Genomic DNA, 40,563 nt, shown 5'->3' with positions numbered 1-40,563 from the left:
CTTTTAAACTAATTTTTATTATTTGTGCATTAACAGAAATACTAATATTTTCTTTCAAATTTTCTGATTTTTTTAAAACACTCTCTTCTGAATTTCCAAAATATGCATATATAACAAGTATAGATATCGATTTAGATACAAAAGTAGTAAGAATTGTAGGTGAAACTTCTGATTTTTATAATCTTGGAAGATTAATTAATTATCTTAAAGATTCAAAAGCAATAACAAATGTTTACCTCTCTAATTTTTCAAGACAAGAGGTTACTCAAACAGGAGAGTCAAAAGTTAGTTTTACTCTTATTGGTATTATTCAAACTGGAGGAGGGAAATGAAAGGGGCAGCTCAAAAATACATTGTATTAATAATTCTTCTTGTTCTTATGGGAGTCTTCTATTACATGTATCTTCTTAAACCGCAAATTGAAAAAGTTAAGGAATTAAATAATAAAATAAATGAAGCTAATATTAAACTTGAAGAGTTAACAAATATTAAAAAAAATGAAGCAAAAATAAGAGAACTCATTGATGAAAATTATAAAGATTTAGAATTATTAAGAGGTGTTTTACCATTAGGTGAGGATTTACCAAGACTTTTAACTCAAATTCAGCAGGTTGAAAAAGAAGAAGGAATAAAATTTGATAATATAAATTTTGTTGGTGGAGCACAAACACAAGCAGGAGGAATTCAGAGCACAAGACTTATGACTAGGGAAGATTATTATGAAATGAAAGTTACTTTTTCTGTCACAACAACATATGATAAATTTATGAAACTTTTGACAAGATTAGAAAACTTTCCAAGAATTTTAGTTATAAGAAAAATTTCAGTAAGTTCTCCAAGAATAATGACAAAAGAAGTTGAAGCGTTACAAACTTATAATTTCGAAGCATATTTTATGAGTGCAAAGGAGCCTTAAATGGCTAAAAAAGAAATTTCTCCAAATAAAACAAAAAAAGTAGCACCAAAAAAGAGCGAGGAACAGAGAAAGAGAGAAAATTTACTTCTTGTTCTATTTATAATTTTAATGATAATAGCAGGTGCTCTTTTTTATTTTCTCTATTTAAAACCTCCATCAACACCACCTCCAACACAAACTCAAACTGGGGCACTTCAACAAGTTTTAAAAAATTTGAATATAGATCCTATCAAAGATGAAATTGAAAAAAGGAGTCTCTCGATTCCTTCTCTTGAAACAAAAACCGAAGAGATAGGAAAGGAGAATCCTTTTAAACCATGAATTTTATAATACCTGATGGATTAACTCATTTTTTAGTAACTAAAATAGAAAACATTAGATATTTAACAAATTTTAGTGGTGAAGAGGGTTTTCTTCTTATAGATTCAAACTCTATGAATCTTATCGTTGATTCTAGATTTACAGTACAAGCAAAAGAAGAAGTTTATAAAAATATTAATGTGATTGAGTATAAACCTCCGATTGAAGATTTTTTGAAAAAAGAATTTAAAATTGAAAAAATAGGTCTTGAAGACAAAGTGATTTATAATTTTTATGAAAAAATTATAAATAGTTTTGGAAAAGAGAATGTTTTAATCTATAAAGAAATTGTTGAAAATTTAAGAATTATAAAAAGTGAAGAAGAAATAGAAAAAATAAAGAAAGCAGAAGAGATTTCTGAAAAAGCATTTTTAAAAACAGTTGAATTAATAAAAGAGAATGTTAGTGAAAGAGACCTTCAAATTGAACTTGAATATCAGATGAAAATTTTTGGCGGAGAAAAAAATGGCTTTGATACAATTATTCTTTTTGGAGAAAGAGGAGCCCTTCCACATGGAAAACCATCATTAAGAAAACTAAAAAATGGTGAATCTATTATTTTTGATTTTGGTACAATATTTGAAGGTTACCATTCAGATTGCACAAGGACAATATTTTTTGGAAAACAATCCGATGAATTTATGAAAGCATTCCAAGTTGTTTTTGATGCTCAAAGATTGGGAATTGAAAATATAAAAAGTAATATTAAAGCAAATGAAATTGATGCTGAAAGCAGAAATTATATTAATAATATGGGATATGGTAAATATTTTGGTCATGGATTAGGGCATGGAGTTGGTCTTGAGATTCATGAAAAACCAGCTCTAAATCCAAGAGATGAGACAGTTCTCAAAGAAAACATGGTTGTTACAATTGAACCTGGAATATATATTGAAAATAAATTTGGAATTAGAATTGAAGATATAGTTGTAATTAAAGATGAAAAACCACAAAATTTAACAAATCTTCCAAAAATTATTGAGATTTAAAAATTTTATATAAAGAATAAAAGAAAGTTAATCCAAATGATATAGAACAAATTATACCTAATAAAATATTACCTATTATAGGAATAATAATAAAAACTAAAATAATTGCGGTTCCAATTAAACTTAAAACTAAATCTTTAATTAGATTGTCTTCAATTTCAGTTTTAAATATTTTCAAAAAACTTTCACCTAAAAAATTAACAATTGAGGGAATTCCAATTGCAATAAAAACTATTATTGAAAATAAATACAATAAATACAATATTTTCCCAAAAGGAAAAAGTGCTTCTTTTGGAATGTTATAAATAAATATGGTAAATAAAAGAATTCCTGTAAAAAGAACTATAAGAAAATTATTTTTAAGAAAAGCAAAAGTTTTAGATACAAAATTTTTAAGAAATGCATTAAATATAAATGAAATTAAAAATATAAATAGTGCTATTACAATTTTCAATAAAAAACCTTGTCCTGAAAGAAAAATTTGAGGTATATTTATTTCGCTTTCACCTTCTCTTATAAACTCAATTTTCCTTCCAAGAATTATTGCTCCATCATCTATATTAATTTTTCCATTATATGTTATTATATCTCCTCTCACAAAAGAAGAGTTTTTTAAATTTATATTTCCTTTAAGAACAATAATGTTTCCTAAAACTCTTCCATAAACAGTGACATTTCCTTCGCCCAATCTTATATCTCCTCTTATCTCTTCATTTTGTTTTACTATAATATCTCCTTTTCCTTTAATAATTCCTTGAGCAAGTAATGTTCCTGGTAGAAGCAAAAAGATAAGAATAAAAATTATAAAAATCTTATTATTCACCATTTCCTCCTTTTAAGAAAAATTTAATCCTTATAAAAACAAAAAGAAAAGCGATCATAAAAATTGCTAAAAGATAGTAGATTATTTGAATTAAAATGAGTGGATTTGAAAGATATAGTTCTAAATTAAGTTGAAGTTTTTTTATGCTTTCATTTTCAATTAAAATATAAACTGGATCAAATAAATTTGTTTTAAATGGGATAAATAAAATTAGGAAAATAGATGTAAATATTAATATTGAAATTAATATAAGATTTGTTTTTCTCTCTTTTTTAAGAATGTATTTAAAAATTTTTTCTTTTTCTTCATTTGAGAGCTTTTCTAACTTTGATAAATTTTTTAAAATCTCTTCAAAATCATTAAAACTCATCTTTCACCTCTAAAAATTTTCTCAGTTTCTCCTTTGCTCTATGAAGTTTCACTTTAACATTATCAATTGATATATTTAAAATATTAGAAATCTCTTCATAACTTAAATTTTCCATATAAAATAGAAGAATTATTTCTCTATCTTCTTTTGGTAATTTTTTGATCCCTTCATCCAAAATAATTTTCAAATCAAAACTTTCTTTTTTTTCATAATCCAAAGTATCGTTATAATCAACTTTCTCAATTTTTTTATATTTATTTAAAAAATTTATTCCTTCATTTCTTGCAATTTTAATCAAATATGGAAAAAAATCTTTATTTGTATCAAAATTTTTGATTCCTTTAAAAACTTTATAAAATGTCTCTTGAGTTAAACTCATAGCTTCATCTTTATCTTGAATTAGTTTTAAAAAATATGAATAAATTCTGTCTGAGTATCTATCAATTAAAACACCAAACATCTCCTTTTCACCTCTCTTAACTCTTTCAATAATTTCTTTATCAGGAATTTCCACACTAATTAATATACATTAAATTTTATTATTTGTTACAAAATGTGTTATATTTTAGTTATGAAAAGTGGAATTGTTGTTCTATCAGGCAAACCAAACACTGGAAAATCAACTCTTTTAAATCTTATTTTAGGAACAAAAATTGCCCCAATATCACCAAAACCTCAAACAACGAGAAAAAGATTAAAAGGAATTTATACAGAAGAAAGGGGACAAATTGTTTTTATAGATTCTCCTGGAATTCATAATCCAATTCATGAGCTTGGAAGATATATGTTAAATGAAGCATTAAAAAATTTAAATGATGGAGATATAATCTTGTGGATTGTTGATGGTTCAAAAGAGGTTGATGAAGAAGATCTTTTGGTCTATGAGAGAATAAAAGATTATAATAAACCAAAATTTTTAGTTGTTAATAAACTTGATTTATTTAGAGAAAAATTAGAAAAAACGATGGAAAGGTTTTTAAAATTTGATAAAATGGATAAAACAATTCCAATATCATCTTTAACAGGTGAAAATGTAAATATACTTTTAGATGAAATATTTAATTATCTTCCTGAAGGAGAATATCTTTATGATCCAGAAATTTTAACTGATTCAATGGAAATTGATATTGTAAAAGAAATAATTCAAGAAAAACTCATGTTAAACTTAGAAGAAGAGGTACCACATTCATCAACTGTTGTTGTTGAAGAATTTAAAGAAAGAGAAAATGGAAAAGTTTATATTAGGGCTACAATTTATGTTGAAAAAGAGAGTCAAAGAAAAATTGTTATAGGTTTTAAAGGAAATTTAATTAAAAAAATTGGAACTGAGGCAAGAATGGATATTGAAAAATTTTTAGAAAGACCAGTTTATCTTGAACTTTGGGTAAAAATTTATAAAAATTGGAGAAAAAATAAGGAGGCTTTGAGTTTCCTTGGGTATAAATAGTGGATTTGAGAAAGAGTCTGAATATTTTTTAGCATCTCTCTCATATTTAACTCTAGGAATAATTGGAATTTTTATTTTAGTTTCAGAAATTGATAGAGATGAGTTTTTGAGATTCCATGCTAAACAATCTATTGGATATTGGCTTATAACACTTCCTTTATGGATTATCTTTTCATTTCTTTTTAAATATCTTTATTCAATAACCTTATCTTATTATGTTTTAAATAAGATATTTTTTTATCTTTGGAAATTTATTTATATTTATGCTGGATTTTTTATAATAATTTATGCTGTTTATCTTTCTTTTTCTGCTTCTCAGGGGAGAAAAAAGGAGGTAAGTTTAATAAGTAAAATTTTAAAGAAAATTGGAGTAAAATTATGAAAAGATTAATTAATGGATTAACTTTATCAATAATTTTTGGTATCATCTTTACATTGACAAAAAATTCAATAGATAAATATTTTTATTTACCATCGATGAGTTCTTTATTTCCTCTAGTATTTTTATCTTACATATTGATTCTTGTAATTTTAGGATTTTACATAAAAAATCCTTTATCTGGAATTTTAGTTGGAGCAATATCTTTGTTTTCAAAACACATTACAGAAATTATTGAAATATACATAAATGGTGTACCACAAATTGTTTTTAAAAATAAAATATTCCCTCAATTAAATTATGAAAATTTAAACATAATTTTTGTTCCAATAGTATTTTCAATAATTTCATTTATTTTTTCTTATGTAAAAGGAAAAAAAGGAGCTAAAATAGAAAATCCGTTTGTTTCTTTAATTCTTCTTATTTCTTTATTTTTAGGGTTTTTCTTAAATTATTATTATCATCTAGATTCAATTTATTTATTACCTCTTACATCTTTTATACTTGGACTTATTTCTATTAATTCTATTCTTTCTGTAACTTCAGGAATTTTCTTTGCAGTACTATATACTTTCTTTAACCTCTTTTTCTTTTCTTTTAAAGGAAATTTAACTACTATGTTTGAAAATCCTCTTAATCTAATTCCCTCTCTTTTAATTTATTTAATTTTTGTTATATCAATCACAACACTTTCTTCTTATCCAATATATAAAATTCTTTCTTACTTGAAAGAAGTAAGAGTTTCTGGTAAAGTAAGAAGAGTAGAATTTAAAGAGAAGGAAGAGATTAAAGAAGAGGAAAAGAAAGAATCTCCTGCTTTGTCTCAAGAAGAGCAAAGCGGTTACGCCAAAGGAGGTAATGATGAAAAAGTACGAGATGATGGTGATTTTCAAACCAAATCTTAAAGATGAAGACCTTAAAAAGGAGGAGGAAAAAATTAAAGATTATATTTTGAATAAAGGGGGAGAGTTTATTAATATACTCCCTTGGGGAAGAAAAAAATTTGCATATCAGATTGAAAAATTTACAGAGGGTATTTACACAATTTTTTATTTTAAAATACCTCAAACTGAATTAAAAGAATTTAAACAAACTTTAAAACTCAACACAAACATTCTTAGATTTATGATTGTAAAACAAGAGGAGAAAGTAAATGTATAATAGAATTATTCTTGTAGGTAGATTAACAAAAGATCCTGAAACAAAATATACTCCTTCAGGAACAATGGTTTCCACATTTAGATTAGCATCAGGAAGAAAATATATGGATAAAAATGGTGAAATGCAAGAAGAGACACTTTTTATTAATGTTATATGTTGGGGATCTAAAGGAAATTTAGCAAAAAATGTAAGTGAGTATTTAAGAAAAGGGTCTTTAGTTCTTGTTGAAGGGAGACTGAGAATAAGAGATTATGAAACAGCAGATGGATTAAGAAAACAAGCAATTGAAGTTATTGCTGATAATATTAAATTTTTATCAAAAAGACCTGAAGCAGAGGAAGTGAGCGAAGAGAGTGAAGTTGAAGTTGATGAAGAGATACCAATAGATTAATATTAGGAGGTAAAAAGAATATGGCAAAGGAAGGAATTAGAAGATTTAAACCTGGAAAAAAGATATGTTATTTTTGCAAAAATAGAATTGTAGAAATTGATTATAAGGATTACGAACTCTTAAGAAAATATATGACACCAAGAGGAAAAATTCTACCAAGAAGAAACACAGGAACTTGTGCAAAACATCAAAGACAACTTGCAAAAGCAATAAAAAGAGCAAGAGAAATGGCTCTTCTACCATATGTTGTCTATTAATGAATGAAAAAGGTTAAAGTTTTACTCTTAAAAGATATTCAAAATCTTGGAAAAAAAGGAGACATCTTAGATGTCTCCTTTGGTTTTTATACAAATTATCTTGAGAAATTTGGTCTTGCTAAAAAATTAAGTGAAGGAGAAGAAAAAGATTATATTAATAAAATGAAAATAAAAGAAAACAAAGAATCAAGAGAGGAAGAGAGAGCAAAAATTATAAAAGAGAAAATAGAAAAAGATGTTTTTAACATAAAAAGAAAAACAGGTATCAAAGGAAAATTATATGGCTCAATAACAAGTGATGAAATTTCAGAATTAATTAAGAAAAAAATAGGCGTTTCTATAGATAGGAAAAAAATTGAAATTGAAGAACCAATAAAAAATGTAGGATATTATGAAATAAAAGTAAAATTATATAAAAATATTATTGCAAATTTAAAACTTTTTGTACAAGAAGAATGAACGAAGAAATTTTTGGGAGGGTTCCTCCTCATAGTATTGAAGCAGAACAAGCAACTTTAGGATCTATTTTAATAGATAATGAAGCAATCTATAAAGTAATAGATTTTCTTAAACCAGAACATTTTTATAGAACATCACATCAGATTATTTATGAAACAATGATTGAACTTTTTGAAAAAAACGAGCCAATAGATTTACTTACTCTTTCTGAAGAACTTAAAAAGAAAGGAAAATTAGAAGAAATTGGTGGTTTTAGTTATCTAGCAACATTAACAAATATAACACCAACTGCATTAAATATCGATGTATATGCAAAAATTGTTGAAGACAAAGCTGTTTTAAGAGAAATAATCAAAGCAGGAATAGATATTATAAATCTGGCATTCGAGGCAGAAGAAGATAGCGGAACTATCTTAGATAAAAGTCAAGGTTATCTCTTCGATATAGCAAAAAAAAGAATGACAACACCATTTTATCCATTAAAAGATCTATTAAAAGAATCTTTTGATAGAATCGAATCTCTATATAAAGATAAAAAAGGTCTTCCTGGAATTCCAACTCACTTTAAAAAGCTTGATGAAATTTTAGGTGGATTTCATAAAAATGACTTAATTATTCTTGCCGCAAGANCCTCTCTTGGAAAAACTTCTCTTTCAATAAATATTTGTGTGAATATTGCTTTAAAAGAAAAGGTTCCTGTTGCCATTTTCTCTCTTGAAATGTCAAAAGAGCAAATTGTTGAGAGAATTCTTGAATCTACTGCAAATGTTAACTTTCATAAATTAAAAACTAGTATGCTTTCAGATGAAGATTGGGTAAAACTTGGAAGAGCATATGGACCACTTTATGATGCACCAATATATATAGATGATTCATCTGATATTTCAATTCTTGAAATAAGAACTAAAGCAAGAAGACTCAAAAATCAACATAATCTTGGAATGGTTGTTATTGATTATCTTCAGTTGATGCATTTAAAAACAAAAGTAGAAAATAGAGTACAAGAAATTTCAGAATTAACAAGAAGTTTAAAAAAACTTGCGAGAGAACTTGAAATTCCTGTTTTAGTTATTTCACAACTATCTAGGGCGATTGAAAAAAGAGAAAATAAACGCCCATTACTCTCAGATTTAAGAGAGAGCGGCTGTCTAACTGGGGATACAATTCTTATAAGAGGAGATACAGGTGAATTAATAAAACTAAAAGATTTAGTTGATGGAAAAATTAAATTACCTATTCCTATACTTTCACTTGATGAAAAAAGTTTAAAAATAAAAAATGCAAATCTCATAAAAGCATTTTCAAGCGGAATTAAAAAAGTTTATTTATTAAGAACATTTAGTGGAAGAGAAATTAAAGCCTCAGCGAATCATCCATTTTTAACATTTGAAGGCTGGAAAAGATTAGATCAATTAAAAATAAACGAACATATTGCAGTGCCAAGAATTATAAAACTTGAGGGAAAAGAAAGGTATTCTGATGAAGAAATAATATTTTTTGCACATATGATTGGAGATGGTTGTTATGCTCCTAAACAACCAATACACTATACTAGTAGTGATGAAGAAAATTTGAAAATTGTTGAAAAGATAGCAAAAAATTTATTTAATATTAATCCAAAAATTATTAAACAGAAAAATTGGTATCATATTTATTTACCATCACCTTATAATTTAACAAAAAATAGACACCATCCTTTTGTTGACTGGCTTATTAAAAATGATTTAAAACTTGCTAAATCTTTTGAGAAAGAATTACCCGATTCTTTTATGAATTTGACTGATAAAAAAATATGTACTTTTTTAAAGCATCTTTGGTCTACTGATGGAAATATTTCATATGTAAAAACTAAAACAGGTAAGGAAAGTATTTCAATTTATTACTCTTCATCAAGCAAAAAATTGATAACTCAAATTCAATATTTGTTATTAAGATTAGGTATTATTTCAACAATAAGAGGCAAAAAGAAAAATAATTATAGGACAAATTGGGTATTGGAAATACAGGGAAAAGAGAATCAATTAAAATTTCTTAATTTGATTGGTTCATATGGAGCAAAAGGAAATAAAATTTTTGAATTAATAAAATTAATAAAAAAGAAAAAAGAAAATCCAAATAATGATATAATTCCAAAAACAGTATGGAATTTAATTAAATATGAAAAAGATAAAATAAATTATTCATGGAGGAATATTTCAAAATTATTAGGAGTTTCTTATTCAGGTTCAATTTTTGAAAATAATTTAAGTAGACACAGATTAAATAAATATGCAGAAATATTAAATAGTGAAAAATTAAATAATTTATCTCAATCAGATATTTATTGGGATAGAGTAAAAGAAATAATAGAACTTTATGAAGATGAAGTTTATGATGTTACAGTTGAAGAAACACATAACTTTATAGCAAATAACATTTTTGTTCATAATAGTATTGAGCAAGATGCAGATGTTGTTATGTTTTTAAATAAGGAAGATGATGATATTGGAAAAGAGCATTCAATTGTTGAATTAATTGTTGCAAAAAACAGAAATGGGCCTTTAGGTAAACTTAAATTAAAATTCTTGAAAAATTATGCAAAATTCACAGAAATTGAGTATAGAGAAGAAGAAAAAGGAGAAGAAGTACCTTTTTAATAAACTCCTCTATAGTTCCAAGATTCTAATGAGTATTTATTTTTAAATAAATCAAAACCTATAGAAATTTTATCATTATTTTGTTCTATTATTTCATAAGGTAGAGAGAAAAAATTAATAAAATTTTTAATTAAAACTTCTTCTAATATATCAATTTCGATTGATTTATTTAATTCTTTTAACGAAGTGAATTTACTTGTATCTTCTAAATAAAAAATATTTTTTACTTTTTCATAATCAATTTCAATAGGAATTGAACCTTGTTGAAGAAGACCCTCTTTTTTTCTTCTTTGAGCTGATCCAATTATTTTTTTACCATTAACTGAAACTTCATAATAGTTTAAAGAAGAAAAACAAAACCCATCTATTTCACCACTTTTTTTAGTCAATTCTCCTTTTATTCCAAACTCGATTAAAGAAAAGATAAAAACTTTAGAAATTTCTTTATAAGATTCAATTATGCTTAGCTCATATAAAGGGTGGTTTTTTGGAATAACAATTGAATATGTAAGTTCATTCTCATGATATACTCCTTTTCCACCTGTAGGTCTTCGAACTAATGGAATTTTATTTTCTTTCAAAAAATCTATATTAATTTCTTCAATTTTTTGAAAAGTTCCTATTGAAACAGAGTATGGCTCCCATCCAAAAAATCTTAAAATAATCTCATCTTTATTTCCATAAAGGAGATTTGCTTCATCTATTGCCATATTTAAGTATGGATTAAGTTTTTTATACTTTAAAATTATTAATTTAAAACTCATAAAACTTTATTAGTTTTTAAAAATTCAAATTCTTTTTTAAAATCTTTATCAGTTAAAGGATATGGATAATTATATAGATCTCCTTTTGGTCTTTCATTATAATATGGTCTTGTACAAAAAGGACAACCTCTAGTTATAAATGGATTTAAATCTTTTAATAAATCAATGGAAATTTCAGGAATTCTTTTTAAATAATTCTCTTCATCAAATTCAAATTGAGAAATAGAAAATCCTTTTTCTATTAATTTGGTTGCAATTTGAATCTTTCTATATCTTAATAAAGAGGGGGGAGATATTCTTTCACAAAGTGTTCCTTCAATTGGAGTAAATGAGAAAAGTGCAACTATTATTCCATTATCGATAAAAATTTTATATAGATTTAATATATCCTTATCAGATTCTCCTAAACCAACAATAATGTGAGTTGAAATTTTGTTTTTAAAAATTTTATTTGCATTTAAAATAAAATTAACCTTTTTATAAAAGTCCCCTCCTCTTAAATTTTTATAAAGGTATGAATTTGCAACATCAATTGGAAGTCCAACTTTATCAGCATTAAGATTAAAAAGCTCTTCAACTAATTTCAAATTTGATGTGTTAATGGAGATTGAAACTTTTATCTCTTTGCCTAATTTATTTAATATTTTAAAAATAGTCTCTTTTGTATATTTATTATTAACTGTTTGAATACAAACCCTTCCAATTTCTTCTTTTTTTTCTAAAATTTTTTCAAGAGTTTCATCTAAATCATATTCAGGCCAAACAACTCTTGATAAATATTTTTCATCTGATTTTGAACTTTTTGCTTGCGTGCAATATTTACAATCTTTTGTGCATTTTCCTGAAAGGAGAAGATATATTGTCTTAATTTCAAAATCATATTTAAGTTTCTTAAATTCTAAAACAGAGGTGCTACCAAGAGATACTCTAATAGTAGAGAGCATCGCATTCATAATAAACTTCAGGGTCTTTAACCAAGTTTTTTAATTTATTTTGAGGATTTACAAAACCTATAAACCCACTTTCAAATGCTGCTAACTCAATTTCATCTTTTATCTCACCTTTTGGAACCATACAACCAAGATGAAATTTAGTTAATCTTAACTTTCTTTTTGCTTTCATAAATAATTCTTTTATTTCGCCTATATCTGGAATATTTATTTTTTCAAAAGGTGTTTCTTTTGTTGGAACTATTACAAGAAATATTATTAAACTTGGTTTTAACTCTGCAAGAACATCAATTGCTTCATACTCACCTTTTATTATTCCTTTATAAAGTCCAACAATAATGTGTGGAATAGTTTTAATATTTCTTCTCAATAATAGATATTGAGTTTTAAAATCCTCTTTTTTATATTCAAGATGGTAAATCTCTTTTATTGTCTCATCGTCATATATAAAATCAAAAGATATAACATCAATATAACCTTTTAAAGCATCAATCTCTTCCTTTGTTATAAAACCTGGGTGAAGTACTATCTTCTTGCCACTTGTCTTAACTTTTTTTATATAATCCAAATTTGAAAAAATATCTAGTTTTCCTTTTTCATCAAATCCACCAGATATCAAAAATGATGAAAATTCTTCACTTTGAAGATAACTCAGTGATTCATCTTTTGTTTTCATTCCTTTTAGATAAAAAGAATTACAATGAAGACAATTTAAAGAACAAATGTCTCCAGTTAAAGATACAGGAAGTGTTTTTATTGGATAAAAAAATTTAATTTTTTCTTCTACCACTTAACTTTTAATTCCTTAGCTGCTTTCACCTCATCAGGTCTTGAAATGTATGTTGTATGAGGTGCATTTTTAACTAACTCTGGGTTTTTCTTTATCTCCTCACTAATTTTAATCATAACTTCAATAAATTCATCAAGAGTTTCTTTGCTTTCTGTTTCTGTTGGTTCAATCATTAGTGCTTCATCAACTATATGTGGGAAATAGATTGTTGGAGGATGGAAACCATAATCCATTAATCTCTTTGCTATATCTAAAGTTTTTACACCATACTCTTTATAGATCTTTCCAGATAAGACACATTCATGTTTTACAACTCTATCAAATTGTGATGGGTAATATTTTTTTAGTTTCTCCTTAATATAGTTTGCATTTAAAACAGAAAGTTGAGCAACTTCTTTTAAACCTTCACTTCCAAGTTCTCTTATATATAAGTATGCCTTTAAAATGACAGAGAAGTTTCCAAAGAAACTTCTAACTTTTCCAATTGTTCTTTCAGGTTTTGAAAAATAAAAGAAATCATCTTCACTTTTTTCAATAACTGGATATGGTAAATATTTTACTAAAAAATCTTTTACACCAACTGGTCCACTTCCAGGACCACCACCACCATGAGGAGTTGAAAAAGTTTTATGAAGGTTCAAATGTACGCAATCAAAACCCATGTCCCCTGGTCTTGCAATTCCAATAAAACCATTTAAATTTGCACCATCATAATAAAGAAGAGCACCTTTACTCTTCAATATTTCACTAATTTTTAAAATATCTTTTTCGAAAAATCCTAAAGTATTTGGATTAGTTAACATCAAAGCAAAAGTTTTTTCATCAACTACATCTTTTAATTTATCTGGATCAACCATTCCATCTTTTGATTGTATTTCAATTACCTCGAGTCCTAACATTGAAGATGATGCAGGGTTTGTTCCATGAGCAGAGTCAGGAAGTATTACTTTATTTCTTCTTTCTTTCTTATCTTTAAAATATTCCCACATAATTCTAAGACCAGTGTACTCTCCATGGGCACCAGCAGCTGGTTGAAGAGTGAAACCATCCATTCCTGTTATCTCTTTTAAAAATTCTTGCATCTCCCATAATATTTTAAGTATCCCTTGTGTATATTCAGTTGATAAAAGTGGATGAAGGTAGTAAAAATCCTCCTTTTTTGCAATATCTTCATTTATCTTTGGATTATATTTCATAGTGCATGAACCTAATGGATAAAAGTTTACATCAACACCATAGTTGAGTTTTGAGAGATTTATAAAATGCCTTATTAAATTTATTTCTGATATATCAGGAATTTCTACTTCTTCCCTTAAATATTCATTTTCTAATTTTTCAACTTCAAAAAAATCTAAATCATCTTCTATATTAAATTTATTACTTCCATGTTTTGAAAGTTCTTTTAAAGTTTTCATTATCCCTCCTTTAAAGCACAAACAAGAAGTTCAATATCCTCTCTTGAATTCATTTCAGTAACTGTAAAAAGATATGAATCATCAAAACCAAAATATCTTAAAGGAATCCCTCCTTCAATGCCCACAAGAGAAAGTTTCTCTTTTAATCTAATTGGTTGAATATTCAATTTTAAAACAAACTCATTGAAAAACTTAGGATTATTAAATTTCAATTCAAATCCTTCATCAATTAATCTTTTTACAAGATAATGTGATTTTTTATAATTTATCTCAGCAATCTTTTTAAGCCCATTTGGTCCTAAAGTTACAAGGTAAACTAAAGATGCAATTGCATTTAAAGTATTATTTGTACAAATATTTGAAGTTGCTTTTTCTCTTTTTATATCTTGTTCTCTTGCTCTAAGTGTCATAACAAATGCTCTTTTTCCATTTTTATCTTGTGTTTCACCAATTATTCTTCCTGGAATTTCTCTTATAAACTCTCTTTTTGTCTGAAGTATTCCTAAATATGGTCCACCATAAGAAAGTGGGATACCAAAAGATTGTCCTTCCATTGCTAATATATCAATCCCATAATCAAAAGGAGGTTTAAGCATTCCAAGAGATATTGCTTCAGTTATTGTTAAAATAAAAAGAGTGTCATTTTCCTTTACTATCTTTCCAATCTCAGATAAATTTTCAATAATTCCAAAATAATTTGGGCTTTGAACAACAAAAGAAGAATAACCTTCTTTGATTTTATTTTTTAATTTTTCTAAAGAAATTTCTCCATTCTCTTCAAAATCAACATAATCAATTAAAATTTCTCTTGGCAAAAGATATGTTTTTAATACTTCATTATATTCTGGATTTATGCTTTTTGAAATTAATACTTTTCCTTTCTTTTTGATTCTCTCAGCCATTAAAACTCCTTCAACAAGAGATGTTGCTCCATCATACATTGAGGCATTTGTAACATCTGCATGTGTTAAATCAGAAAGAACTGATTGAAATTCAAAAAGTGCTTGAAGTATACCTTGTGAAAGCTCAGGTTGATATGGAGTATATGATGTATAAAATTCTCCTCTGGATATAACATAGTTTACAGTTGATGGAATAAAATGTAAGTAAGCTCCTCCACCTAGAAAAATTCTTTTAACTTTTAAATTCAATGAAAAGATATCTTCTATTTCTTCCTTAAGTTTTAACTCATCAAGAGGTGGTGGAAGATTAAGGTCTTTCTTTAATTTAACTTCTTCTGGAATATCTTCAAAAAGTTCATCAATTGAAGATATTCCAATCTCTTTAAGCATCTCTTCAATATCTTTATTTGTATGAGGTATAAATCTCATTTATTCTTCTCTATATGCAGAATAACCTTTTGCGTCCATTAAACTTTTTATCTCTTCTAAATTTTCGATTTTAATTTTAAAAAGCCACCCCTTACCATATGGATCCTCATTAATAATTTGAGGATTTTTAATTACCTCTTTATTAACCTCTATTATTTCACCAGAAACTGGAGAGTGAATTTCTGCTGCTGCTTTTACAGATTCAATTGAAATAACTATATCTCCTTTTCTTACTTTTTTTCCAACATTAGCTTCTTCTAAAAAAACTATATCTCCAAGTTTATCTTGTGCATAATCTGTAATACCAACTATTCCAATATCCCCCTCAACTTTTAACCATTCATCTGTTTCAGCATAATATAAATTTTCTAAAACTTTACTCATTCTATCCCTCCTTTTTTACTCTTGGTTTTAAAAATGGTTTTTTAACTATTTTACCAGATAGATATCTTTTACCATCAGAAATTATAACCTCTTCTCCAATCTCGCCATGAGGAAGATTAACATAACCCAATGCAAGAGATTTATTTAAAATAAAAGAAAAATTACCACTTGTTATAAATCCAATCTCATTATTTTCTTTATTAAAAATTTTATTTCCATGTCTTGCAATACCACCTTCTACTTCAATTCCAATAAATTTTCTTTTAACACCTTCTTCAAGAATTTTTTGAATTGCTTCTTTTCCAATAAATTTTTCTTTGTTCATATTAACTAGAAACTTTTGACCTGACTCAATTGGATTTATACTCTCATCGATATCATTTCCATAAAGCCAATAGCATACTTCAAATCTTAAAGTATCTCTTGCTCCAAGTCCACAAATTCTTATATCAAAATCTTTTCCTTTTTCTAAAATTTGAGTTATTACTTTCTCGCCTAAATTTTTATCCATATAAATTTCAAAACCATCTTCACCAGTATATCCGGTTCTTGAGATTAATAACTTTTCACCGAAAATTTCAATCATATCGAAATTGAAATATTTTATATTTTGAAGATTAAAATTAGTGAAATTTTGAAGTAGCTCTTCTGCTTTTGGTCCTTGAACTGCTAATTCAACAATATCCTGAGATTCATTATATATTTCAAGTCCACTCCATAAATATTTTTTAATATGATTAAAATCTTTTTCTATATTTGCTGCATTTATAACTAAAAGAATATCTTCATCTGAAAAAGTATAAGAAAAAAGATCATCTACAATTCCCCCATTTTCATTTAACATAACTGTGTATTTTACATCTTTAAATTTTGTATTTAATATATCATTTGTCAAAATAAAATCTGCAAAGCGCTTTGCATCTTTTCCCTTTATTCTAATTTCTCCCATGTGTGAAACATCAAAAACTCCAACTCTTTCTCTTACTGCTATATGCTCATCTTTAATTGATGTATAATAAATTGGCATTATAAAACCTGCAAATTCTACAAATTTAGCGCCTTGCTTCTCATGAAAAGAATGAAGTGGAATTTTTTTCATATATCTTTTTCTCTTTATAAAATTAAGCCCCAGATTAAAATCTGGGGCTTAATAAATTATTATATTCTTACTCCCATCTCGTGTGTTACTTTTTCAAGTTTAAGAAGATTTTCAAAATCTTCATCAATTCTTTTTTGCATTTCTTCTATTACATGTTTATTTTCAGGAGTAAAAAGATGTTTAAATCTAGTTTGAAGTTTTAAAAATTCTTCAATGGGTTTTCTCTCTTTTGGTTTGTAATTAACAGTAAGCACTCCATTTTCTATTTCGAATAGTGGCCAATAATTTGTTTCTGTTGCTAATCTACTTAATTTCATTGTCATACTTTCTGGAAATCCCCAGTTTGTTGTACAAGGCATTAATATATTTAAAAATTTTGGACCTTCTATCTCAAATGCTTTACTTGCTTTTTTAAACATATCCATGGTGTTATAAACATTTGATTGTGCAACATAAGGAATGTTGTGTCCAGCAACAATTTTTACCAAATCTTTTCTCCATTGAATTTTCCCTATTGATACTTTACCTGCAGGTTGAGTTGTTGTTGATGCACCTAGAGGTGTCGCTCCGCTTCTTTGATGTCCTGTATTCATATAACCTTCATTGTTATAACATAGGTAAAGAAAATTGTGCCATCTTTCTAATGCTCCAGAAAGAGCTTGAATTCCTATATCATATGTTCCACCATCTCCTCCTATTGCCACAATATTTACTTCTTCTTTAATAAGACCTTTTTTCTTAAGTGCTCTGTATGCTGTTTCAACACCAGATGCACTTGATGCAGCATTAACAAAAGTAACATGAAGCCAAGGAGTGTTCCATGCTGTGTATGGGTAAATAGTAGATACTACTTCAAGACAACCTGTCGCATTTACAACAACTACTGGTTTCTTTGATGCAGAAAGAACGGTTCTTAAAATTGTTGCTATTCCACAACCTGCACACATTCTATGACCTGCAACAAACTTCAAACCTGTTTTGGTCTGAAGTTCTGCTAAATCTCTTACTGTTTTAACTTCCATTTTATTCACCTCACTCTCTTAATCCAATGCATTTTTCTTCTTTTGAAAATTTTCCTTCAAGAAGTTCAATAAAAACTTTTCTAATTTGATGTTTGAATATATCTCTTCCACCAAGACCATAAATATAACTTTGAATAGGAATCCTTTTATCTAAATCATAAAGTGCATTTCTTATATCAGAATAAAGTGGAGCATACGCTCCAAAAGAGTATGCTCTATCTAAAACTCCAATTCCTTTGAGATGTTTAAGAGCATCTCTTATTTCATCATATGGGAAAGGTCTAAAAAGTTTTGGTTTAAGTAAACCAACTTTTATCCCTTCATTTCTTAATTCATCAACAGTATCTTTTGCAGTTCCAGCAGTTGAACCCATCACAACAATTGCAACTTCGGCATCATCAAGTTTATAACTTTCAAAATATGGATAGTCTTTGCCAGTTATCTTAGATAACTCTTTTCCAACTTCAAGATAAACTTTAAGAGCATTTTTCATAGCTTCTTGTTCTTGTCTTTTTGTCTCAAAATTAAAATCAGGTAATTGTAAGGGACCTATTGTTATAGGATTTTCAAAATCAAAAAGGGAAAAATGTGGTTTTCTTTCTCCGACAAATGAATACATTAATTCACAATCATAAATTTCAACAACTTCAACACCATGACTTATGATAAATCCATCAAGGCCAACCATAACTGGAAGCAAAACATCTGGATGTTCTGACAATCTTACTGCTAAAAACATATTTTCATATGCTTCTTGTACATTTTCTGAAAAAATTTCTATCCATCCAAGGTCTCTTACTGCCATCATATCTGAGTGATCACAATGAATATTAATAGGTGCTGAAAGTGCTCTGTTTGCAATTGCCATAACAACTGGAAGACGAAGTCCACTTGTAGCAGGAAGAACTTCAACCATAAGTGCGAGACCTTGAGATGCTGATGCAGACATTGCTCTTGCTCCTGCTGCTGATGCAGCAGTTACAATTGAAATAGCAGAGTGCTCTGATTCTGGAGTAACAACCTCAGTTTTAACAAGACCATCTGCGGCAAATTTTGAAAAAATTTCAACAATTGGAGTCTGTGGTGTTATTGGATATGCAGCAACAACATCTGGCTTAATTTGTCTCATTGCTTCTGCTACTGCTTCAGCGCCAGTTAATGGTAATTTTTTAGATTTAACAACAGTAGCCATTATTTCACCTCCCATGTTTCTCTCTCCATTTTAATTGCTTCAGTTGGACACTCCTCAGCACAAACACCACATCCTGTACAGAAATCTAAATTTGTTTCTAATCTAACTACTCCTTTATAAATTCTATCTCTCCAACCTTTAACTCCTTCTTCATTTATCTCAGTTGGAATTGCCATTACAGGACAATAATGCACACAAATCATACAGTGTGAACACATCAATGGATCCCATTTTGGTACAAAACTTCTCCATGCACCAGTTTTATAATCAAGAGCACTTGCAGCAGGAAGTGTACCACCGATTGGTAATTCTTTCCATGTAGCACCTATCTTTACTTTATTAACCTTATTCATCACTTTACCTCCTCATATCCTCTTTTAAGAGCATCAATGTTTTTCTTTGTAAGATTTTCACCAAGTTTTTCTAAAAACATTTCTTCAATTGCTTTTTTTAGAGAATCAAGTGAAAGAATATTACTTACTTTTACAAGAGCACCAAGAGTTGGAATATTTGGTGCATCTCTTCCAACTGTTGATAGTGAAATTCCTGTTGCATCAACTGTAAAAACTTTTCCATTAAATTTTGTAACCTTTTTTACCTCTTCAGCACTTTTTATTGTGTTAACAATCAAAACACCATTCTCTTTTAAGCCTTTTGTTACAGGAAGAGTGTAAATATAAGTTTCGTCAAGGACAATTACAGCATCAGGTTCTAAGATTGGTTCATGAGTTCTAATCTCTTTTGTAGAAATTCTTGTGTAAGCAACTGTTGGTGCACCTCTTCTTTCTGAGCCATATTCAGGGAATGCTTGAACTGTTTTTCCTTCGAAAAATGCAGCGTATGCTAAAATTTGACCCCCTGTTTTTGCTCCCTGACCGGCTCTACCATGAATCCTAACCTCAAAAAGGTCGCTCACTTCTCATAACCTCCATTTATTTAAAAAATATATAAGCCAATTCTAAATTTTTTGCTCTAAAACACTAAATCACACTTTTATCATTATATCATTTAAAAATTTAAAAATAAAATTATTATAATTAATCTTATGGAGGATATATGAAAAAATATGTTCTTGTGATTGATCAAGGAACAACAAGTACAAGATCAATTATTTTTAACGATTCTGGAGAAATTGAACACATAGAGAGAGAAGAAATTACACAAATTTATCCAAAACCTGGATGGGTTGAACACGATCCAGAAGAGATTTTTAATTCAGTTCTTAAAACAATTAATAAATCTCTGAAAACATTAAATTTAGAACCAAAAGATATTTTATCAATTGGAATTACAAATCAGAGAGAAACAACAATTTTATTTGAAAGAGATACAGGAAAACCTGTTTATAATGCAATAGTTTGGCAATGTAGAAGAAGTGCAGAAATATGTGAAAAGATAAAAAAAGACGGACTTTCTCATGAAATACACAAAAAAACTGGACTTGTTGTTGATCCATACTTTTCTTTAACAAAACTTGTATATCTTTTAAGAGAAAGAGAAGATATAAATAAAAAATTTATTGAAGGAAAGGTACTTTTTGGAACAGTTGATACATATATACTGTATAGATTAACAAAAACAAAATCATTTTATACAGATTATTCTAATGCAAGTAGAACTATGATGTTTAATATAAATAGTTTAAATTGGGATGAAGATATCTTAAAACATTTTAAAATTCCAGAACACTCTTTACCTGAGGTAAAAGATTCATCATTTATGTTTGGAAAAATTGATAAAGAATTTTTTGGAAGAGAAATCCCTATTACTGGAATTATAGGAGACCAACAAGGTTCACTATTTGGTGAATTATGTTTAGAAAAGGGGATGGTTAAAAATACTTATGGAACAGGTTGTTTTATTCTTTTAAATACAGAAAATGAAAGAGTTTTTTCAAAAAATGGTCTTTTAACAACAATTGCATGGGGAGTAAATGGAAAAGTGAGTTATGCACTTGAAGGTTCAGTATTCATAGCAGGAGCACTTGTTCAATGGTTAAGAGATGGATTAAATATTATTAAAAATTCAAATGAGATAGAGACTTTAGCAAGAGAGGTGGAAGATACAGAAGGAGTTTATATTGTACCAGCATTTGTTGGTCTTGGCACTCCATATTGGGATATGTATGCAGGAGGGCTCATAATTGGAATAACAAGAAAAACCAACAAATCTCATATAGCAAGAGCATCTCTTGAAGCAATTGCATTTCAAACTAAAGATGTTATAGAAACAATGGAAAAAGAAACAAAAGAAAAAATTAAAGTTTTAAGAGTTGATGGTGGAGCAGCAATGAATGACCTCCTTCTTCAAATTCAATCTGATTTTTTAGGAATAAAAGTTGAAAGACCAAAAATATTAGAAACAACAGCTTTTGGTACATTTTTACTCTCTTCACTAGGAATTGGTTTGATAAAATTAGAAGATATAGTGTGTTTTGAAAAAATTGAAAAAATTTTTACTCCTAAAATGGATAAGGAGACAAGAGAAAAAAAGTATAAAATATGGCAAGAAGCAGTTAAAAGGAGTTTAGGTTGGAGAAAAATTATGATGTAATTATTGGTGGAGGGGGTATAGTTGGAGCAAATATTTTTAGAGAACTTTCAAAATATGAGTTAAAAATTCTCTTAATTGAAAAAGAATGTGATGTTGCATCTTTTGGCTCAACAATAGCAAATACAGGAATAATTCATGGAGGTTATGATCCAATACCAGGAAGTTTAAAAGCGTTATTTAATAGTGAAGGAAAAAAACTTTGGAGAGATTTAACAGAAAAATTACATATTGATTCAGAATTTAATGGTGTTCTAGTATTAGCATATACAGATGAAGAAGAAAAGTTTTTGTATGAACTTTATGAAAGAGGGATTAAAAATAAAGTTAATGTTGAAATAATTGATAAAAATGAAATTAAAAGATTAGAGCCAAATCTGAAAGATACATATAAAAAAGGGCTTTTATCTCCTGATGCTGGTATTATAGATCCATTTATTGCAACAATAAATCTTGTTAGATCTGGTTATTTAAATGGCGGAGAGGTTCTTTTTTCATGCGAAATAAAAGATTTAATAAATGAAAATGGATGGGTTATAGTAATAACTAATAAAGGAGATTTTAAAACAAAAATTTTTGTAAATGCGTTAGGTTTTTTTGGAAAAAAATTTTTAAAAAAAGATGAGATTTTCCCAAGAAGAGGACAATATTTAATAACAGATAAAAGTTTAAAAGGTTTAGTTTCAAGACCAATTTTTGGAGTTCCTACAGAAAAAGGGAAAGGAATTTCAATAACCCCTACACCCTATGGGAATCTTTTATTAGGACCTACATCTCATATTGTTAATTCATATGATACATCTTCATATTTAAAAGAAAGAGAAGAAATTTTAGAAAGAATTTCTAATTTTATTGATTTTGATTTTTCAAATTTTATTATAAGAGATTTTACAGGAGTAAGAGCATCATCTAAAAGAAAAGATTTCATAATTGAATTTGATGATAATTCAAATATTTTGCATGTCCAAGGAATTGATTCCCCAGGTCTTACAGCATCTCCAGCAATTGCAAGATATGTTTCAGATTTAATAAAAGAGAGAATCAGTTTAAAAGAAAAAAAAGATTTTATAGAATCAATTGAAAAAGATATCTCTTTAAAAAATCTTACAAAATTAGAAATTGATGAATTAATAAAAAAGAATCCATCTTATGGAGAAATAATTTGTAGATGTGAATTTGTCTCAAAAGGAGAAATTCTACAAACATTAAAAAATTTTCCAGAACCAAAAAATATTGATGGACTTAAAAGGAGATTGAGGGTAACTTCAGGAAGATGCCAAGGCTCTTTCTGTACGATTAGGATTTTAAAAATTTTGAATGAAGAAAAGAAAATCCCATTTGAAAAGATAAAAAAGAAAGGAAGTAGAGGAGTAATAGTTTATGGTGAAATTGAATAATATTGATCTGGTAATAGTGGGTGGAGGACCAGCAGGACTTTTTCTTGCAAAAGAAGCAAAAAAGAGAGGTCTTAATGTTATTATTTTTGATAGAGAAGAGAGAATTGGAGGAATACTTAAACAATGTATTCATACTGGATTTGGTTTAGAAATCTACAAAAAAGATTTAACAGGTCCAGAACTGATTGAAGAATTAAAAGAGGATGTTCTTAATCTAAATATTAATATTTTTACAAATTCAATGTGCATAGGTTTTGAAAATGAACTTCTCTATTTTTATTCACCAAAAGGAATAGTTGAAGTTAAATCAAATTACTATGCATTTGCTCTTGGAGCAAGAGAAAGAGCAAGGGGGAGTGTTTTTATTGAAGGAGACAGACCTTCTGGAATTTTTACAGCAGGATTTGCTCAATATATAACAAATATTCTTGGTTTAAAAATTGGTAATAAGATTGCTATACTTGGCTCTGGAGATATAGGATTAATTATGGCAAGAAGATTAACTCTTGAAGGAATGAATGTTATTGGAGTTTTTGAAATTATGCCATTTTATGGGGGATTACCAAGAAATATAAGACAATGTATTGAAGATTTTGAAATTCCACTTTATCTTTCACATACAGTTTTAAAAGTTGAAGGAGAGGAGAGATTAAAAAAAATTTATGTTTCAGAAGTGGATGAAAATTTAAAACCAATAGGAAATTATAAGGAATTTGAAGTTGATACACTTCTACTCTCAGTGGGCTTAATTCCTGAAATTGATATTTTAAGAAGAAATCTTATCATTGATAAAAAAACATTAGGACCTGTTGTAAATCAATATTTATTAACTAATATAAAAAACACATTCGTTATTGGAAACTCAGTCTATATCTTTGATCTTGTTGATAGAGCAATGATTTCTTCTTTGTCTACATTAAATTATATTCTTAAAAATAAAAACAAAGAAAACCCTAAAATAAAGGTTTTTGGAGGAAACTTAATAAAAAATTATATACCTCAACTTATTGAAAGAAGTGATGATGAGATAAAAATTTATTTTAGAGTAAAGGAGCCAATTTTTAATAAAGAGGTTATTATAAGAGAAGAAAATAAATTAATAATAAACAAAAAATTAAAAGCTTCATATCCTGCAGAAATACAAGAAATTTTAATAAATCCAAATAAAATAGAAAAAGATGAGATAATAATTGAGGTGTTATGAAAGAGATAACTTGTATAATATGTCCAGTAGGTTGTAGAATTTTATATATTGAAGATAAAATTACAAATTATAAGTGCAAAAAAGGTCTTAAATACGCAATAGAAGAGTTGGAAAATCCAAAAAGAGGTTTAACAACAACACTTAAAGCAATAGGACTTTCAAAAAGAAGAGTTGCTGTTAGAATTGATAAAGAGATACCTAAAGAAAAAATTTTTGAAGTTTTAAGAGAAATAAAAAAAATAAAGATAGATAAAAAAATAAGAAGAGGTGAAATTATTTTAGAAAATGTTTTAAATTTAGGAGTTAATCTTGTCTCACAAGAGACAGTTGAATAAGTTTAAGATTTTAAAAATTCTAAAATATCCTCTATAACTTTATCTCCTTCTGGGTCATTAAATAGTTCATGTTTCATTGGATATTCTTTTATTAATTTATCGCCAAAAATAGAATCATAAAGAAGTTTAGCAGAAATTGGTGGAACAACTTTGTCATAAGCTCCAAAAAGAATTAAAATAGGAGTTTTTGTTCCTTTCTGAAGAGCAATTTTTGTATTTTTATAAATTTCAAAAAATAGTCTTACTGAAATTTTATTATGAACGAGTGGATCAAGTATATATTTTTTAACTTCTTCTTCATTTCTTGAAAGATCTTCTGGATTTATTCTATTTGACATTGTAAATTTTGGATAAAGTGAATTTAAAAATTTTGCAAGATAGACTAGCCCTTTTGGGAGTTCATCTAAATTTAAATTAAAAATTCCACTAGAGATAATTGCTTTTTTAAAAAAACCTTCTCTTTCTTGAAGGTATCTATATCCAATTAAACCTCCTAAACTATGACCTAAAAGGAAAACTTCATTTTTTGGATTAAATTTTAATGCCTCATCAAAGATTTCAAAAAGTACTTCAAATGATGGAATGTCTCCTCTTATTCCAGAACTTCTTCCATGACCTATAAGATCAATTCCTTCAACCATATAGCCAGAGTTTACTAAAATTTTTTCTATCCTCTCATACCTCCCAATGTGCTCACCAAGACCATGAACAATAAAAATTTTACCCTTTTCACCTAAACCATTTGAGTGATAAAAAATTTTGTATCCTTTAAAATTAAAAAAATTTTCCACTCTCCACCTCCATATATTATTTATAAAATTTATTCCCAATCTAACAAACGTTTTTCTCCTTCTATCTTTTTGATATTAGTTATGTCTTGAGTAACCTCAATTGTTCCTAAATATTCTCCATCTTTTCTTACAGCAAAATATCTTATATAAATTAATTTTCCATTTATAGTAATCCAAAATTCTGCGGAATCCCTTGTTCCCTTTTTAAACTCTTCAATAATTTTATTTACAATATGAACACTTTTTTGAGGATGACAATTTTGAACACTTCTTCCAATAACTGCTTTTGTCCTTACAAAAATTCTATCTTTTGTCATACTGAAATATTTAACTTTATCATTTTTATCAACAAATGTTAAATCAACTGGAAGTGTATTTAATATTGCTTCAAGTTCATACAGATTAAATGATCCTGTCGGAAGATTAATCTCTTTTTCTATATCCACTTTCTCTTCTATAGAAAACAATTTTTCTTTATAATCATCCGGAAGAAATGTTGGATACCCAATTTCGTCAAAATCTTTTTTAATTTTCAAAAAATCTTCTTTCCTAAATAATTTATTAGCTGTTGGAAATAGAATATTATTCTCTTTAAAGAAGTGTGAATTAATAAAATTAAATAAATCTAATGATAGTGATTTCAATTTTTGTAAGTTATTTTCATTAAAGGTTTCTTTCAAATTATCGTAAATATCAAAAAGGCTCTTCTTGATTTCTCTAATTTTATCGTGTTCCATCCACATAATTTTTGGTGGCTCAACAATCCCATATTTTTCAAGAGTTGGAAAAAGAGCATTCTCTTCTCTTAAATAATGAGATTCTGAATCTTTAAAATTTTGAATGATATTTTTTATTTTTTCTTCATTTTCTTTAAATGTCTTTATATCATTAATAATATTAAGTATTTTAATTAATTCATCCCCCATTTTTAATATTAATTCATGCTCTTTCAACAAAATATTAATTGGATTATTTTTGTCAAAATCTTCTTTTTTCTGTAAACTCTCTTTAAAGACAAGAAGATGGGTTTCACAAAGTTTTAGTATTTCATTTCTATCCATCCCTTCTTTTATCAATTCTTCTTCTATTTTAGCAATCTCTTCAGGTTGTACATCTTTAAGGAGTTCTTTAAATTCACTTTTTACTTGTTCCGGATTCTCACCTTTATGTATTCTTCTTATAATATTTTTTAAAATCTCTTTTTTCTCATTAAATCCAGTATAAAATTCACTCATAAAAAACCTCCATTAAATTTCTACAGTTTCATTATAACAATTTATGAGTTTATAATAAATTTGAGGTAAATAAATATGGAAATTTTTGTTGGAACATCAGGTTGGATGTATTCATGGAATGAAGGTGGTAATTTTGATTGGTATGTAAAAAATAGTGGTTTAAACTCAGTTGAACTTAATGCTTCTTTTTATAGATTTCCATTTGAAAATCAAATTAAAGGTTGGGTTAAAAAGGGAATATCTTTAAGATGGAGTATTAAAGTTCATCGATTAATAACTCACAAGTTTAAATTAAATGAAGGCGCAAAGGAAAGTTTTAAAAAGTTTCTTGAACTTTTTAAACCAATGGATGATATAATCGATTTTTATCTTTTTCAACTCCCTCCTTCATTTGGACCAGAAAACAAAGATACTCTTCTTAATTTTTTTAAAAATTTAGAAAAAGATAAAATTGTTGTTGAATTTAGAAATAAAAAGTGGTTTAATATTGACCTTGAAGAGTTTGGAAATAAAAATTCTATTTTAATTTCATCAATTGACTCACCAGATTTGCAGAAAAAAATATTTGTAATAAATGGAAAAATTTATTTAAGGTTTCATGGAAGAGAATCTTGGTATCAATACGACTATGGTGAAGAAGAACTAAGAGAAATAGCCGATATTATTAAAAGTAAAAAACCGAAATTAATTTATACATATTTTAATAACAATCATTCAATGTTAAAAAATGCTCAAATGTTTTTTAAAATTCTCAAAGAATGATAAAAATAGAAGAGGTTAAAATTAAAAAATCACTTCAAAAATCAAAAATCTCAGAATATTGCATAAATCCATATTTTGGTTGTCTTAATGGGTGCCTTTATTGCTATGCATCATTTATAATGCAAAAGTGGCATCATAAAGAAGAAATTTGGGGTAATTTTGTTGATGTAAGAGTAAATACTCCGGAAAACTTAAAAAAAGAAATTAAAAATAAAGATAAAATTGATGTTTACATATCTTCTATGACTGATCCATATCAATCTATTGAAGAAAAATATAAATTAACAAGAGAGATTTTAAAAGTTTTTTTAAATGAAGAGAACAGTTTATTTGATAAAAAATTCAAAATAACAGTACAAACAAAAAGAGACCTTATTTTAAGAGATATTGATATTTTAAAAAATTTAAAAGATGTAACTATTGGATTTACAATAACTATTATGGATGAAGAAAAAAGAAAAATATTTGAAAGGGGTGCATCTGAAACATATAAAAGATTAAAAGCGCTTGAGGTTTTTAATAAAAATAACATTAAAACATATGCATTTTTTGGTCCTATTCTCCCTGGAATTTCTGATAGAGAGGATACAATATACAAAATTGTCAAATTAATTTATGAAACAGGAACAAGAGAGATTCTATTTGATAAATTAAGTTATTTCAAATTTATGAAAAGAATAAAAGAAATTTCTTTTAATCTAGGTCTATTTAAAGAATTTTTAAAAAGTGAAGATGAAAAATATTTAATAGAATTAAGAATAAAAATTCAAAATGTAGTAAAAGAGTTTAAAAATCTTCATTCAAATATTCTTTTTTAAAATGTTACTTTTGTGTCTGACACCAGATTAACCTATTTAAGGAAGACAATTGTTACACCAACATTTTCAGGATCGAGTGTAAATCTTTCAACATGAGGATGATTTTTTAAAAATTCATGAATTGCTCTTTTTAAAATTCCAGAGCCGACTCCATGATAGATATATATAAATGGATATGATACAAGAGAAACACTATCAAGATATTTATCAAGTTTTGCAAGCGCTTCATCAACTGTTTTACCATGAAGTTCAATCTTCATTGGAGGCATTTCCCTTTCTGGTAATATCAATTCACCCTCTTTTGTCTCTTTCTCAATTTCAAAATTCCCATTTAGTTTCTTTGTGATTTCTGTATATGGTAAAACCACTCTCATAGTTCCAATTTGAATGACCGCTTTTTTCTCTTCATAATCTTTCTTTAAAATAATTCCTTGTTTTCCAAACTTATCTATAAAAACTAAATCTCCTTCCTCTAATTCTTCAAAAGGCACAAACTCTTTTTCAATTTCTTCTTCCTCAATTTCTTCATTTATTTTTTCAATCTCTTTTTCCAATTCTTTTTTCTTTTCCAAAACTTCTTTTCTTTCTCTTGGAAGGGTCTCAAGAATTTCTTCCATTTTTCTTTTTGTTTCTTCAAGAATTTTTTGCATCTCCTTTTTTGCTAAAATAGAATATTCTTTTCTTTTTAATTCAAGTTCTTGAAGTAAAAGTTCTAACTCCTCCCTCTCTTTTATAATTTTCTTTTTTTCTTCCTCAATTATTTCTTTATCCCTTTCAATTGTTGTTTGATCATTTTTCATTTTGTTTATTATAAATTCTTTTGTTATATGCTCTTCCCCAAGTAGTTCTTTTGCTTTGTTAATTATCTCTTCTTTTAAACCAAGAGATGATGCAATTGTTAAAGCATGGCTTTCTCCAGGAACACCAATAAAAAGCTTATAAGTTGGTTTTAGAGTTTCTATATCAAAACCCATACTGCAATTCTCAACTCCATCAGTTTTATATGCATACTCTTTTAATCTTGGATAATGAGTTGCAATAGCACATATTGAACCTAAGTTGTAAATATATTCTGTTATTGATTGTGCTAAACTTGCTCCTTCTTCTGGATCAGTTCCTGCACCAAGCTCATCAAGAAGAATCAAGGAGTTCTCTGTTGCATTATTTAAAATATTTACTATCTGTTTCATATGAGAAGAGAAGGTTGATAAACTTTGTTCAATACTTTGCTCTTCACCTATATCAGCAAAAATATTATCAAAAATATATGTTTCATATTCATCAGATGGTACATGAAAACCAGATTGAGCCATTGCTTGAAAAAGTCCGATTGTTTTTAAAGTAACAGTCTTTCCGCCTGTATTTGGTCCTGTAATTATTAAAACTCTAAAACCTCTTCCAATTTCAAGTGAAATTGGTACAACATATCCTTTTAAAAGAGGATGTCTTCCATTTATTATTTTTATTCTTTTCTCTTTTATAATTTTTGGTTTTGTTGATTTCGTATCTAAAGCATAGTGAGCTTTTGCAAAAATTGAATCAATTTTTCCTAAAATTTCCATGTTTTTTTCAATAATTTCGAAATTTTCATAAACAATTATTGTTAATTCTGTAAGTATTTTTTTGACTTCTTCCTCTTCTCTACCAATTAGTTCAATCAGTTCATTATTTTTTGGAACTATAAATTGTGGTTCAACAAAAACTGTCCTTCCTGATCCAGATGTATCTTGAACAACAGATGGAAAATAATTTAAAAACTCTTTTTTTATTGGAATAACATATCTTCCATTCCTTATAGTTACTATTTGTTCTGCTATCATGTTTCTATAAACTGAAAGAGAAAATAGGTCTTCAAGTTTTTCAATTATTCTTTCTCTAAGGTCTTTTATTCTTCTTCTTATTGATTTAAGTTCAGGAGATGCATCATCTTTCACATTTCCTTCATCATCTATGCATCTTTCTATTTCATATAAAACTCTTGTATCTTTTTTTAAATCTTTTGCTAAATTAAATAAATTTTGGTAATTTTCTTTTCTTCTTTCAATCTCATCTTTAATTTCATTAAATAAAATCAAATCTATTTTTAACCTGTTTAACTCTTTACCATTTAAAATCGATCTAATCTTTGCTTTTTTTAAAACATCATCAATTTCTTCAAAAGATGAAAAAGGAAGATTTCCCTCATTTTCAATAAATTTTTTCGCTTCTTCAACCTCAATCAAACTTCTCTCAATAAAATCAAAATCTAAAGAAGGGGAAATATTAGAGATAATTTCCCTACCCATTGATGTATAGGCATATCCTTTTACAATTTCAACAATTTTAAAATATTCAAGTTTATTTAAACTATATAAATCCATTTTAAAAAATTATATCATTAATTAAAAGATTTCTTACTAACTTTATGATTTCTAAAGAGTGGGGGGTGTCGGAGTGGAGGCAAAGGGTTTCGCATTTGAGTTTAATTGAATTCCCATTTATAGATAAAATTTCTCCTTTTTTTATTAAATTTATTAATCTTTCTTCAATTATTTTTAAATCGGAAATAACAGAGTGTGGTTCACTTCTTGGAACAAGAGTTCCATCATCATTATATGCTCTATCAATATAAACTTCATTTAAAACTTTAAGACCCATATTTTTCCAAATTTCAACCTGTTTTGAACCTGAAAGACCAATTAAATAAAGATTATTGTCAAAAAGAGAAACTGCCCTTCCTATCGCTTCAGCAATTTTTGGATCTTTAACTGAATCATTATATAAAGCACCATGTGGTTTAACATGATTTAAACATAACTTTTCTATTTTTAAAATAGAGTAAAGAGCTCCTATTTGATAAAGTACAAGATTTTCAATTTCTTGAGGTGTCATCTTTATGCTTCTTCTTCCAAAACCCACTAAATCTGGATATGAAGGATGAGCACCAACTAAAACATTATATTTTTTAGCAATTTTTACCGTTTCCCTCATAATGTCTGGGTCTCCTGCATGAAAACCACAAGCAATATTAACAAGATCAGCATTCTTTATTAACTCTTCTTCAAATTCATTTCTATATATTCCAAAACCTTCTCCGCAATCAATATTTATTAAAATTTTCCTCATCAAAAATCTCCTCAACCTTTACATTAAATTTTTTATCTTTTAAAATAATATAATATTTTTTTATTATACCTAAACTCTTTTTGAAACTTTTAATTTCCTCCTCCATTTCAAAATATAATTTTTGAGCCTCCTCAATTGAAACTATCTTAAATTTAATTTTTTCTCCGAATCTTTTTTGTGACAAAATTGGTATATCAACTTTAATAACATTTCCTATTTTTGGATAACCACCAGTTGTTGGTCTATCTTTCATTAAAATTATTGGTTTTCCATTTTGAGGTACTTGTATTGTTCCTAAATTTACACCCTCAGATATTATTGTCTCTTTGTCCTTTTTTAACTTTAATGGTTCACCATCAAGTCTTATTGCAACTCTATCTGATTTTTCAGAAACTATATAATAATTTTCTAAAAATTTTTCTAATTCTTCCTCTTCAAATCTTTCATTATCTGGTCCTAAAATAAATTTTACACTCTCTTTTTCAAACTCTAATTTAAATTCTTTTTGAAATTTTCTATTTAAAACTTCTTTGTCAAAGAAATCTGAAACTTGTATTAAATCTCCTTTTTTAAATTTTACTCCTTTGTTTAAGAATTTATCAAATGAGGCACTATTCAAAAATTTATCTGTTTTAACTCCACCTTGTATTATTAAATAACTTCTGAACCCCTTTTTAACATAATCAAGTTTTAAAATTGAACCCTTTTTTACATAATAAGGTTTAAAACATTCAATTTTTTCGAAATTTATATATGCATCAATTTCTCCGCCTGTTAAACAAATTATCTTATCACACAAAAATTCAATTGTTGGACCTTTTAAAGTGATTTCAATTTGAGGAGCATTTTCAGATGTATTTAGAAAAATATTCCCTAATCTTAAAGAAAATTCATCCATTGCGCCAGAATGAGAAATTCCATATCTTAAAAAGCCTCTTCTTCCTAAATCTTGAATTGTTGTGTAAAAACCTTCCTCTAAAACTTTTATCATATAAATCTTATCTCATCTCTATAATTTTTAATTAAATCTTCTTTTGATATTCTTTTAAATTTAACAAAATCACCCTCTTTTATCTTTATTTTTATCTCCTCATTAATCTCTATTAAATCAAAATATGTTAAACCAATAATTCTAAATCCTCCAGGAGATTTTATTCCATAAATTCCTAGTTGCTCGCCTCCAATTCCTATACTTCCCTTAGGAACTAATATTCTTGGTGATTCTAATCTTGGAGTATGAAGAATTTTTGGAAGACCCCCAAGATAAATAAATCCTGGTAAAAATCCATACATATAGACATAGTAAACCTTTTTTAATAAAATTTTTATAATTTTTTCTTCATTTAAATTATGAAAGTTTGCAATATATTTTAAATCACTACATATATCGCTTCCAAAATATGCTGGAATTACAAAAATTTTCTTTCTTTTAATAGAAAAACGATTCTTTTTAATAGAAAATTTTAATATTTTATCTTTTAAATCAAAATATGAAATTTTTAAAGGGTCATAAATCACAAGTAGAGATCTATATGATGGAATTAATTCCTTAATTCCTTCAACTTTTTCAATTAATAGTAAGTTTTTTAAATTTTGAACTTTTAAATTTGTCTTTATATTAATTTTTTCTTCAAATCTTATCAAAAGCCCATCTTCACCAAGAGGTCTTATATCAACTTGACTCATATTTAATTTAAGATTATCATTTTTTCTATGAATAAAAAATATATTCCCTCTTTAATTTTTCTTGCAGCACTATGGGGAAGTGATTTTATGTTTATTAAAATTGGTGTTTCTTCTATTTCGCCTCCTCTTTTTACTTCTTTAAGATTTCTTATTGCAACAATAACTCTTTTTATTTTTTTAAAGATTAAAAAAATCTCTTTTAAAATTGAGTTAAATACACTTCTTTTTATTTTTATAATTGCATTAGTTGATGTATATATTCCACAAATTTTTATTTCAACTGGTGAAAAATATATTGCAAGTGGTCTAACTTCTCTTATCTTATCTTCATCCCCTATTTTTACATTCATTTTTGCACATATTTTCTTAAAAGATGAAAAACTGACATTAAATAAAATTTTATTTGTTATACTAGGATTTTTAGGAGTTTTTATTATTTTTTATAAAGAAGTTATTAATAGTGATAGATTGATTTTAACAGGATTAATTTTCATTATTTTAGCATCACTATTTTATGGTCTTGGTGTTATTCTTTTGAAAAAAATCAGTTTAAAATATGAAACTTCTCTCTCTTGTTTTTATTTGGTTCTTTTTGGATTTTTAATCTCAATTCCATATGTTTTAACATCAAGAGATTTTAATATAAATGAAATAAAAATTTCTTCAGTGCTTTCACTTTTTTATGTTGGAATAGTTTTACAATCTTTTGCATATACTTTCTTTTTGAACTCAATTAGAAGATTTGGAGCATCCAAAACTTCTTTTGTTGGTTATATTGTTCCAATTTTTGGCGTAATTTATGGAGTTATTTTTTTAAAAGAGTCAATAAATATTAATACTTTAATTGGAGGTTCTTTAATAATATTATCAATCTATTTAATTGAAAAAATAAAATAAAGATTTATAAACTTTTAATTCTTTTGAAACTTCTTGGGTATTTTTCTGGTGTCTCTTTAGTCTTCTTTAAAATTAATAATACTCTTTCACTTTTATAAAAAGGAAGTTCATATTTAAATATATTTTCAATTTCCAATCCAAGTTCATTTAAAAAAGATCTATTTCTTTCGATTAACTCAATTTCATCTACTCCTTTCCACAAAAAAATTTTTCCATTTAATTTAACAAAAGGTGATGTTAATTCAAAAATTCCAGGTATTCTTAAAACCCATCTTGAAAAAACAGTTATAAAGCCTTCTCTTAAAATATTTTTTAACTCTTCCTTTTTTATTAACTCCTCTCCTCTTCCAGACAGTAAAATTACTTCTTTTAAATTTAAAGTATTAACTACTTCTTTTAAAAACTCACACCTTTTTTTATTTGATTCAATTAAATATAGTTCAATATCTTCAAAATATATTTTTATTGGAATTCCTGGAATTCCAGCACCTGTTCCAATATCAATTGATTTTTTAAAAATTTCTTTATTACTTTTTTCATAAAAAATTGGAATTAAAGAATCTATAAATTGCTTAATTGCAATATCTTCTTTTGTCTTTTCACCAGTTAAATTGAATTTTTGATTGTAAAATATTATTAAATGAAGATAAGTTTTAAATTTTTCTAACTTTTCCTCATTTAAATTTAAATTAAAATAAGAGAGCGCCTCTCTAAACCAATTTTCCCAGAGCTCCATCTAATTTTTAGCTTCCCCAGTTGAATTTTGAATTTACTATTTGGTAAAAATTTTTTTCTTTAAGTCGAACCAATTTTGCATCTCTATCACTTAATCTAAAAAGAAGGTGGTCATTTTTAATTAGATCTTCCCTTTTAATTCCATCTTCAATAAAAAAAATTTTGCTCTCTTCTTCATTTATTTTTATTGAAAGTTTCTCTTCTTTTGATAAAACAACCGGCCTTGCTGTAAGTTTATGAGAGCATAAAGTTGTAAGAAGATATGCTTCACACTTTGGAGAAAGAATTGGACCACCTGCAGATAAAGAATATGCAGTTGAACCATTTGGAGTTGAAACAATAACTCCATCTCCTTTCATTTTAAAAACAGAGATGCCATCTATAAATATTTCTATAGTTATAATCTGGGAAAGAGTGTCTTTTGAAATAACAAAATCATTAAAAGCAAAATATTTTCCAAGCGATTTCCCTTCTCTTATAATTTCACATTCAAGAACTTTTCTTGTTTCTATTTTAAATTTATTACTTATAAGTTTTTCAATAGCAACAAATACATCTTCTTTTTCAACATCAGTTAAAAAGCCTAAACCTCCAAGATTAATTCCTAATATAGGAGAATCAAATTTATATGCATATTGAAATGCTTTAAGAAGCGTTCCATCTCCACCAAAAGATAAAATTATTGAATTTGACAAATCTTTTTCATTATCAACATAAAAAGTGTCAATTCTTTTCTCTTTTAGATATTCAAAAACAATTTTAGATAGATTTTTTGCTTCTTCAGTTTCCTTATAAATAATTCCAATTCTCATAAAATCTTTCTTTTGCCTCCTTAATTGATTTTTCAACAAATAACTCCACCCCAAAATCAAATGGTGGTGTCATTTTAATCATATATAACAAATATTCAATATTTCCATCTTTTCCTTTAATAGGTGAAGGTATTAATCCAACTGGATGAAATTCTTGAGATTTAATAAATTCTAAAAATTCTAATAAAACATTTTTGTGAATATCAAAATTTTTCACAACTCCTTGTTTTAGATTCTCTTTTCCTGCCTCAAATTGTGGTTTAATCAAAACAATATATTCTCCTTTTTCTTTAAGAAACTTCTTGCAATTTGAAATTATAATTTTTGATGATATAAAAGATGTATCTTCTGTTATTAAATCAACTTTTTCAGGAATATCATCAAAAGATAGATACCTTGCATTTAATCCTTCTTTTAAAATAACTCTTTTATCTTTTCTTAAACTTTCATGAAGAAGTCCTTTACCAATATCAACTGCATAAACTTTTTTTGCACCATTTTTCAATAAAACTTCTGTAAAACCACCGCTGCTTGAACCAATATCTATACAAATTTTTCCATTTATATCAATATTGAATCTTTCAATTATCTCTTTTAATTTTTCTCCACCTCTCGAAACAAATTGAAGTTCTTCAACAATTACAATATTTGCATCTTTATCTATGTAAATACCGCTTTTATTTACTTTTTTCCCATTTACAATCACATAACCCCTTCTAATTGCTTCCTGTGCTTTTGCTCTTGAATTGAAAAAACCTTTTTCTAAAAGTGCTTTATCAAGCCTTAATTTTCTTTCCAATTATGTTTAATAGCACCTCCTTTATACTATCTTTATCAAGTTTATATCTTTTTAATAGTTCTTCTCTTGTTCCTACTGGAGGAAATGTCTCATTAATTGCAAGATGTACAATCTTTATTCCTCCAATATTTTGAAGTTTTGGAATGATTTTTGACCCAATTCCATTCAAATAAAAATGTTCTTCAAGAATTAAAACTCTTTTTATTTTTTCAGCATATTTTAAAATTGAAAAAATTGGCAATGGATTAGCAAATCTAATATTTAATAACATCGGGTTTAAATCTAATTCTTTTAATTCAAGAACTGCTTTATATGCATAAAAACTTAATTTTCCAAGAGAAATAATCAATACATCATCACCTTCAAAAAGAGTTTCAGGTTCATAGGGAATAATTTCTGTTTTTATATTTAGGTTTTCAGATGAATCTTTAGGATATCTTATAACACAAGGTTTATTTTCATATAAAGAAAAATTAAGCATCTCTCTTAACTCATCTCCATCTTTAGGTGCCATAATTACAAAATCATCAGAAAAAGAAAAATATGCAATATCAAAAATACCTTGGTGTGTTTCTCCATCTTCTGAAACAAGTCCTGCTCTATCTACTGCAAAATTTACCTTAACTTTTTGGAGTGATACATCAAGAAGAATTTGATCTATTGCTCTTTGTAAGAAGGTTGAATAAATAGCAACAAAAGGAATTTTCCCACCTTTTGCAAGTCCTCCTGCAAAAGTAACAGCATGTTCTTCGGCAATTCCAACATCAAAAAATCTTTCTGGAAAGGTTTCCTTGAATTTTTTTAAACCAGTACCTAGTTCCATTGCTGCTGTTATTGTTACAACTCTTTCATCCTTTTTCCCTATCTTAACAATTTCATCACCAAAAATTTGTGAAAAAGATTCTTCTTTTTTGGAGGATATTAAAAATGGTGGAGATGAATGGTATATATCTGGATCTTCCTCTGCAAAATCAATTCCTTTTCCCTTTTTTGTAATTATATGAACTATTCTAGGTGATTTTATATTTTTAACTTTTGAAAAAACATCAACAAGTAAAGGAATATTATGTCCATCAAATGGTCCAAAATACATTATTCCCAACTCTTCAAAAACAATTCCAGGAATAATTGCTTCTTTAATTATAAGTTTAAATTTATTTATTAAATTTATTAAACTTTCACCTAATTTTCCTCTTCTTTTTAAAATTTCATTTAATTTATTAACTGAATCTCTATAAAACTTACCTGCTCTTAATTTTGAAAAATATGATGAAAATGCTCCAACATTTTTTGATATCGACATCCCATTATCATTTAAAACAATTAAAATATCCTTTTTTGATTGACCTAAATTGTTAAGTGCTTCCCATATTTCTCCACCAGTTAAAGCGCCATCTCCAATTATGTTTACAATTTTATAACTTTCACCATTTAAATCTCTTGCAGATGCTAAACCAAGAGATAAAGATAGTGAATTTGATGCATGACCCACAAAAAATGTATCATATTCACTTTCCCTTGGTGATGGATATCCAGATAAGCCACCCTTTTTTCTTAAAAGATGAAATTTATCTTTTCTTCCAGTTAAAATTTTGTAAGCATAACATTGATGACCAACATCAAAAATTATTTTATCTTCTGGTGGATTAAATGTGTAAAGAAGAGAGATAATTAATTCAACAGTTCCAAGATTTGAAGAGAGATGTCCTCCATTTTTTCCAACAACTTCTTTTATCAGTTCTCTTATTTCAAAAGATAATATTTTTAGTTCATCGAAATTTAATTTTTTTAAATCATCAGGAGTATTTATTTTATCTAAGATAGCCATGATTTTAAATAGTAAACAAAAGATTCTAAAATATTATTTTTTAAATTTAAATTTTTTATAATATACAAACTCTCATCAAGTAAATTTAAGGCAATTTCTTTTGACTTTTCAACTCCAAAAAATTTTGTAAAAGTAACTCTTTTTTCATCTTCTTCATTTTTCTTTGAATCCTCAATATCATCAAGAATTTGATAAGTTAATCCAACTTTTTCTCCAAAATTTTCAATTAATTTTATATTCTCATCCTCTGTTTCACTTAAAATTGCACCAACTTTAAGAGATGCTTTTATCAAACAACCTGTTTTTCTTGAATGAATATAATATAGAAGTTCTTCATTTGCTTCATCTGGTGAAGACATAACATCCATAACTTGACCACCTACCATTCCATTTATACCTGCTAAAGATGAAATTTCATAAATAGATTTTAAAATTAAGCTTTCTTTAAAATTTTTATTTTTTGACATAACCTCAAATGCAAGTGTTAAAAAGGCATCTCCTGTTAAAATTGCAATATCCTCTCCAAAAACTTTATGAAGCGATGGCTTTCCTCTTCTTGTTTCAGCATTATCAATTGGAGGTAAATCATCATGAATTAAAGAATAAGTATGTATTAATTCAATTGCAATAGCAAATGGTAAAGCGATATCTTCATTTTCCTTAAATGAAGAGAATGAAGCAAGAAGGAGAGTTGGTCTTAATCTTTTTCCACCACTTTTTATTGCATAATTAAGGGCAGGATAAATTGGTGAGGTCTTGTATTCATTTAAAATATTATCTATTTCTTTTTCTAAAATATCGCTTTTTTCTTTAAGAAAATTAAGAAAAATATCTTTCATAATTTCATTTTATAACAAAATTTGAGAATTCTCCTTTTGGTTCATGAAATGAGTATTCAATGTTTGAGACAACTGCTCCTGTTGGTCCAGTTCTTAAGTGTTCCAAAATTTTGTTTAAATCTTCCTCTTCTCCTTCTCCAACAAATGTCACTGTTCCATCTATGTTATTTTTAACATATCCCTTAATTCCATATTTTTTAGCATAATAGTGAATGTAAAATCTGAATCCAACTCCTTGAACAATTCCAAAAACTTTCGCTTCAAGTCTCTTCTTCACTTCTATACCTCTCTGCAATTCTTCCTAAAATTCCATTTATAAATTTATATGAATCATCATAACTTCCATATTTTTTAGCAATTCTCACTGCTTGATCTATAATAGCAGCGGTTGGAATATCTTTTTTAAAAAGAAGTTCAAAAGTTCCAATTCTTAAAATATTTCTATCAACTGCAAGCACTCTCTCCCATTCCCAATTAAGTAAAAATTCTTGAATAATATTATCAATATAATTTAAGTTCTCTGTAACACCTCTTAATAGTTCAACTGCATAAATTATGCTTTCTTCAGGAGTATTTTCAAATTCAAAATTTTCAATTATCTTATCAATATCAAAAGATGTTATTTCCTTCTGATATAGTAATTGAAGGGCTTTCTCTCTTGCTATTTCCCTAACCCTCATTTTTATCTTTAACATCTATATAATAAAAATTTATTTCATTAATTTTATATGGTGTAAATTTCTCCAAAATTTCTTTTATTCTTTTTCTTAATTTTTTTGAAAGTTCAATTAAATCAACTAAATAAAAAACTCTTAAAAGAATATCAATATTTAAAGCCTCTTTATCCCTTTTTATTTTTATTCCTTTTTTTGCTTCATCTCCATCAAAAATATCAATTAGTTCTTTTGCAAAATCTGACCCAAGACCTTCTATTTCATTAAATTCTCTTATAGTTGATTCTATAAGATGTTCTATTGCATAGTCACTCATTACAAGATTATCTTTCATTCTTTTTTACCCACCCTTTCAAGATATTCTCCTGTTCTTGTATCAACTCTTATTATTTCTCCTTTTTCAACAAAAAGTGGGACCTGAATCTTTAGACCAGTTTCAAGAACTGCAGGTTTACTTCCACCCTGTGCAGTATCTCCTTTGAAGCCTGGTTCAGTTTCCACAACTTCAAGATCAACATAGTTTGGAAGTTCAACACCAATTGCTCTATCTTTATAATACAAAACTTGAATATTCATTCCTTCTTTTAAATAATATTTTTCATCTCCAATAAATTCTTCAGGAAGTTCAATCTGCTCATAAGATTTATTGTCCATAAAATAATAAACACTCCCATCATTATACATATATTGAAATTCTTTTCTCTCAACATATGCCTCTTTTACTTTTTCACCTGCTCTAAATGTTCTTTCAATTACATTTCCAGTTTCTATATTTCTAATTTTAGTTCTTACAAATGCAGAGCCTTTACCTGGTTTAACATGCAAGAAACTTATAACAATCCAAACCTCTCCGTCAAGTTCAAATGTAACTCCTGGTCTTAAATCATTAACATCAATCATTATCTCCTCCTAAAGAATTCAACTATTTAGATTTTAACAATTAATTTCTATTATATCAAGT

General features: G+C 27.0%; 48 protein-coding genes. 19 read left to right on the top strand and 29 right to left on the bottom strand.

Annotation, left to right across the window (positions count from 1 at the left end):
- The 4 genes from N3D74_04830 to N3D74_04815 form a co-directional block, all read left to right on the top strand.
- On the top strand, positions 1 to 332 hold a 332-nt coding region (locus N3D74_04830; protein ID MCX8095491.1), incomplete at its 5' end, for a PilN domain-containing protein.
- Positions 329 to 916, top strand: a complete 588-nt coding sequence (gene pilO / locus N3D74_04825; GenBank protein MCX8095490.1) for a type 4a pilus biogenesis protein PilO — start codon at positions 329 to 331, stop codon at positions 914 to 916. The genes N3D74_04830 and pilO, both read left to right, overlap by 4 nt.
- Positions 917 to 1,237, top strand: a complete 321-nt coding sequence (locus tag N3D74_04820; GenBank protein ID MCX8095489.1) for a hypothetical protein — start codon at positions 917 to 919, stop codon at positions 1,235 to 1,237. It begins immediately after the preceding gene.
- Positions 1,234 to 2,265 carry a Xaa-Pro peptidase family protein gene (locus N3D74_04815; GenBank protein ID MCX8095488.1) on the top strand — a complete coding sequence of 344 codons (1,032 nt, stop codon included), beginning with the start codon at positions 1,234 to 1,236 and terminating at the stop codon, positions 2,263 to 2,265. Before N3D74_04820 ends, N3D74_04815 begins: the two co-directional genes overlap by 4 nt.
- On the opposite strand, the gene N3D74_04810 is transcribed toward N3D74_04815, so the two are convergent.
- The 3 genes from N3D74_04810 to N3D74_04800 are packed head-to-tail and all read right to left on the bottom strand — an operon-like array spanning position 2,252 to position 3,972.
- The gene (locus N3D74_04810) at positions 2,252 to 3,088 is read right to left on the bottom strand and encodes a polymer-forming cytoskeletal protein (protein ID MCX8095487.1); all 837 of its coding nucleotides are present in this window, start codon (positions 3,086 to 3,088) and stop codon (positions 2,252 to 2,254) included. The two genes, N3D74_04815 and N3D74_04810, sit on opposite strands and share 14 nt — an antisense overlap.
- On the bottom strand, positions 3,081 to 3,458 hold the full coding sequence (locus N3D74_04805; GenBank protein ID MCX8095486.1) for a hypothetical protein: 378 nt from the start codon (positions 3,456 to 3,458) through the stop codon (positions 3,081 to 3,083). The genes N3D74_04810 and N3D74_04805 overlap by 8 nt, the downstream gene beginning before the upstream one ends.
- Positions 3,448 to 3,972, bottom strand: a complete 525-nt coding sequence (locus N3D74_04800) for an RNA polymerase sigma factor (protein ID MCX8095485.1) — start codon at positions 3,970 to 3,972, stop codon at positions 3,448 to 3,450. The genes N3D74_04805 and N3D74_04800 overlap by 11 nt, the downstream gene beginning before the upstream one ends.
- Positions 3,973 to 4,029: 57 nt before the next feature.
- On the opposite strand from N3D74_04800, the gene era reads away from it, so the two are divergent.
- The 8 genes from era to N3D74_04760 are packed head-to-tail and all read left to right on the top strand — an operon-like array spanning position 4,030 to position 10,188.
- Positions 4,030 to 4,905: a GTPase Era gene (gene era / locus N3D74_04795; protein MCX8095484.1), complete on the top strand. Its 876-nt coding sequence runs from the start codon at positions 4,030 to 4,032 to the stop codon at positions 4,903 to 4,905.
- A complete protein-coding gene (locus N3D74_04790) occupies positions 4,892 to 5,287 on the top strand; it encodes a hypothetical protein (protein ID MCX8095483.1) in 396 nt (131 codons plus the stop codon). The genes era and N3D74_04790 overlap by 14 nt, the downstream gene beginning before the upstream one ends.
- Complete coding sequence (locus tag N3D74_04785; protein ID MCX8095482.1) at positions 5,284 to 6,189, top strand: hypothetical protein; 906 nt, start codon at positions 5,284 to 5,286, stop codon at positions 6,187 to 6,189. The genes N3D74_04790 and N3D74_04785 overlap by 4 nt, the downstream gene beginning before the upstream one ends.
- The gene (rpsF, locus tag N3D74_04780; protein ID MCX8095481.1) at positions 6,146 to 6,445 is read left to right on the top strand and encodes a 30S ribosomal protein S6; all 300 of its coding nucleotides are present in this window, start codon (positions 6,146 to 6,148) and stop codon (positions 6,443 to 6,445) included. The genes N3D74_04785 and rpsF overlap by 44 nt, the downstream gene beginning before the upstream one ends.
- Entirely contained in the window at positions 6,438 to 6,836 is a 399-nt protein-coding gene (ssb, locus tag N3D74_04775; GenBank protein ID MCX8095480.1) for a single-stranded DNA-binding protein, read from the top strand. The genes rpsF and ssb overlap by 8 nt, the downstream gene beginning before the upstream one ends.
- A gap of 20 nt (positions 6,837 to 6,856) precedes the next feature.
- Entirely contained in the window at positions 6,857 to 7,093 is a 237-nt protein-coding gene (gene rpsR, locus N3D74_04770; GenBank protein ID MCX8095479.1) for a 30S ribosomal protein S18, read from the top strand.
- Positions 7,094 to 7,096: 3 nt separating this feature from the next.
- The gene (gene rplI / locus N3D74_04765) at positions 7,097 to 7,552 is read left to right on the top strand and encodes a 50S ribosomal protein L9 (GenBank protein ID MCX8095478.1); all 456 of its coding nucleotides are present in this window, start codon (positions 7,097 to 7,099) and stop codon (positions 7,550 to 7,552) included.
- Entirely contained in the window at positions 7,549 to 10,188 is a 2,640-nt protein-coding gene (locus N3D74_04760; GenBank protein MCX8095477.1) for a replicative DNA helicase, read from the top strand. Before rplI ends, N3D74_04760 begins: the two co-directional genes overlap by 4 nt.
- Here N3D74_04760 and N3D74_04755 read toward each other — a convergent pair.
- Genes N3D74_04755 through N3D74_04705 form a run of 11 tightly spaced genes read right to left on the bottom strand, consistent with a single transcriptional unit; the run spans position 10,185 to position 20,051 of the window.
- A complete protein-coding gene (locus N3D74_04755) occupies positions 10,185 to 10,952 on the bottom strand; it encodes a lipoate--protein ligase family protein (GenBank protein MCX8095476.1) in 768 nt (255 codons plus the stop codon). The genes N3D74_04760 and N3D74_04755 overlap by 4 nt on opposite strands.
- Complete coding sequence (locus N3D74_04750; GenBank protein MCX8095475.1) at positions 10,949 to 11,905, bottom strand: radical SAM protein; 957 nt, start codon at positions 11,903 to 11,905, stop codon at positions 10,949 to 10,951. The genes N3D74_04755 and N3D74_04750 overlap by 4 nt, the downstream gene beginning before the upstream one ends.
- Positions 11,880 to 12,692, bottom strand: coding sequence for a radical SAM protein (locus N3D74_04745; GenBank protein MCX8095474.1), 813 nt, complete (start codon positions 12,690 to 12,692; stop codon positions 11,880 to 11,882). The genes N3D74_04750 and N3D74_04745 overlap by 26 nt, the downstream gene beginning before the upstream one ends.
- A complete protein-coding gene (gcvPB, locus tag N3D74_04740; GenBank protein ID MCX8095473.1) occupies positions 12,686 to 14,107 on the bottom strand; it encodes an aminomethyl-transferring glycine dehydrogenase subunit GcvPB in 1,422 nt (473 codons plus the stop codon). The genes N3D74_04745 and gcvPB overlap by 7 nt, the downstream gene beginning before the upstream one ends.
- Entirely contained in the window at positions 14,107 to 15,438 is a 1,332-nt protein-coding gene (gene gcvPA, locus N3D74_04735) for an aminomethyl-transferring glycine dehydrogenase subunit GcvPA (GenBank protein MCX8095472.1), read from the bottom strand. Before gcvPA ends, gcvPB begins: the two co-directional genes overlap by 1 nt.
- Complete coding sequence (gene gcvH / locus N3D74_04730; protein MCX8095471.1) at positions 15,439 to 15,822, bottom strand: glycine cleavage system protein GcvH; 384 nt, start codon at positions 15,820 to 15,822, stop codon at positions 15,439 to 15,441.
- A 1-nt stretch (position 15,823) separates the two neighbouring features.
- Positions 15,824 to 16,921 (bottom strand): glycine cleavage system aminomethyltransferase GcvT, encoded by a 1,098-nt coding sequence (gcvT, locus tag N3D74_04725; protein ID MCX8095470.1) that lies wholly within the window; start codon positions 16,919 to 16,921, stop codon positions 15,824 to 15,826.
- A gap of 59 nt (positions 16,922 to 16,980) precedes the next feature.
- Complete coding sequence (locus N3D74_04720; protein MCX8095469.1) at positions 16,981 to 17,943, bottom strand: thiamine pyrophosphate-dependent enzyme; 963 nt, start codon at positions 17,941 to 17,943, stop codon at positions 16,981 to 16,983.
- Between the two features lie 10 nt (positions 17,944 to 17,953).
- Entirely contained in the window at positions 17,954 to 19,135 is a 1,182-nt protein-coding gene (gene porA, locus N3D74_04715) for a pyruvate ferredoxin oxidoreductase (GenBank protein ID MCX8095468.1), read from the bottom strand.
- Entirely contained in the window at positions 19,135 to 19,488 is a 354-nt protein-coding gene (locus N3D74_04710) for a 4Fe-4S binding protein (protein MCX8095467.1), read from the bottom strand. Before N3D74_04710 ends, porA begins: the two co-directional genes overlap by 1 nt.
- A complete protein-coding gene (locus N3D74_04705; protein ID MCX8095466.1) occupies positions 19,488 to 20,051 on the bottom strand; it encodes a 2-oxoacid:acceptor oxidoreductase family protein in 564 nt (187 codons plus the stop codon). Before N3D74_04705 ends, N3D74_04710 begins: the two co-directional genes overlap by 1 nt.
- A gap of 140 nt (positions 20,052 to 20,191) precedes the next feature.
- Between N3D74_04705 and glpK the strand changes: the two genes are divergently transcribed.
- The 4 genes from glpK to N3D74_04685 are packed head-to-tail and all read left to right on the top strand — an operon-like array spanning position 20,192 to position 24,621.
- The gene (gene glpK, locus N3D74_04700; protein ID MCX8095465.1) at positions 20,192 to 21,688 is read left to right on the top strand and encodes a glycerol kinase GlpK; all 1,497 of its coding nucleotides are present in this window, start codon (positions 20,192 to 20,194) and stop codon (positions 21,686 to 21,688) included.
- Positions 21,667 to 23,082 (top strand): NAD(P)/FAD-dependent oxidoreductase, encoded by a 1,416-nt coding sequence (locus N3D74_04695; protein ID MCX8095464.1) that lies wholly within the window; start codon positions 21,667 to 21,669, stop codon positions 23,080 to 23,082. Before glpK ends, N3D74_04695 begins: the two co-directional genes overlap by 22 nt.
- Positions 23,066 to 24,286, top strand: coding sequence for an NAD(P)/FAD-dependent oxidoreductase (locus tag N3D74_04690; GenBank protein ID MCX8095463.1), 1,221 nt, complete (start codon positions 23,066 to 23,068; stop codon positions 24,284 to 24,286). The genes N3D74_04695 and N3D74_04690 overlap by 17 nt, the downstream gene beginning before the upstream one ends.
- The gene (locus tag N3D74_04685) at positions 24,283 to 24,621 is read left to right on the top strand and encodes a DUF1667 domain-containing protein (GenBank protein MCX8095462.1); all 339 of its coding nucleotides are present in this window, start codon (positions 24,283 to 24,285) and stop codon (positions 24,619 to 24,621) included. The genes N3D74_04690 and N3D74_04685 overlap by 4 nt, the downstream gene beginning before the upstream one ends.
- A gap of 2 nt (positions 24,622 to 24,623) precedes the next feature.
- Here the strand turns inward: N3D74_04685 and N3D74_04680 are convergent, their stop codons facing one another.
- Positions 24,624 to 25,412, bottom strand: coding sequence for a lysophospholipase (locus N3D74_04680; GenBank protein ID MCX8095461.1), 789 nt, complete (start codon positions 25,410 to 25,412; stop codon positions 24,624 to 24,626).
- A 29-nt stretch (positions 25,413 to 25,441) separates the two neighbouring features.
- A complete protein-coding gene (locus N3D74_04675; GenBank protein MCX8095460.1) occupies positions 25,442 to 26,647 on the bottom strand; it encodes a DUF438 domain-containing protein in 1,206 nt (401 codons plus the stop codon).
- A 75-nt stretch (positions 26,648 to 26,722) separates the two neighbouring features.
- Between N3D74_04675 and N3D74_04670 the strand changes: the two genes are divergently transcribed.
- Together N3D74_04670 and N3D74_04665 are read left to right on the top strand one after the other, a co-directional pair.
- Complete coding sequence (locus N3D74_04670; protein ID MCX8095459.1) at positions 26,723 to 27,409, top strand: DUF72 domain-containing protein; 687 nt, start codon at positions 26,723 to 26,725, stop codon at positions 27,407 to 27,409.
- A complete protein-coding gene (locus N3D74_04665; GenBank protein MCX8095458.1) occupies positions 27,406 to 28,227 on the top strand; it encodes a radical SAM protein in 822 nt (273 codons plus the stop codon). The genes N3D74_04670 and N3D74_04665 overlap by 4 nt, the downstream gene beginning before the upstream one ends.
- Positions 28,228 to 28,259: 32 nt before the next feature.
- Here the strand turns inward: N3D74_04665 and N3D74_04660 are convergent, their stop codons facing one another.
- Genes N3D74_04660 through pxpB form a run of 4 tightly spaced genes read right to left on the bottom strand, consistent with a single transcriptional unit; the run spans position 28,260 to position 33,018 of the window.
- Positions 28,260 to 30,587 (bottom strand): endonuclease MutS2, encoded by a 2,328-nt coding sequence (locus N3D74_04660; GenBank protein ID MCX8095457.1) that lies wholly within the window; start codon positions 30,585 to 30,587, stop codon positions 28,260 to 28,262.
- Position 30,588: 1 nt separating this feature from the next.
- Positions 30,589 to 31,332, bottom strand: a complete 744-nt coding sequence (locus N3D74_04655) for a LamB/YcsF family protein (protein MCX8095456.1) — start codon at positions 31,330 to 31,332, stop codon at positions 30,589 to 30,591.
- The gene (locus N3D74_04650) at positions 31,307 to 32,323 is read right to left on the bottom strand and encodes a biotin-dependent carboxyltransferase family protein (protein MCX8095455.1); all 1,017 of its coding nucleotides are present in this window, start codon (positions 32,321 to 32,323) and stop codon (positions 31,307 to 31,309) included. Before N3D74_04650 ends, N3D74_04655 begins: the two co-directional genes overlap by 26 nt.
- The gene (gene pxpB, locus N3D74_04645; protein ID MCX8095454.1) at positions 32,320 to 33,018 is read right to left on the bottom strand and encodes a 5-oxoprolinase subunit PxpB; all 699 of its coding nucleotides are present in this window, start codon (positions 33,016 to 33,018) and stop codon (positions 32,320 to 32,322) included. Before pxpB ends, N3D74_04650 begins: the two co-directional genes overlap by 4 nt.
- Positions 33,019 to 33,045: 27 nt before the next feature.
- On the opposite strand from pxpB, the gene N3D74_04640 reads away from it, so the two are divergent.
- The gene (locus N3D74_04640; GenBank protein MCX8095453.1) at positions 33,046 to 33,915 is read left to right on the top strand and encodes a DMT family transporter; all 870 of its coding nucleotides are present in this window, start codon (positions 33,046 to 33,048) and stop codon (positions 33,913 to 33,915) included.
- Between the two features lie 4 nt (positions 33,916 to 33,919).
- Here the strand turns inward: N3D74_04640 and rsmG are convergent, their stop codons facing one another.
- The 9 genes from rsmG to efp are packed head-to-tail and all read right to left on the bottom strand — an operon-like array spanning position 33,920 to position 40,502.
- A complete protein-coding gene (gene rsmG, locus N3D74_04635; GenBank protein MCX8095452.1) occupies positions 33,920 to 34,651 on the bottom strand; it encodes a 16S rRNA (guanine(527)-N(7))-methyltransferase RsmG in 732 nt (243 codons plus the stop codon).
- Between the two features lie 7 nt (positions 34,652 to 34,658).
- Positions 34,659 to 35,462 (bottom strand): NAD(+)/NADH kinase, encoded by an 804-nt coding sequence (locus tag N3D74_04630; GenBank protein MCX8095451.1) that lies wholly within the window; start codon positions 35,460 to 35,462, stop codon positions 34,659 to 34,661.
- On the bottom strand, positions 35,440 to 36,261 hold the full coding sequence (locus N3D74_04625) for a TlyA family RNA methyltransferase (protein ID MCX8095450.1): 822 nt from the start codon (positions 36,259 to 36,261) through the stop codon (positions 35,440 to 35,442). Before N3D74_04625 ends, N3D74_04630 begins: the two co-directional genes overlap by 23 nt.
- Entirely contained in the window at positions 36,239 to 38,089 is a 1,851-nt protein-coding gene (dxs, locus tag N3D74_04620; GenBank protein ID MCX8095449.1) for a 1-deoxy-D-xylulose-5-phosphate synthase, read from the bottom strand. The genes N3D74_04625 and dxs overlap by 23 nt, the downstream gene beginning before the upstream one ends.
- Positions 38,077 to 38,928, bottom strand: a complete 852-nt coding sequence (locus tag N3D74_04615) for a polyprenyl synthetase family protein (GenBank protein ID MCX8095448.1) — start codon at positions 38,926 to 38,928, stop codon at positions 38,077 to 38,079. Before N3D74_04615 ends, dxs begins: the two co-directional genes overlap by 13 nt.
- A 4-nt stretch (positions 38,929 to 38,932) precedes the next feature.
- A complete protein-coding gene (locus N3D74_04610) occupies positions 38,933 to 39,205 on the bottom strand; it encodes an acylphosphatase (protein MCX8095447.1) in 273 nt (90 codons plus the stop codon).
- Positions 39,189 to 39,608 (bottom strand): transcription antitermination factor NusB, encoded by a 420-nt coding sequence (gene nusB, locus N3D74_04605; protein MCX8095446.1) that lies wholly within the window; start codon positions 39,606 to 39,608, stop codon positions 39,189 to 39,191. Before nusB ends, N3D74_04610 begins: the two co-directional genes overlap by 17 nt.
- Positions 39,598 to 39,936, bottom strand: a complete 339-nt coding sequence (locus N3D74_04600; GenBank protein MCX8095445.1) for an Asp23/Gls24 family envelope stress response protein — start codon at positions 39,934 to 39,936, stop codon at positions 39,598 to 39,600. The genes nusB and N3D74_04600 overlap by 11 nt, the downstream gene beginning before the upstream one ends.
- Positions 39,933 to 40,502 (bottom strand): elongation factor P, encoded by a 570-nt coding sequence (gene efp, locus N3D74_04595; protein ID MCX8095444.1) that lies wholly within the window; start codon positions 40,500 to 40,502, stop codon positions 39,933 to 39,935. The genes N3D74_04600 and efp overlap by 4 nt, the downstream gene beginning before the upstream one ends.
- Positions 40,503 to 40,563: the final 61 nt, after the last annotated feature.

The sequence above is a fragment of the Caldisericia bacterium genome, assembly GCA_026414995.1.
Lineage (GTDB): Bacteria > Caldisericota > Caldisericia > B22-G15 > B22-G15 > JAAYUH01.
The sequence above is the reverse complement of the archived record's forward strand: the minus strand, read 5'-3'. Positions and strand labels throughout refer to the sequence as shown.

Coding starts and splice junctions, on each gene's coding strand:
- pilO (MCX8095490.1), top strand. CDS start 329: ATGAAAGGGGCAGCTCAAAAATACATTGTATTAATAATTCTTCTTGTT.
- N3D74_04820 (MCX8095489.1), top strand. CDS start 917: ATGGCTAAAAAAGAAATTTCTCCAAATAAAACAAAAAAAGTAGCACCA.
- N3D74_04815 (MCX8095488.1), top strand. CDS start 1,234: ATGAATTTTATAATACCTGATGGATTAACTCATTTTTTAGTAACTAAA.
- N3D74_04805 (MCX8095486.1), bottom strand. CDS start 3,458: ATGAGTTTTAATGATTTTGAAGAGATTTTAAAAAATTTATCAAAGTTA.
- era (MCX8095484.1), top strand. CDS start 4,030: ATGAAAAGTGGAATTGTTGTTCTATCAGGCAAACCAAACACTGGAAAA.
- N3D74_04785 (MCX8095482.1), top strand. CDS start 5,284: ATGAAAAGATTAATTAATGGATTAACTTTATCAATAATTTTTGGTATC.
- rpsF (MCX8095481.1), top strand. CDS start 6,146: ATGAAAAAGTACGAGATGATGGTGATTTTCAAACCAAATCTTAAAGAT.
- ssb (MCX8095480.1), top strand. CDS start 6,438: ATGTATAATAGAATTATTCTTGTAGGTAGATTAACAAAAGATCCTGAA.
- rpsR (MCX8095479.1), top strand. CDS start 6,857: ATGGCAAAGGAAGGAATTAGAAGATTTAAACCTGGAAAAAAGATATGT.
- rplI (MCX8095478.1), top strand. CDS start 7,097: ATGAAAAAGGTTAAAGTTTTACTCTTAAAAGATATTCAAAATCTTGGA.
- N3D74_04755 (MCX8095476.1), bottom strand. CDS start 10,952: ATGAGTTTTAAATTAATAATTTTAAAGTATAAAAAACTTAATCCATAC.
- N3D74_04750 (MCX8095475.1), bottom strand. CDS start 11,905: ATGAATGCGATGCTCTCTACTATTAGAGTATCTCTTGGTAGCACCTCT.
- gcvPB (MCX8095473.1), bottom strand. CDS start 14,107: ATGAAAACTTTAAAAGAACTTTCAAAACATGGAAGTAATAAATTTAAT.
- gcvPA (MCX8095472.1), bottom strand. CDS start 15,438: ATGAGATTTATACCTCATACAAATAAAGATATTGAAGAGATGCTTAAA.
- gcvH (MCX8095471.1), bottom strand. CDS start 15,822: ATGAGTAAAGTTTTAGAAAATTTATATTATGCTGAAACAGATGAATGG.
- gcvT (MCX8095470.1), bottom strand. CDS start 16,921: ATGAAAAAAATTCCACTTCATTCTTTTCATGAGAAGCAAGGCGCTAAA.
- N3D74_04720 (MCX8095469.1), bottom strand. CDS start 17,943: ATGGAAGTTAAAACAGTAAGAGATTTAGCAGAACTTCAGACCAAAACA.
- porA (MCX8095468.1), bottom strand. CDS start 19,135: ATGGCTACTGTTGTTAAATCTAAAAAATTACCATTAACTGGCGCTGAA.
- N3D74_04710 (MCX8095467.1), bottom strand. CDS start 19,488: ATGAATAAGGTTAATAAAGTAAAGATAGGTGCTACATGGAAAGAATTA.
- glpK (MCX8095465.1), top strand. CDS start 20,192: ATGAAAAAATATGTTCTTGTGATTGATCAAGGAACAACAAGTACAAGA.
- N3D74_04690 (MCX8095463.1), top strand. CDS start 23,066: ATGGTGAAATTGAATAATATTGATCTGGTAATAGTGGGTGGAGGACCA.
- N3D74_04685 (MCX8095462.1), top strand. CDS start 24,283: ATGAAAGAGATAACTTGTATAATATGTCCAGTAGGTTGTAGAATTTTA.
- N3D74_04675 (MCX8095460.1), bottom strand. CDS start 26,647: ATGAGTGAATTTTATACTGGATTTAATGAGAAAAAAGAGATTTTAAAA.
- N3D74_04670 (MCX8095459.1), top strand. CDS start 26,723: ATGGAAATTTTTGTTGGAACATCAGGTTGGATGTATTCATGGAATGAA.
- N3D74_04665 (MCX8095458.1), top strand. CDS start 27,406: ATGATAAAAATAGAAGAGGTTAAAATTAAAAAATCACTTCAAAAATCA.
- N3D74_04660 (MCX8095457.1), bottom strand. CDS start 30,587: ATGGATTTATATAGTTTAAATAAACTTGAATATTTTAAAATTGTTGAA.
- N3D74_04655 (MCX8095456.1), bottom strand. CDS start 31,332: ATGAGGAAAATTTTAATAAATATTGATTGCGGAGAAGGTTTTGGAATA.
- N3D74_04650 (MCX8095455.1), bottom strand. CDS start 32,323: ATGATAAAAGTTTTAGAGGAAGGTTTTTACACAACAATTCAAGATTTA.
- pxpB (MCX8095454.1), bottom strand. CDS start 33,018: ATGAGTCAAGTTGATATAAGACCTCTTGGTGAAGATGGGCTTTTGATA.
- N3D74_04640 (MCX8095453.1), top strand. CDS start 33,046: ATGAATAAAAAATATATTCCCTCTTTAATTTTTCTTGCAGCACTATGG.
- rsmG (MCX8095452.1), bottom strand. CDS start 34,651: ATGGAGCTCTGGGAAAATTGGTTTAGAGAGGCGCTCTCTTATTTTAAT.
- N3D74_04630 (MCX8095451.1), bottom strand. CDS start 35,462: ATGAGAATTGGAATTATTTATAAGGAAACTGAAGAAGCAAAAAATCTA.
- dxs (MCX8095449.1), bottom strand. CDS start 38,089: ATGGCTATCTTAGATAAAATAAATACTCCTGATGATTTAAAAAAATTA.
- N3D74_04615 (MCX8095448.1), bottom strand. CDS start 38,928: ATGAAAGATATTTTTCTTAATTTTCTTAAAGAAAAAAGCGATATTTTA.
- nusB (MCX8095446.1), bottom strand. CDS start 39,608: ATGAGGGTTAGGGAAATAGCAAGAGAGAAAGCCCTTCAATTACTATAT.
- N3D74_04600 (MCX8095445.1), bottom strand. CDS start 39,936: ATGAAAGATAATCTTGTAATGAGTGACTATGCAATAGAACATCTTATA.
- efp (MCX8095444.1), bottom strand. CDS start 40,502: ATGATTGATGTTAATGATTTAAGACCAGGAGTTACATTTGAACTTGAC.